Genomic DNA, 55,955 nt, shown 5'->3' on the forward strand with positions numbered 1-55,955 from the left:
ACTATCACTTGTCTCTTTGCGATAAGTTTGGACGGAATAAAAGTTTTTCGCTTCCTTTTTTCAAAAAGGAAGGAAGAAGAAAGGAGCTTAAAGCATATGGCGATCAAAGTGGGAATGGTGAGCCTTGGCTGCGCGAAAAATCAGGTGGACGGTGAAATGCTGATGGCGGCGCTGAAGCAGGGCGGATTTGAGCTTGTGGACGACGCCGCCCTGGCGGATATCGCCATCGTCAACACCTGCGGCTTTATCGAAAGCGCGAAAAAGGAATCCATTGAAGAAATTTTGGAGCTTGCCGCCCTGAAAAAAGAGGGGCGTATCAAAAAGCTGGTGGTGACAGGCTGCCTTGCCGAACGCTATCAGCAGGAGATACATAAGGAGCTGCCCGAAGTGGACGCCGTGCTGGGCATTGGCGCCAACGGCAGCATTGCTGCTTCCCTGAAGCAGATGATGGCAGGCGGGTTTGTGGAAAGCTTCCCGGACAAAAGCAAAATGCCCCTGTGCGGCGCGCGGGAGCTTTCCACTCCAAGCTGGTCGGCGTATCTGAAAATCGCCGAGGGCTGCGACAACCGCTGCACCTACTGCGCCATTCCCATGATCCGCGGCGGCTACCGCAGCCGCACCATGGAAAGCATTGAGGAGGAAGCCCGGGCGCTCACGGCAAACGGCGCAAAGGAGCTGGTGCTCATCGCCCAGGACACCACCCGCTATGGCATTGACCTGTACGGGGAATTTTCCCTGGCAAAGCTCTTAAAGCGGCTGTGCAAAATTGACGGCATACAGTGGCTCCGCGTGCTGTACTGCTACCCCGATTCCATCACCGACGAGCTTCTGGACGTGATGGCGGAGGAGGAAAAAATCGTCAAATATATCGACCTGCCCCTGCAGCACGCGTCGGGAAAGGTGCTTCGCGCCATGAACCGCCGGGGAGACAGGGAAAGCCTGACCGCCCTGCTGCAGAAGATCCGGGAGAAAATTCCCGGCGTGATCCTCCGCACCACCCTCATCACCGGGTTCCCCGGAGAAACGGAGGAGGATTTCACCGAGCTGGCGGAGTTCGTCAAGGAAATAAAATTTGATCGGCTGGGCTGCTTCGCCTATTCCCAGGAGGAGGGCACTCCCGCCGCCGAGCTGCCGGACCAGCTGGACGAGGAGATCAAGGAGCACCGGGCGGAGCTCATCATGGATACCCAGACCCGCATCATGGAGCAGAAAGGGCAGGAGTACCTGGGCAAGACCCTGACCGTGCTCACCGAGGGCTTCGACCGCTACGCCGAGTGCTGGTTCGGGCGCTCCTGCATGGATGCGCCGGACATTGACGGCAAGGTGTTTTTCGCCGCCGAACAAAAGCCTGTGCTGGGTACTTTCGTGCAGGTAAGGATAGACGATTGTGTAGACTGTGACCTGTTTGGAGAAAGGGTGTGAGCCTGTGAAAATGAACCTGCCCAACAAGCTGACGCTGCTGCGCGTATTCCTCGTGCCGGTCTTTATGGTGTTCGCCGCCCTGACCCACTATGGGCAAAGCGATTTTAACCCGGTGATGAGTTTGCTTGCCGCTATTGTGTTCGCTCTTGCCAGCATTACGGACTTTCTGGACGGCTATCTGGCGCGGAAAGACCATCTGGTGACGGACTTCGGCAAATTTGCCGACCCGCTGGCGGACAAAATGCTCACCACCGCCGCCTTAATTTACATGGTGGTGGACGGTGTGTGCTCCCCTATCGTGCTGGCTGTAGTGCTGTTCCGGGAATTTGCCGTGGCGGGGGTCAGAATGCTTGCCGCCGCCAATCAAAAAGTCATTGCCGCCAATCTGTGGGGCAAGGTAAAAACCGTGCTGCAAATGCTGACGGTGCTGTTCTACTACTTTGCCTGCTTCTTCTTTTCCGGCAGCGACGCCATGGCAATCTCCCTGATCACTCAGATCCTCTGCTGGCTGGTAGCGGTGGTCACCCTGTTGTCCGGCATTAAGTATCTGTGGGACAATAAAGGCTGCCTTTCGGCTTGAAAAATAGAATTACGGACGAAAAAGCGGGCGGTTTTCAAAAATCGCCCGCTTTTTTCACTACTCCCCTGCCTCGTACATACTATGAAATAGTGCTTCTGGGCAAGGGGGGATTTTTGTGGCTTTGAAGCAGGGGGACAACCTATTACAGGAAAACAATGCCGAGCTGGCGGAGGGGCTGCGGCTGCTGGAAAACAGCCAAAGCATGCTGCGCACCCTGCTTTTGGGGCTTGCCCTCCAGTACCGTTCCCTGGATATCCAGCGCTGCCAATTATTGCAGGCGGAATACCCCGAGCTCTGCTGCGGGGAGCTGCCGCCCCTTGCGGTGCAGAACGCCGCTTCCCTGATTATCCTCTGCGCATTATTTGGGTTCCAAAAGCAGGCGGAAGCCCTGGCACAGCAAAGCGCGCAAGCAGGGGAATGCCCGGACCTGCTCAGTGTCAAGCTGGGCGCGGCCTCCATTCTCATCGCGCTGATCCGTCTTGTCCAGCTGAATTTTACTGCGGAAGCTGCCGCTTCCCCCGCCGGGGAGGAAGAAGAGCTTTTGACAGACGACCCCGCCGATCTGCCCCTCTAACCCCTGTCAGGGTTCAGGGCGGCTGCAGGGGGAACCAGCGGGACAAAAAAGGACTTCGCAGGCATGAGCTGCGAAGCCCTTTTTCTATCTTCCAGTGATCTTTCCGCGCATTCAGGAAACGAGGGGGACCCGAACGCGTTCACTTGTTTTCCATGATCCGCAAAAAACGTCTCCCGCACTTACTCCGCGGTATAATCCACGTCGTACTTTCTCTCTACGGCAAACTGCCGCAGCCTGCCGGTCTGCGAGTCGAAATTCAGGTCATAGCGGTAGGTGAGACCGTACTTCAGCCACATGGTCTCGTCGCCGGTAAAATCGGGGAACATCTCCTCCGCCTTTTCCCGGGTGATCTCCGTAACGGGCACGCCGTTGATGGAAATATTGCCCAACAGGTCGGTCTCCTCCAGATCCAGGTGAAACTCCAGCCGGGCAATGGTGGCTTCCGCCAGCTTCACCGGCTGCTCGTCCGTCACAAAGGAGACATGGGCAAAGGTAGAGTCAGACAGCGACATTGTGCCGCCGCTGTAGTAGGCGTTTTCCTCCAGCATGGTCTCCGGGTCTACCTCGTACTGCTCGTAATCGTTGGGGTCGTCAGGATTTGTGATGGTCACGTCGTAGCCCGCGTCCAGCAGGGTCTGCATTTTCGTCTCGCCGACGCGGATTTCCCTGCCGGCAACAGAAATGGGGTACAGGGTCTCTTCTTCCTGTTTGGAGGCGCCCAGCTTTTCTTTCAGCTCAGAACAGCCCGCCAATGACGCCGCCGTCAGCAGCAGTGCCAGCAGGAGCGCCGATACACGTGTTCCTGTCAATTTTTTCATGTGTTCTCCCTCAATGCGTTTCAAATTTTTCAGGCGATAAAGTCCTGGCTTTTGGGGCAGCGGCGGCGGATCAGCTCGATCGCCTGCTCGTACTGCTTGCTGTTTTCCAGCAGCAGCCTGTCCTGCTCCCTGCCGCTTTCCGCCTTATAGTCTACCACCAGAGAGATCGCCACCGTCAGCCGCTGGTTGACTCTGGTATTTCCGATATTGTAGTGTACCCTGGTATTTTCCCCCTCCTTGCTGACCCGCTCGATATCCGCCACCTTGATGATGCGGCAGTTCAGCGTTCGGAAAAACAGCCAATAATCGGGTCCCACGATCAGCCGGCAGGGGTACCTGTCCGTGGTGGTATTGGAAAAGTCCACTTTTTCGTACAGCTTCATTTCCATCTGCCGGATAAACCCTTCCTTTTCCTCAGGCGACAGCTTTTCAATGGCTTTCTCATAGGAAGGGCGCACCTTTTTCATGGAGGTCACCTTCATCTGGACCCAGTAGGCAAGGAAAATGACCAGCGCAATGCCCAATCCGATCAGGAAATGCACCCGGAACACGTACGCCGCGTCATACCCCACGGCAAAGCCCAGCACCACCATGGCGATCACGCTGAGCGCCATCCACAGTGGCACTTTTTTCATGGTTTTCCGGGTAAATTGCTGAAGCACCTCCGCAAAGTCCTTCATTTCCCAATCCAGCCAAAGCTTGATTCTTTCTTCCATAGCTTTCCCCTCTTGCGTTCTTTTCTTTTTCAAAAAAGCACTGTATCTTGTGGTGCTTTTTTCCAAGTAAGGAACATCTTGAAAAATATTCTAGCACAGGCAGACAGAAAAATCAAGCGGGCAACCCACTGTCTTGCTTCCACTTTTTTCCAAAAAAGACCCGACCTGACCGGGACTTTCCCAGCCGGGTCGGGCAGAGGGTATTTACCGGGTCCTGCGCGGATTCATACCGGGCTCGCCGCTGATAGCGGGAAGCTGGTTGTAGTTATATCTGGGACGGTCGCCCGGCATATAGAAATACACAAATTTCACAGAGAAAATGTCGCACACAATGAAGTTGTTTGCCGCTTCATCGTACAGGGTGACAAAGCTGCGCCCCACAAAGTAAAGCATTCCCTGTTTGCGAATGATCTCCTGGGTGCCGATGAGAAATTCCACCACCACAAACTGCCCGATGTTCTGCGCCAGGATCATCTGCATGGAGCCCCGCATTTCCTCACTGTCGAAGCTCTGCTGGGGCGGGTGGTAAAAATTATCGAGCTGGCTTGCGCCGTCCTCCATCTCCTGGAAATCCGTCCGGTTTTTCAGCCTCCGCATTCCGGGCATATTGTTTTGCCGATTGTTTCTGTCCATGATAAAGCTCCCTCCATTCCTTGTGTGCGGTACGGTTCAGACCCGCGCGCTATGTGTCCGCGTACGCGGCAGTCGGGTTGTAAAAGCAGTGGTCGCCGATGCGTATAACAAGCTCCCCCACAGCAGAGGGAAAATTATCCCGGCAGGTGGGCTTGAACGGGTTGTAGTACCACAGGGCAAAGCCCAGGTTTGTCAGGCGGTTCCCTGCCATCGCCCAGTCCGCAATGTCATACTGCACCTCGGTGGGGCGCATATTGTATACATTCTGCATATTGTACTGCCCGCCCACCATTTCCATCACGCAGGTAAACTGCCGGGGCTGGTAGATGACCTCGTTCACCGTATACAAATTGCCGTATTCGCCGTAATCCACCTGCACCCGGTTCATCACCACGCACGCCACCGCTTTCATGCCGGTGTCCCCCTCTCCGCCCGCTTCGCATTCCAGAATGCGGGCCAAAAGCTCCCGGTCCGAAAACGCCATACCATTCCCCCTCTCTTAAGCGCCTTTTTCCATGGATATGAAAGCTCAGCGCAAAAAATGCCCCGGCTTTTCTTCTCAGAAATTGAAAAGCCGGGGCGTTGTCCCTTCCTGCGAAGCATTCGGGGTCGGAGCTTAACGGATCATTCTCCGTGAAATGTCAGGGTGTTGGAAATGGGCAGGGAAGCTGTTACGGTTCCTCGGGAGTGACAGTCCGGCTTTCCAGGTCAATGACAAATTTTGCCTGGGTCTCCGTCACCTGCTCCCACTGGTTCTCATTGCAGAACCAGAGCACCAGCTTTTTTGTCCCCGCCGGGACGCTGTCAAAGAACAGGCTGGCTTCCTGCGCCGTCTGCGCGTTGGAACGGTATCCCCCGTCATAGGTTTTGCCGTGATCCATCTGGATTTCCTCGCCGTCTTCGGTAAAGAGATAGGGGTATCCCAAATCTCCATCGTCCGGCACCGCGGGGTGCCGGGGTCCCCAATAGGGCTTTTCGATACGGATCTCCGTCTGGGCAGGAGCCGTGCTCACGCTCAAAATTTTCGCTCCATTGTTCTCCGCGCCGGACTCAAAGGTCACCAGGTGTGTCCTGTCGGGGGCAAAGGAGAAGGTTCCCCGGAATTCTCCCGGAATTGCTTCCTTTTCATAGCCGGTCAGGCTGTCCGCGTCGTACCCGGGAAGAACCCCTGCCAGATCCCGCAGAAGGAGGGAAACCTCATACTGTTCCGCTTCCTTCTGGTCTTCCGGCACTGGCAGGACCATGGTGGCGACCCACAGACCATCTTCCGCCGATTGGAAGCCGTTCATTTTCCCACTTTTTTCAACCGCTTCTCCATTGATCCTGGCTTCGCAGGCGCTTCCCTCATGCTGGGATTCCACCCACTGGTACCTGCCGCTCAGTTCCTCCGGGAGCTCCAGCACCAGGCTGAGCTGCACGGTATTGCCGTCGCCGTAGGCTTGCTGTACGGTCATGTTCGTGCCGGGCTCCGTGCTTTCCAGCCGCAGACCGATTTCCTCCGCCAGCCCATAGGTTCCCAGGTTGGCAGAGCCGCCCACCTTTCCAGGGGCGTTGACCACCTGGAAAATTCTCCCCAGCACCGGGATCTGGCTTGCCAGGGCGGGGTTCATGAACCCAAAGGTCAGAAATGCTGCCACAACGGCGACAAAGCTGCCCAAAGTTGTCCCCAGACGGACCCGCACCCTTTTCCGATGGAGCCTCTCCACCTGACGCAGGCTTTCATTTACCCTGTCTCCCAAGCAGGACGGAATGGCGATCTGGATCGCTTCCCTGTTCTCTAACATACCTTTTCCTCCTTCATTTCAAGTTTCAGCCGTTCTCTCGCCCGGCTCAGCCGGACGGCCACCGTGCTCTCCGACACCTCCAGCTGCCTTGCGATCTCCCGGTTGCTCAGTCCGTCGAAGTACCGAAGCTTCAGGAGCTGCTGCATGGGTTCCGGGAGCTGGTGCAGGGCGTCGTACAGGTCCATGCGTTCCTCCGGCGGCAGCCCCTCGGGGGCGGAAAGCTCGTCCAGCTCCTCCCACTCTTCAGTCGGTCTCCGCTTTTTCAGAAGGTCCTGCGCCGAATTGATGACGATCCGCATCAGCCACGTTTTGAAACGCTCCGGCTCCCGCAATGTCTTTATGTGGGTATAGGCTTTCAGTATCCCTTCCTGCAAAGCGTCCAGAGCGTCCTCCTGGTTTCGGGTGTAAAGAAACGCCATACGGTACAGGGACTCCTGCTCCTGCTGGACCAATTCCCCGAACGCGCCCGGGTTGCCCCGCATTGCCTTTTTTATCAGGGCAAGTTCCGGCTTCTTTTTCTTCACGGTTATCAACTCCCTTCACTATATTAGACTTCCTTTCCACCCAAAATCTTACAGAAAACAAAAAAATTCCCGGCAGAAATTTTCCGCCGGGAATTTTTTGATTATCGGTTCAGATATTCTTCCATAAAATACGCCGCTACAGCGCCGTCGGCGGCGGCTGTCACTACCTGCCGCAGGGGCTTTCTGCGCAGGTCTCCCACGGCGAACACGCCGGGAAGGTTTGTACGGGTGGTCTCGTCCGCTTCCACATAGCCGCTTTCGTCCAAGTTAAGCTGCCCTGCAAACAGGTCGGTTTCCGGCAGATAGCCGATTGCCACAAACACTCCGTCGCAGGAAATCTCCCGCTGTTCCCCGGAAGCTGTATTTTGCAGGATCAACCCGGTCAGGGCAGTTTCCTGCTTCAGCTCCGTCACCCGGCTGTTCCAGACAAACTCCACATTCCCCGCCCGCTCCAGCGGCGCAAGATAGGATTTGGAAGCCCGCAGGCTGTCCCGCCGGTGAATGAGGAACACCTTCTCGCACAGCCGGGAAAGGTACAGGGCGTCCGCCGCCGCGGTGTTGCCGCCCCCTACCACCGCCACGGTTTTGCCCCGATAGAACATTCCGTCGCAGGTGGCGCAGTAGGAAACGCCCCTGCCCCGCAGCTCCCGCTCGCCGGGCAGCCCCAGCTCTCTGGGGCGCGCCCCGGTGGCAAGCACCACGGTCCTGGCAAAAAGGGTCTCCTTCTTCGTGGTGAGCTTCTTGACTTCTTCTCCCAGCTCCACGGAAACCACTTCGGCAAGCTTTGTCTTCGCGCCGAATTTTTCCGCGCCCTCTTTCATCTTCATGGCGAGCTCGAAGCCGCCGATCCCCTCGGAGAAGCCGGGGTAGTTTTCAATCACGTCGGTGGTCGCCAGCTGCCCGCCGGGGGAAAGCTTTTCCAGCAGCAGCACGGAGAAGCCCGCCCGCGCCGCGTACAGTGCCGCCGTATATCCGGCGGGTCCGCCGCCCAGCACCACCGTGTCAAAAATTTCCTGCTCCATTGCCGCTTCCTTTCGCGCTTACTTCAACAGCTCTTCCAGCCGCTCCTTGGGCTGAAGACCTACCAGCGTGGCTTCCACTTTGCCGCCGCGGAACAGGATCGCCGTGGGAATGCTCATGACCTGATAGCGGGCGGCAAGCTCCTGCTCGTCGTCTACATTGACCTTCCCTACCTTGACCTTGCCCTCGTTCTCCTCGGCAAATTCGTCTACAATGGGGGAGAACATACGGCAGGGTCCGCACCAGCTTGCCCAGAAGTCCACCAGCACCGGCTCTGTCGAGTTCAGCACCTCCTGCTCAAAATTGTCCTTCGTCAGCGTTAAAATTTCCATCTTTCTCTTCCTTTCTGAATCAATTTTCTTTCTTGTTAGAATGCCCAATTATTTTGGGTTTTTTCAAGACTAAAAAACGAAATCGCAGCTTTCCCGGATCTTCATGGTCTCAAAGTAGGCGTTTTCCATGGGGATCCATTCTTCCAGGAACCGGCGGAGCATGAGTCCTCCGTTGCGTTCTAAAATGCGCGCGCTCTGTTCCGTGGAAGAAACAGACAGGAACACCTTGATATCATAATATTCCTGAAGCTCCGGGTGCATACTGTAGGAGCCTTCAAAAATATTGATTTTTTTCGGCTGCACCTCTACCGCGCCGCTCAGCTGCATGGTGGAGCAATCGAAGGGACGGAAGGAAAAAGGCTTTCCCGCCCGGACAGGCTCGCATATCTCCTCCCGGAAACGCTCCCTGTCCATGTTGCCGCCGATCTCACCCAGCCGCTCCGGCGTGCGTTTTTCCAGCGGCAGGAAAAAATCGTCCGCATGGAACACATTGCAGTCAAACAACTCGCTGAGCAGCTTTGCCAGGGTGCTTTTTCCCGACCCGCTGTTTCCGTCTATTGCCACATTCACGCTGCCCTTTTCCTTCAAGCAGCTTTCCATAGCGGCATACAGGGGTAGAAAATGACCGTATTCCCGGCGGATCACCCGATAGGCGGGCTGGTAGGCTTTTCGGTAGGATTCACTGTGGCGCACGGCGCCGCAGCCCTGTTTTCTGTACTCCTTCAGATAAGCCTCCACCTCCCCGGGGGCAAAGGGGAATAAGCTGTTCTGCTCCCTGCAAAGCTCCAGGAACAGCCGCAGCTTTTCCTCAAAAGCGAACCGCGCCGCTTTCGGCACGCCTTTAGCCGACTCCACGAAAATGCGGTTCATCATTTCCGGGGAAAGCTCCCGGCTGGCGGAAAGATTCATTCTGCAGAAGCTTCCGCACAGCGGAAAAAGGTAGGGCTTTTTCTTCTGTGTGTCCGTAAGTACGGCGATTTCCTTCTTCAGCAGCTCCAGGGACGCGGCTTCATCGTCTATCATGTGCCCGCCGCCAAATTCGGACTGGTACAGGTGCTTCACGTAATCGGCGATCTGCGCCTTGGGATAATTCTCCGCGCAGTCCAGCAGGAACTTTCTCGTTTCCCAGATATCTTGTTCTGTTGTGTGTATCATGGGTATTTTCCTCCTTGTATCAGCTTGCTCCATCACTTTACCGAAGTCCGGCAAAATCCATGAACTCAGCAAAGCTTCCGTGAGGGATATGGGAAAAGTCCCGCCCCTCTTCGTTGATGAGACAATCGGTCACCAGAAAAACCGAAATGCCCAGCTCTCCTGCGGCTGTGTCCTCCTTGGCGTCGTTTCCCACCATCAGGCATTCCTCCGGGCGTTTCTTTACGTTCTCCAAAATTTCCCGGAAATAGGCGGGGTTCGGCTTGCAGAAGGAATATCCCTCGTAACTGGTCACTTCCAGAAAATCCTCCGGCACAAGCCCCAGCCAGGAAAGCCGGGTGCGCACCGCCACAGCGGGAAACAGGGGGTTTGTCGCCAGGATCACGTCATAGCCCCGCCGCTTCAGACCGTCTACCGCCTGCTTTGCCAGAGGGTTTTTCCCCACATGATTTTTCACCCGGTCAAACTCTTCCCCGTAAAACCGGTCAAATACCGGGCGGAGCCGCAGCGCGTCCTCTCCCAGCTCCCGGGCAAACACCTCCCAGAACCGGGAAATGTTTTTCTCACTGCCGTCGTTTTTCACCATGGCGGCAGTGCCCTTCCACACGGCTGCCGTCAGCTTTTCGCTGTCGGTAAGCCCGTGCTCCGCGCCTTTTTTCGCCAGCTCCCCAAAATATGCCTTGACAAACACCTTCTCGTCCATGGGCAGCAGCGTCCCGTCCAGATCGAACAGCACGGTGGTAATGCTTTGATTCATTCTCCGTCCTCCCGCTCGACTGCCTTTGACGCCACAATGCTGACGCCTGTTCCGGCAACGTTTTCGATCACCACATCGCCTATTTCCACCGGGGCGGCGACCACCGCGTTCCGAATTTCGTCCATACAGTCAAATATTTTCCCCTTTGGGATATCCGTCGCCGTGCGCACAGGGACCACCGCCGCCTTCCCGCCTGTGACCCGCACTGTGGACGTGACCATTCGCACCGGGGCGGTAACCTCCCGCCTGCCGTATTCCTCACCGCGCTTGCAGGTGTTTCCCGAAACAGAAACCACCTCGCCCGCGTCGTTCAGCTCTACCCGCAAGGCGCAGCCCAGGGGGCAGCCGATGCAGGTCAGCTCTCGAGTTTCCATAGTGATACTCCTTTTCTGAAGCTTTTTGCCGGACACCGTTTATGCCTCAGGGTCGCAGCCCGCCCAAATGACAATCTCCTGTTCTTTCCCGGTCAGTTGTTCCCGCTTGAGCAGGACCTGCTCCATCTCGCCCGGCGCCATCACAGGACGCTTCCGGCGCAGCAGCTCCTTGCCGTCCGCTAAAACCCGCACAGTGGCGTTTTTCAGGTTCTGTCCCACCCGGAACCGCACCACCAGCTGCTGTTCCATGCGTTCCCTGTCCACGGAGCAGGGCACGGTGTACCGCACAGCGCCCTGGGGTGCCAGCGGGATTTCCCTCCCTGCCGCTTTCCTTTTTCCCAGCACATAGGCGGCGCAGCTTTTGCCCGCCTGCTCCGCCTCCTCGGAGACGTAGTCCACCAGATCGTGGACATGCAGCACATTGCCGCAGGCAAACACCCCGGGAATACTGGTTTCCAGGCTTTCATTCACCTTCGGTCCGCTGGTCACCGGGGAGAGCTCCACGCCGATTTCCCGGGAAAGCTCGTTTTCGGGGATCAGCCCCACCGAAAGCAGCAGCGTATCGCAGGGAATGTTTTCCTCCGTGCCGGGAATGGGCTTCAAACGCTCGTCCACCTGGGCGATGGTCACCCCTGTGACCCGCTCCTTGCCCTGAATGTCCACTACCGTGTGGCTGAGCTTCAGGGGAATGCCGTAATCGTCCAGGCATTGTACGATATTCCGTTTCAACCCGCCGGAATAGGGCTGTATCTCCGCCACGCACTTTACCTTTGCGCCCTCCAGCGTCATGCGCCGCGCCATAATGAGACCAATGTCACCGCTGCCCAAAATGACCACTTCTTTGCCGGGAAGATAGCCCTCCCGGTTCACCAGCCGCTGCGCCGTTCCGGCGGAAAAAATGCCGGCAGGACGGCTGCCCGGCGTGTTCAGCGCCCCTCTGGGGCGCTCCCGGCAGCCCATGGCGAGCACCGCCGCCCTGGCTTCGATTTGCAGCAAACCGTCCTGACGGCTGACGGAGGTGACAAGAATACCGTCCCCCTGCCGTTCCAGAGAAACGACGGTGGTTCCCAGCAGCGCAGGAATATGCATTTCCCGCGCTTTTTCGATATAGCGGGCGGCATATTCCGGTCCTGACAGCTCCTCCCGGAAAGTGTGCAGCCCAAAGCCGTTATGAATGCACTGGTTCAAAATGCCCCCCAGCTCCGGCTCGCGTTCCAGGATCAAAATGTCCTCCACGCCGCTTTCCCGGGCGGCAATGGCGGCTGCCAGCCCGGCAGGTCCGCCGCCGATCACAACAATTTCGTGTTTCATATTGCCCTCCCTCAGCGTATCTTTTCCAAAACGATTTTAGAATCCGCTCCGTTTTTGCGGATATCCCTCAAGTCCACCTGCCGCTCCCTTGCCAGCAGCTCCATCACCCTGGGGGAGCAGAACCCGCTTTGGCAGCGCCCCATGCCCGCTCTGGTGCGGCGCTTTACGCCGTCCAGCGTCCTCGCGCCCAGGGTGCTGTGAATGGCGTCCAAAATCTCTCCCTCGGAAACCTCCTCGCACCGGCAGACGATGGCTCCATAGGCCGGGTTTTCCTGAATTTTCCGTTTCCGCTCCTCCGGCGGCAGCTCCGCGATCCTCACAACGCCCTTCCGAATGGGGGTAAAGCTTTCTTTCTCCGGGAGACCCAGCTTTTCCGCCACCAAGCCCGCCAGATATTCCCCGATCGCCGGGGCGCTGGAAAGCCCGGGAGATTCGATTCCCGCGGCGTCGAAAAAGCCGTCGGCGCTTTCTCCCAGCACAAAGTCGTCCTGTTTTTCATGGGCGCGCAGCCCGGTAAAGGAGGTGATGACCTGCCGCATGGGCAGCCTGTCCACCGCCAAAGCGGACTTTTCCCCTACCTCGGCAAGCCCCGCGGCAGTGGTTGCCGTGTTTTCTTTTTCCCCGGAATCCGCCGCCGTGGGACCCACCAGCAGATTACCATGGACGGTGGGGGACACCAGCACGCCCTTGCCGTACCGACCGGGCAGCTGGAACACGGTATGCGCCACATGGCTTCCGGCGCTTTTGTCCAGCAGCATATATTCTCCCCTGCGGGCAGTGATCTCCAGTTTTTCCTCGCAGACCTGATTGTGCAGCTCATCGGCGTGCACACCGGCGGCGTTGACTATGATCTTGGCTTCCACATCTCCCTGCGCCGTGTGCAGCACCCAGCCAGCTCCTTTCCGCTCAATGCCAGTCACGGCAGTGTCAAAGCGGAACTCCACTCCGTTTTGGGCGGCGTTTTCCCCCAGCCCCAGCGTCAGCTCAAAAGGGCAGATAATGCCGGAGGTCTCCGCCAGCAGTGCGCCGCAAACCTCTTTTGTCAAGTTTGGCTCTATTCTTCTGGCTTCCTCTCCGCTCAGCACCCGCAGCCCGCTTACGCCGTTGGCTTCTCCCCGGCGGCGCAGCTCTGTGAGCTTGGGCAGGTCGGCTTCATTGAGGCAGGTCACCAGCGCGCCCACCCGCCGGAAAGGAATGTCCAATTCCTGGGACAGCTGATCCATCATGGCGCTGCCCCGCACGTTCATTTTTGCCTTCCATGTCCCCGGCTCAGCGTCAAACCCGGCATGGACGATGGCGGAGTTCGCCTTGCTGGTGCCCTCGCATACGTCCGATTCTTTTTCCAGCACCAGAAAGCTTCCCTGCCGGCGGGAAAGCTCTCTCGCCACCGCGCAGCCTGTTACGCCCGCGCCGACGATCACCACATCGTACTGCTTCATGAAACTCCTCTTTTCCCGCAGAAATTCCTAATTCTATGATTGCCAAAAGATGTATAAAAGCCCGCCATTTTTTCCGAAAAAGGGGCGCGCTCTTTTTCTTTTTTTAAGACTTTCTCTATCATAGCAGAAAATTGTCCTTCCCGCAAGGAAAACCTCTGCAAAGCGATAAAAGACAAAACAATCTCCTTCTAAAATAATTCTGCCCTTCCACTCTCTATCCTAAAACCTGCCGCACTCCCCAAAAATCATAATTTTGCAGGGTGCTTTTCGCCGCCATGATAAGCTATCCCCTGTAAAAAAGCAAGTTTTCTCTTTGGGTGTAAGCTTTTCTGCTTTGCGTTTCCCCGGCGGATTTCTCCTGCTGAAAAACACGCCTTGACAGATCCCCAAAAATCGTGGACAATGAGTGGAGAAAGGAAATCTTTGGGAAGAAGTGATTTTATGGAATATTTGATCGGCATTGACCTGGGAACCAGCGGCACAAAAACTGTGCTCTTTGACCGTGACGGCGCTGTGGTTTCCTCCGCTCTGGTGGAGTACCCCATGTACCAGGAGCAAAACGGCTGGGCGGAGCAGGACCCTGCCGACTGGTGGCACGCTGCCGTGGAGACCCTGCGCTCTGTGCTTGCCCAAAGCGCCATTGACCCTGCTGATGTAAAGGGGATCGGCATTTCCGGGCAGATGCACGGGCTGGTCATGCTGGATAAGGGCGGCGCTGTGCTGCGGAAATCCATTATCTGGTGCGACCAGCGCACGGCGGCGGAGTGCGAGGAGATCACAGAGAAGGTCGGGGCAAAGCGGCTGATCGATATTACCGCAAATCCGGCTATGACGGGTTTTACCGCTTCCAAGATACTCTGGGTCAGGAAGCATGAGCCGGAGCTCTACGCAAAATGCGCCCACATTTTGCTGCCCAAGGACTATGTGCGCTATATGCTTACCGGGGAATTTGCCACAGAAGTATCTGATGCTTCGGGTATGCAGCTTTTAGACGTACCCAACCGCTGCTGGAGCGCAGAAGTGCTGGAAAAACTGGAAATCGACCCGGCACTGCTGGGAAAGGTCTATGAATCCCCTGAAATCACCGGGACTGTCACTGCCGAAGCCGCAAAGCTCACCGGGCTGAAGGTCGGGACTCCCGTGGTGGGCGGCGCCGGCGACAACGCCGCTGCCGCTGTGGGAACAGGCGTAGTGCATGATGGAAAGGCGTTCACCACCATTGGCACCTCCGGCGTGGTGTTCGCCCATACTGACGAAATCACGATCGACCCCAAGGGCAGGGTCCACACCTTTTGCTGTGCCGTGCCCGGGGCGTGGCACGTGATGGGCGTGACCCAGGGCGCCGGGCTGTCCCTGAAATGGTTCCGGGATAATTTCTGTATGGCGGAGAAAGAAACCGCCGCCCGCATGGGTGTTGACCCCTATTATCTGATGGACAGGGAAGCCGAGCGCTCCCCCATTGGCTGTAACAGGCTGCTGTATCTGCCCTATCTGATGGGAGAGCGGACTCCCCACCTTGACCCGGACTGCCGCGGCGTATTTTTTGGGTTATCCGCAATCCATACCCGGCAGGATATGCTGCGGGCGGTGATGGAGGGCGTAACCTATTCCCAACGGGACAGCGTGGAAATCCTCCGGGGCATGGGAGTAAATATCGGCGAAATGATGGCGTGCGGCGGCGGTGGCAGCTCTCCCCTTTGGCGGCAAATGCTGGCGGACACCTACAATTGTCCCGTAAAGACTGTACGCTCTAAGGAAGGACCCGCCCTGGGCGCTGCCATTCTTGCCGGGGTCGGCGCTGGATTGTACCCCTCCGTACAGGAAGCTTGCGACATGATGATCCAGACAAATCCGCCCCAGCTTCCTATCCCGGAGAATGTTCCGCAATATGAACATTTCTATCAAATTTACACCTCCCTGTATCCGGCGTTGAAGGAAAATTTCAAGCTTTTGGCAAAATGAGCGTTTTAGGAGGGGTTGTGCTAAACTGAGCTATCCGCATAAAACAGCCGGGCTGGTGTTTCCCAGCCCGGTTGTTTTTCTGCTATGTTACTGCAATTCAAAAATTGCAAGACGGGCAGCTCAGGAAACCCAAACTGCCCGTCTTGCCGCTATAGACAAAGGGAGCGGATCACTCCGCCCCCTCTGTTTATGGGATATCTTAAAATTAAGTAGAGTTGAAACTCTTTACTTATTCAGGGCACGCACCAGGATAGCAGCAGCGTCGCAGCGCTGAATGTTAGCCTTGGGCATGTAATTGCCATTGCTGCCCTTGATGATTCCTTCCTTAGCGCAAGCGGCTACAGCAGCCTTTGCCCAAGAGGAGATGGAAGCATCGTCCTTGAACTCAGTAGAAGTTGTACCCAGAGTCAGCTTCAGAGCCTTAGCAGTCATCTGAGCAGCAGCTTCACGTGTGATAGCGTTGCCAGGCATGAAGTGACCCTTGCCATCGCCGTTGATGATGCCGTTCTCTGCGCAGTAAGCGATAGCGCCCAGAGCGTAGTCATTCTTGGCAACGTCGGTGAAGGTGGTAGTGGTGTACTTCGCTGCTTCTTCCTCAACGCCCAGCATTCTGACAACCATCAGAGCAAAGTCTCTGCGGGTGACGTTGGTGCGAGGCAGGAACTGACCCTTATCATTACCCTTCACGATGCCAGCGCTTGCAGCAGCATAAACATCAGCGTAGAAGTAATCGGTAGCCTTCACATCGGAGAACTGCTCATTAGCAGTGACAGTTACGGTGTAAACCTTGGTGGTCTTGCCGTCTTCTGCAGTAACCGTAATGGTGAAGGGCTCGGAGACGTTGTACAGAGTTGTGTCAGCATCGTCAGGATCGGGAGTGCCAGCAATGCTCAGCACAGGAGTCTGAGCCAGCTTGGAAACCTCATACTCCATGGTGACCGCAGTCAGGTCGGTGCCATAGGGCAGGGTCACAGTAACGGTCTTGGCGGTCTTGTTGATAACACCAACGGTGTTGTTGACCTTCAGAGAAGTAACATCAGCGCCGGTCTCAGCAGGAGCAACCTTAACGGTTACAGTATAAGGAGTAGTAGCAGTTTGAGCTTCGTTCCCTACAATAATCTGAGCAGGAGCAGAAGCATCTTTCCAACTGCCGTCAAATACCTGAAGCTTATAGCCCTCGCCGTCAGCAACAACTTTCAGTTCACCAGTAGCACCAGCTGCATCGGGAATTTCAGAGGGCAGAGTGACGCCGCCATAGGTAACGGTAGCCAACTTGGAAGCCGTGTAATCAGCATAGAAAGTCTTGCTGCCGTCCTTGTAGGAATCGGGAACAGTGATTTCAACAGAGGTGCCGGAAACCTTAGCAGTAACCAGACCCTTGTCTGCGCTCAGAGCGGTCAGAGTATGACCAGTCTCGGCATCAGCAAACTTCACTTCTACATCGTAAACAGTCACATGACCCTTGTAAGGATCAGCGTCCAGATCAGTCATGGGAACAGTGCTTTTGCCAACCAGCTCAACCTTGGCTGCTTCATCGGCAACCACGATCTGCGTGGTAAACTTCTTTTCGCCGTTCTCAGTGGCAGTAGCAGCCAAATCCTGAATCTTAATGGTCTTGCACTTGGCTTCCTTGGGATCGGTATCAGCATCTTCTGCATTGTAGCCGCTTGCAATCACAGTGGCGTCCAGAGTGCCAGCCTTTGCAATGTACAGGGCGGCGCCCTCAGGCAGAGTGAAGGTGGGAACCATAACGGTTTCGTTGGTTGTGCCATTGTCTTCACCCGGACCCTTGTCAGAGAAGGGCAGGGTGATGGAGGCCTTTGTGCCGGAAACAGTTACATTGTAAGTGTTATCGGCAGTTACCTTATCAGACTGCTGAGCTCTAGAGAAGCTGAAACCGGAAACGGTCTTGCCGGTCTTTGCTGCTTCCTTCTTATAAACCAGCGTGTAAGTTACCTTGTCGCCGGTCTGAGAAGTCAGGGAAAGCGTATTGTTGTCCTTGAAAGGATCAGCAGTAGTGAAGTCAACCTCAGAATCGTAGTTGGTGGCAAAGCTCTTGGCAAAGGTGTAATTTGCCCAGGTGTTTACCGTGGTAACATCGGTGGCATAGGGAACAGTAAAGGTGATGGTGGTGCCGGAAATGACGCCAGCATAATCCTTCGCATTATCAGTGCCCTTATCTGTGGTCAGAGTTGCACCGGTGATGGCGGGGTTGCCATAGGGGTTCGGAGCAGTGGTGGCGGACAGCTCATAATACATATGAGTGGTGCCATCAACAGCAACAACGTCAACCAGAACTTCTTTGTCCTTCAGGTCGACTTCTGTGGTGTTAGCAGTAAATGCTGCACCAGCCACCTTTGCAATGGCAGCGCCGGTCGTGGTGGGAGTGAAGTTCAGCTTCACTGCCGTCAAATCGGTGCTGTAAGGCAGAACCACGGTCAGCTTCTTCCCGTTGACCGTACCGGTCTCGGTAAAGGTGCCGGTCGCATTTCCTTCCGCGTCCTTGGTAGTGCCGGTAGCGGTAAAGGACTTAATGGTAGCGTCCTTGCTCTTCGTGATATCCACATGGACGGTATAAGCCTTTGTGGTAGTCTTATTAGAAGTAAAGGTCAGGGTATAATCCTGATTGTCGGCAACCTTGATATCGGTGCCGTCCTTGTCCTTCTTGGCGCCATTGGTGAACTCTTTTCCTGCCCATTCGGCTTTGGCAATCTTCACATCGCCGTTGTTGACCGCCCGATAGGCAATGGCAACAGCCTCATCGGGGTCAGTGCCCTCGGGCAGAGTAACAACATACTTACCAGTTTCCTCGTCCAGAACAGCAGCCACGCCGCCGACGGAAATCTGAGAAACAGGCTCCATCTCCTTGGTAACGATGGTGTAAGTATCGGTTGCGCCGTTCTGCGCGGTAACGGGCAGGGGAACGTCGGTGCCCACAATGCCGGTAGCGGTGGGATCAGCTGCGGGGAGCACAGGGTTCTCCAGCGTTGCCACTACAGCCTTAGCGCCGGCATAGCCCCAGGGAATGGTAAAGGTGATGGTCTTGCCGTTGATAACGCCCTTGATCTCACCATCCATTTTTGCTTCCTTGATAGCGACAGAGCCGCTGGGAGCAGGCTGGTTCATGGTCACGGTGTACTCAGCGCTTTCCTTCTTGCCGTCAGAAGAGACAGCCTTGAAGGTTACCTTCTTTGCACCGTTCGCGACCTCGATCGCCAGAGCCGTACCCTCAACTGTTGTGTCGTCAGCCTTCGTCACAACGGACTTGATGCCGCCGTCATAGGCAGTGCCTTCTGCCAATTCGACAGTCAGCGTTTCGGGTCCGGACTGGTTGTAAGGCAGGGTATCCGTATAGGATTTCTCCCCTGTCTTTTCCAGGGTGCCAGCCGCTGTAGTAATGGTCAGAACCACACCGTCATTCACGGTAGTGGAACCAGGAGCAGCAGAAGCACCGAGCGGAATCATTGCGACGACCAGCATCACTGCCAGAACCATCGCAAGTGATTTCTTCAGAAACTTGCTTTTGTTCATGATTTCAACCCTCTTAAATTTTAGATTCTCGCAGGGCATGATTTCCCCACGAGTGGAAGATATCTATATCATACCTTTTCGTCCTGAAAAAAGCAAGTCTTTTTTTCAACTTTTTTAACGAATTTACATAATTTTTTCGTTTTGCCAAAAAAGGCTCAGAAATGGCTTTCCCATGCGATTTTCAGAAGTTTTTCCCCCTGATTTTTTTCGCTTTCTTAGAAATTCTTCCATGTTTTGCCGCAGCAAAACGAACCATTTTTAGCAAAATTGACCGCTCTTTTTCGCGGTTTTTCCGTATTCTTCTGAGTTTTCCACGGAAAAAGCGACAGGATTTCAAGGGCTGTGGAGTGTTTTTTGCAAAAAAGTTATACTATATGTAATGGAAAAATCTACACGCTCTTCTTTTTTCGTCACACGAAAGGCACCTTCCCCGCATAAAATACCAGTGACCCATCTCTCAACATTTCCCGCTCAATATTCTAACAACTAATCTCTAATTACTAACAGCTGACTGGAGGTGCTGCCCTTGAGGTTGAAATTCCGGGATATTACAACCTCTGTTGCCGCACCAGAGATTTATTTGTTCGTTTCAGTATGGCAGTAATAAGGAAAAGAGGTGCTGCCTTTGAGGTTGAAATATCCTGCACAGCCCCTTGTCTTCTGTTTTTCGGGGGTTTCCGCCCTGTGTGGGGCGGTAACGCGCTTATACGGCTCTGCCCCGGACGCCCCGGCGCTTCTCAGCCTGTACCGGGGCAGGTATTATCTGGCAGTTTCCGCCGCGCTGCGGGAAAGACGGCAGGTTTTTCTTGCGGCAGCGGAGTTTGGCGCATATCTGGGCGCGGCTCCTGTGCTGTACGCCTACTATGCGGAGCACGGCAGAGAGCTGAGCCGGAACGCCATTGCCGAACTGGGCGCAGCCCTGAACCGGGGCAACAGCTTATGATGGGAGAAAATCCCCGGAGCGTTTCCGGGGATTTTTTGTTCAGCAGTTCTTCAGCTCGCGTATCGCCGCTGCCGGGTCCGGCGCACGAAAGACGGCGGTGCCTGCCACCAGGATATCCGCATCGGCAGCATGGCAGAGAGGGGCGGTCTCCGCGTTGACGCCGCCGTCGATCTCCAGCAGGGCGGCGGGGAACATGGCGCGCAGAGGGGCAAGCTTCTGCAAACAGCCCTCGATCAGCTTCTGCCCGCCGAAGCCGGGCTCTACCGTCATAACGGTGATCAAAAACAGGTCGCGGGGCAGCTTTTCCAGCGCTTCCGGCGGCGTGCCGGGACTGAGGGCAATGCCGGGCTTCGCCCCGTTTTCCCGAATGGCGGCAATGACGGCGGCAGGGTCGTCGCTGCTTTCCACATGAAAAGCGATACTGTCCGCGCCGGCGGCGCAAAAGGGCTTGATGTAGGCAAGGGGGTGCTGCAGCATCAGGTGGACGTCAAAATGCAGGGGCGTTTTGTCCCGAAGGGCGGCGACCACCGGCGGACCGATGGAGATATTGGGAACAAAGCAGCCGTCCATTACGTCGATATGGAGCATGTCCGCGCCAGGAATACGCCGCAGCTCCTGCCCTAAGGCAGAAAAATCCGCTGCCAGCAGCGAAGGGGCAATTTTACTCATGGGAACTCCTTTTGGAACGAGTTTTTCTATCCCTATTATATAGGACAGCTAAAAATTTTTCAATGACAAAAGCAAACGCCCGGCTTATATCAATAAGCCGGGCGCGATCTATGAGAAAGCGGCAGCGTGTAGCGGTCGCCGCTCTCCTATACTATGCTTCTCGAAAAAAAGCGTTCGCCTACAGCACGCCGCACGCCCATTGTGCCAAAATCGTGAAAATCGGGATCGTAACAATGGAAAGCACGGTGGACGCCGCTACGGTTTTGGAAGCCAGCGCAGAGTCCTGATGATATTCCACGGCAAAGAGCACCGTATTTGCCGCCACGGGAGCGCTTGCCTGGATCACGCTGCTGATAAACAGGTCCGGCTCCGGGCGGATCAGCAGCAGCACGGCAAAATACAGGGCAGGGCAGAAAACCAACCGCAGAAAGCACATTTTATACACGTTCCAGTCCGTCAGGAAGGACTTCACGTCCACCCGCGCCACATAGCTGCCAATGACCAGCATGGCGAGCGGCGTGTTCAAGCCGGACAGGAAACTGATGGGTTCCCGGATCACCGCGGGGAGGGTCACGCCGGAGAAGTAAATGGGCAAGCCCACTGCCAGCCCGATAATGCCGGGGTTCAGAATAGCGGTTTTCAGGTTCAGCCTGCCGCCGCCCATCATCACATAGCCGTAGGTCCAGCAGATGAGGTTAAAGACCACCACAAAAAACGAGCCGTACACCACGCCCTTGTCGCCGACGATCCCCTGGATCAGCGGCAGCCCCATGAACCCGGCGTTGCTGAAGATCATGGAAAAGCGCAGCACCTTCCGGCGCTCCGGCGGCTCCCTGCGGAACATGGCATAGCTGATGACAATGCTGATCGCCATGGACAGTGCAGACACTGCCGCCGCCAGCAGCAGGTCCCCCAAAGCCAGATCCCTGCCCGCGCCGATCAGAGAATTGATGATAAGGCAAGGCGTGACTATCTTGATCAGCAGGGAGGTGATCTCCGCCGCTCCCTTTTCCGTGAGCATTCCGGTTTTTGTAATGAGATAGCCCACCACGATCAAGACCAGCATAACGCCGACCTTGCTTACCACAGTCATCATCGCTTCCATATCTGCCCCTCTTTCCCTTTTCCATTATAAATGCAATTTTGAAAGCGGCAAAAAATCCTCATTTGCCGAATCAAGCTTTTCCCGCAAAAGCACAAACCCCGCACCGCTATTTTTCCTGTTTGTCCGAATCCTTTTTTCCATCCTTTTCCATGTTCCGGCGGCGCTCCAAAAAGAAAAAGACGGTCAGCACCACCAAAGCTACGCCCGCAACACAGCGCAGGGCAATGCCCCAGCCTCCCTCGAAGAGATTGACCTCCGGCAGCAGGGTATCCGCCAGCCACCAGCCGCCCAGCAGGAGGAAGAAACCGCCGGCAAAATAAAAGACCTTATTCTCCCTGGACAGGGAAAATATCAAAATCAGCCCTACGATAAACCACATGCACGCGTAAAAATAGCCCATTCGCCAGTCCTCCTACAGGTGATGAAGATATTATATCCGCTTGGGAGAAAAAATACAAGCACCTGCGGTGCGGCACACGTGAAGCTGCCGGGTGCGATTGGCAAATGCGCGACCCGACCACAAGCAGAGATATTATTACAGTAACTTTCTGCGGTGCGGCACACGTGAAGCTGCTGGGTGCGATTGGCAAATGCGCGACCCGACCACAAAATACATCTACCGTTTGGAGAAGCCCGGTGCTTTTCCGCAAGGAAAAGAGGACCGCTTCGCGGTTCAGGGGTTCTCCCAGATGATCGCTTGCGATCATCTCACCTGCGGTGGGCACTCGGGAAGCTGCCGGGTACTGTTCGCAAACGCACGACCCGACCGCAAGCAGAGATACTATTGCAGCAAACTTCTGCGGTGCGGTATTCGGGAAGCTGCCGGGTACTGTTCGCAAACACGCGACCCGACCGCAAAGAAAAGATATTATTGCAGTAACTTTCCGCGATCTGGTATTGCTTATAGAAAAAGGACAAACCGCAAACATCGTGGCTTGTCCTTTTCATGTATACTTCAGCTTCTCCCGTGGCAGGGCGCTGTCTTTACGTCTTTAATCCTCAAACAATTTTGAAACAGGTATCTCCAGCACCTCTGCTATTGTAAACAGGGTTTCCATGGAAACGCCAAAAGGGCGGGTCGGGCTTTCAATTTTTGCCAGATAGGACCATGAAATTCCCACCTTATCGGCAAACGCTTCCTGGGTCATGCCCTTCAGCTTTCGGAAATACTGCACCTTCAGCCCAAATTTGATATATTTTTGCGGATATTTGGTCTGCATACTTATCACCCTGTAGAAAGGGTACCACAATTCCGCGATTTCATTTATAGCTTTTGTTTGCTATTTATAGCAATTCAATGATATAATAGAGCAATTGAAATATCTATGAAGGCAGGCTTTCATAGATAAGGTGACAGCAGGCGGCTCATTTTTTCTGTTTCCCAGCGAATGTTTTTCGGATAAAAAAAGCAGACCTCAAAGCTGAGGTCTGTCAATTTTTATTTTGATTTAGGAAAGAATGTAGATCACCATGTCGCGGCGACCGATAATGCTGCACTCTTCAATGGTGTCATAGCACAGGTCGGCAAGGATATCGCCTGCCATCGCCGCGCCGCCGGTATCACACGCCACGCCGTACCCATAGACGATGCTCCCGTCGGGAGAGGTGATGTACATTTTTGTGCCATAGGGGATAATATTGGGATTCACCGCAATACAGCCGTAGCCGGCGGTCGCCCCGGTAGAAGTAGTCGGGTTGATGGGATAATACGCCGTGCATTCTCCTACCAGCTTCTGGGAATAGGAAATCGTATTGCCGCTGGCGTCTACAAACGTTCCCGCGGATACGCCGCTTCCATTGCCTCCGCTGTAGTCAGGGCGGTTGCTCTCCCGCTCCTTTGTGCCTTTTGCAACGACCTGCGGCACAGGCTCCTTCAAAATCTCCTCGGAGACCTTTTCCCTGCCGTCCAGCTCGCCGCCCACATAAAGCAGCTTGTAGGTCACTTCCTTCTGACCCTTTTCGCCATAGGTGCGGATCTCTTCTTCGTCTTCATACATGGAATCGGAAGTCACATACTGGATCGGGTAATCGATCTCCTCCAGCTCCTTGACCTTTTCCGTTTTCACACGGGTAACGATAACGTGCATTCCCTCGGTCAAATGCGAGTTGCCGTCCACGTTCAGCTTATCGTCTTCCGAAAGGACAACGCCGCATTTCTTCAGCGCCGCGCGGACAGTAACGGCGGAAACCTCATATTCGTTTGTTTTGCCGTCCGCGGTGACCTTAATCTTCACCGTGCGGCTGACCCGAATGTTCATCTTGTCAAACAGCGGCTCGTTGAGACCATAATTTACGGAATCCTCGCTTTGCAGCGTAACGCCCGCCTTGCTCAGGGCGTCCGCCACTGTGCCGCCCATCATGGAATAGGTTTTCTTCTCACCGTCGGCGATCACGGTCACCTGGCACAGCCTGCTGATTTCCACAGACAGCCCGGAGGTCACCGCCGTGTCGCGGGAAGGCGTGATCTCATCTGTATCCTTAATTCGGATATTGTTATCTTCCAGCGTCTTTTCTACAGTGTCTCCCCGGTAAGCGATCAAATTGGTGCGCTTACCTCCTTCGTTCACCACAATGGAAACGCCCCGGCGAATGTTCACCGTGGTGGTGTTTCCCACCTGCTCATACATATCCAGCGGGCTCAAAGGCTCCAGCCCAAGGGCTTCCGCCTGAGCGAGTATCTCGCCCATGTTTGTGCTGTTCATGCTGAACGTATAAGACTTATCTCCGTCGATCACATTGGCGGAGACAGTGTTTGCCATAACAGTTGCAAACGAGGATACACTGAACACGATCGCCAGAACCAGCACCATCGCGCCCCGGATCGCCAGAAGCCTGGGTGCCATTTTTCTGTGTTTTCCGTGCATACTAATGCTCCTTTCACCGTCTGGGCAGACGGCTTACAGTGGCTAGTATAGTAAATATTTACCGAGGTGTCAAAATTTTTCGGCAGTCAGTTTTGTATGATTTGCACAAATCTGAATGGACTATTCCTTGACATAACACCTTTTTCGCGGTTTTTTGTCCACTTTCGTCCGCTGTTTTCCAAGTTATGGAAACCTGCGCCTGTGCAATTTGCAAAAAAATGAAAGGTTACAAAAAAGTTTCAAAGATAAAAAATGAAAAATTTTTGCATAAATATTCACGAATCTGTGAAGTTATTCAGCTTTATCACTGATTTTTCTCCGAAAATTGTATAAACCCATAAGGCTTATGCAGAGGGTTCCTCCGAAGACCCGCCTGTCGCCCCACTTTCGGCTGTTACCTTTTGCCCTGGAACCACATCGCGGAGATCGTCTGCTTCAAACGTCTGTTCTAATTTTTGCATGGAAATACATTTTTCAAGAGCCTGTTTCGCGTTCTTTTCCAAAAAACGTCCTACATGTAAAGCAAAACAGCTTTACAAGAAGTCGGGCAGTTTTCTTTTCTACCACACATGATACTATACATATTATAGAAAGATGTTTTTGCTTTTTACCCCGACCGTCCTGTGATGTAAAGCGCAGCCGGCAGGAATTTGCGCCCTTGCAAAAATCGAAAGCCCAAATGCCGTTGAAAGACAGCTTTCATTTTCAGGAGCCGCCTTTCCGGCAGGGAAAAGCCCCCGTGCAACGCACAGGGGCTTTCTTGCTTCGTTTGAGAATCTGAAAGAGCCGGGTGGACCGAAATTATCTCCTGGAGAACTGCGGCGCACGGCGCTTTCCGATTGAATTGCCCCCTCGCTCCCACTGCTTCGCAGCCGAACCGCTTCGGGACGGCAAGGTCCGCCCGCAAAAAAGCACCCACCGCAGTGAGTGCTTTTGATACTGAAAAATGATTTAGCGCTTGCTGAACTGAGGCGCACGGCGTGCGGCTTTGAGGCCGTACTTCTTTCTTTCCTTCATTCTGGGGTCGCGGGTCAGGAAGCCTGCCTTCTTCAGTACGGAGCGAAGATTCTCGCTGTCATACTGGAGCAGCGCGCGGGCAACGCCATGGCGGATCGCGCCGGCCTGCCCGGTAACACCGCCGCCGGAAACCCGGCACACGATGTCAAACTTGCCGTCGGTATCAGTGAGCGCCAGGGGCTGGCGCACAATGTACTTCAGGGTGTCCAGACCGAAATAATCGTCGATATCTCTATCGTTAATGGTCACCTTGCCGGTTCCCTGATAAAGGCGGACTCTGGCAACGGAGCTTTTGCGCCGTCCAGTACCGTAAAAATAAGGTGCAGTTTCGTACATGATTCAAGTCCTCCTCTTAAAAATTCCACTCTGCGGGCTTCTGTGCGGCATGCTTGTGCTCAGCGCCGGCATAGACGCGCAGGCGGCTCAAAGCGTCGCGACCGATGGAGCTGGAGGGGATCATACCCTTCACAGCCAGCTGCATGGCAAGCTCGGGCTTGGTGCGCATCAGCGTGTCGTAGCGGACCGCCTTCAGATGACCGATATACCCGGTGTGGTGATAGTAATACTTCTTTTCGGCTTTACCGCCGGTGAGGACAACGTCCTTGCAGTTGATGACGATGACATGATCGCCGCAGTCCACATGGGGCGCAAAGGTGGGCTTGTGCTTTCCTCTGAGCAGCACGGCTGCCTGCGCTGCCACACGGCCAAGGGGCTTGCCGGCAGCGTCGATCACATACCAGTTCCGCTCAACCTGTCCGGCTTTAGGCATGGTAGTTGACATAGCTTGTTACCTCCAACAAATTTTCCATCTCAATTCCGAAACGGGCGTTTCCCCCGTCGGTTGGGAACAAATTGATTTCTGCCTCTCTTTGAGAGCGCTTCCCTATGATATCACAGGACTTTTTCAGTGTCAACACTTTTTTCGGTTCTTTTTAATCTGCTTTTATCATTCTCCTGTTTTCTCCTGTTTTCATATCTTTTTCTCTCGAATCCTCATTCTCTGTTTTTCAATTCTCATGATGTTTCTCCTGCAAAACCCGGAACTGGAAATCGAAGACCCTCTATGCTATAATTATTTTATTAAGAACAAAAACAGGGTGATCGTATGCAAAAATTGATTGGCAAAGTACGGGCGGCGGTGGAGAGGTATCAGCTTATTGAAGAGGGGGACGCTGTCGGGGTGGGCGTATCCGGGGGAAAGGATTCGCTGTTTTTGCTCTGCGCGCTGAAGGAGCTTTCCCGGTACTATCCCAAAAAATTTACCCTTACCGCCATCACCGCCGACCCCTGCTTTGGCGGGCAGGAAACCGATTTTTCCAAAATCGCTTCCCTGTGCGGCAGGCTGGATATCCCTTACATCGTGCGGCGCACCAATCTGGGGCAGGTGGTCTTTGAGGACCGGCAGGAGACGAACCCCTGCAGCCTCTGCGCCAAAATGCGCCGGGGCATTCTCCACAACATCTGCCTGGAAGCCGGCTGCAATAAGATCGCCCTGGGTCACCACTATGACGACGCCGTGCAGACCTTTCTGATGAACCTGTTTTACGGCGGGAAGCTGGGCTGTTTTTCGCCGAAAAGCTATCTTTCCCGGAAAAACATCACCCTGATCCGCCCGCTGATTTTCTGCGGGGAGCGGGAGATACGAAACGCCGCCGCCAGAATGGAGCTGCCCGTGGTGAAAAGCCGCTGCCCTGCCGACGGCGCCACCGCCCGGAAGGACACCGAGGTGCTGCTCGCCAAATTGGAGCAGGATTTCCCCGATTTGAAGGCAAAAATCCTCGGCGCCATGCAGCGGGAGCATTTGGACAACTGGTGAATTAGTAGTTAGCAATTTAGAAATTAGTAATTAGTTGTTGGGGTGATGGAAATGTCAGGGGGTGACCTCCAGGTCTTGTGGCGGCGGTTTTTTTCCTCTCAAGGATTTGCGGTTTTTAAGAAAAAGCTGAAAAATTTGAAAAATAGGCTTGACCTTTCCCCGGCGCTGTGGTATCATAGTGAAGCTGTCAAGAGAGCAAACGCTTTCCGAAGCAGTGACACAGTTGGTGTTGATTACGGCGAGGGTCCACCCGTTCCCATCCCGAACACGGAAGTTAAGCTCGTTCGTGCCGAAGATACTTGGCTGGTGACGGCCCGGGAAAATAGGTGTTCGCCAACACAGAAAAGAACCGTTTGCTTAGACGGTTCTTTTGTTTTTCTTTCAAACTGACCCGGCTTTTTTCGGCAGTCTGTTTGGTTTCATTTTTCCAGGGGGTCCTTTTCGTCTGTGGAAAGCTTTTCTGGGAACGCCGGGACTCCCGCGATTTTCCACCGTTTCAAAAAAATGAAAAATTTTTTGAAAAAAGACTTGCATTTTTCAAAAAGCCGTGATATGATAGTAAAGCTTTCTCAAAGAGGAAAGCGACAGTTGGTGTTGATTACGGCGAGGGTCCACCCGTTCCCATCCCGAACACGGAAGTTAAGCTCGTTCGTGCCGAAGATACTTGGCTGGTGACGGCCCGGGAAAATAGGTGTTCGCCAACACACAAAAACAGTCGCCCAGCAGGGCGGCTGTTTTTTATATTTAGAAAAATTCCTTGGGATTTTTCAGAAAAGCAGCTTGCTGCTTTTTCCCTGATTGGGACAGCTGCTTTTTTGTTTATTTAAAGAAAAATCCCTTTGGGATTTTTCAGAAAAGCGGCTTGCCGCTTTTTGCCCAACTAGGGCGGCTGTTTTTTATGTTTAGAAAAATTCCTTGGGATTTTTCAGAAAAGCAGCTTGCTGCTTTTTCCCTGATTGGAACAGCTGCTTTTTTGTATTGTATTAGAAAAGCGACTTGTCGCTTTTTTCCCAGCTAGGGCGGCTGTTTTTTATTTAGGAAAATCCTTGGGGATTTTTTCTTTTTTCAGAGAGCTTTTGAAAACGAAATTTCCCCATTCTGATTGGAGTTCCTTTTTGCGGCAGGTTTTCCAAATTTGACAAAGAAATGGCTTGACTTGCCACCCTAAATGCTTTAGACTGTAATTAGTATTCTTTATTTAATTGTATACGAGGAGAAACCCCTATGAAAAAAGGAAAATTCGGCATTGTTCTGTGCTTTTACCCCATCGTGGCGTTTGCCGCCGTGATCCTTCAAGCATTCTGGCTCTGCGCCCTGATGCTGGTGATCGCCGCGTTTCTGGAAAAGGACGAATGGGCTGCCCGGCAGACGCTTCAGGCAAGTGTGCTGGCTCTGATCGTCTGGTTCTTTGACAATGTGCTGCGGCGGGTCGTGGGCTGGGTCTCCCTGCCCTTCTTCTCCAGTGCCGTCAGCGTGGTCACCACGGCGCTGTCGGTCATCGTTACTCTGGCAGCGATCGTGCTCAGCATTTTGGCAATGATCCGGGTCATAAAGGAGCAGGAAGCGAACCTTCCCCTGCTGTCCGACCTTGCCTATCGGGTGTACGGCAAAAAGGCGATCAAGCCCATTTCCTATCCCCAGGCTTACGGTCAGCCCCCTGTGCCGCCCGTCTATCCCCAGCAGCAAAATCCCTACAACCCGCAGCAGCCTGTCCAGCCGGAAACGCCCCCGCAGAATAATCAGCCGTAAGGCACTGTCACAGTATATCAGCTTGAGGAAAGGAGGAAAAAAGCCGTGGTGTTCTCATCCCTTGTGTTTCTCTGCGTCTTTTTTCCTCTGCAAATGCTCCTGTACTCTTTCTGCCGGAGCATCGAAACAAAAAACACCGTCCTGATCCTCTTTTCTCTGGCGTTTTACGCCTGGGGCGAGCCCTTCTACATTCTTATTCTGCTGTTTATGGCATTTGCCGACTGGCTTATTTCCCAATGGATCGGAAAATACCGGGGTACGGGGAAAAGCAGATTTTTTCTCGTTCTCGGCTGTTTGATCGACTTGGGGCTGCTTTCCTTTTTCAAGTACGGCACCTTTACCGCGGAAAATTTCCACCGCTGGTTCGGCGTCCCGGAGATCGTTCCCCAGATCGCCCTGCCCATTGGCATTTCCTTTTACACCTTTCAGCTGGTATCGTACCTGGTGGACGTGTACCGCGGGGAAGTGCCGCCCCAGCCGAAATTCCGCCGGCTGTTGCTTTATGTGTGCCTGTTCCATCAATGTATCGCGGGTCCCATTGTCCGCTACAGGGACGTGTCGGAGCAGATTTTATCCCGCCATGTCACCGGCGAGGACATGCGGAACGGCGTCAACCGTTTTGCCTCCGGGCTGGCAAAAAAGGTCTTGCTGGCAAATGTTTGCGGGAAGCTTGCTTCCCTGACCATTTTTGACGGGCTTGCGGTCCATCGGGCGGAGAACCTTGCAAAGCTGCAAGCCGCTCCGGCGCTGTCCCTTTGGCTGGGCTGCTTCGCCTACATGCTTCAAATTTACCTGGATTTTTCCGCCTACTCGGACATGGCGATCGGCATGGGTCTGATGGTAGGCTTCCGCTATAAGGAAAACTTTGATTATCCCTATTTGTCCCGGTCGGTCACCGAATTTTGGCGCAGGTGGCACATGTCCCTGTCCAGCTTTTTCCGGGACTATGTGTATATCCCCCTGGGCGGCAACCGAAAGGGAAAGCCGCGGCAGGCGCTGAACCTGTTTATCGTGTGGCTGCTTACCGGCATGTGGCACGGGGCGGACTGGAACTTTATCCTGTGGGGGCTTTACTATTTTGTGTTCCTCGCCCTGGAAAAGTTTATTCTGCCCGGGCTGCGGCGGCTCCCGGCATTTTTTGGTCACCTGTACACGCTGATTATTGTATTTTTCGGCTGGATCCTGTTCTACTTCCGGGATTTCACCCAGGCGTGGGTGGTGGTAAAGGGTCTGTTCTGCGGCAACGGCAACGCTTTCCTGAGCTTTGAAGCTACGAACCAGCTTTTGAACTACTGCTTCCTGCTGCTGGTCGCCGTGCTCGCCTGCACCCCCCTCGCCCGGACGCTGTACCACAGGCTCTGCTCCTCTTCCAATGCCGTGGCGGTGGTCTGCGGCACGGTTATGGAGTGGGTGCTCCCCGTGGCGGCGCTGGTCCTTTCCGCCAGCCTGCTGGTGGGCGATTCCTACAATCCGTTTTTGTATCTGCAATTTTAGCTTTTTGATTTTTATGTTTTGCTTTTTATCTTTATGGCAAGGGAGGGTCTGCCATGCGTCACGCAAAGGAATATCAGCGGGGCTCCCGCATTAAAGCGGTGCTGTTTTTCGGCGTGCTGCTTTGCGGGCTGGTCTTCTCTTTGCTGCTGCCCCTGCGTCCAAAAGACTCTCTGCTGGAAAAGCGGGAGCTTACCAGGTTCCCGGAGTTTTCCGTGGAAAGCCTTTTGAGCGGCGAGTATTTTCATGGCATTGACACCTGGTTTTCCGACACCTTCCCCGCGCGGGACTGGTTTTTAGAGCTGAATAAAACCATTCGTTCCTTCTACGGCATCCGCACGGTGGAAATACACGGCGAGGTACAGCAGGGAGACGATATCCCCGACACCCCTTTTACCGGGAACTGAAACAACGCCCCTGATCCGATCAGGCGGGAAGCTTTAAGATACACAGGAAATGAGAAAGGAAATGGTAATATGGAAAGAGAATATGTTCACCGCAGTAATTCCTCTGTGCCCAACCGGCGCAGGACAACCCCTTCCGGCGGGTATAATCGCCGCAGAAAAAGCGGTCCCCCTCCCTTTCTTTTTCTGGCTTTGGGCTTGATCGTGGTCATCGTACTGGCAGTCATTTTATGGAAATTTGTGTTCAGCAGCGGAGAGAAGGACCCCGCGCCCGCTTCCTCGGCGCCCAATTCCTCTGCCGTTTCCTCCCCTGATCTGAGCAGCCCGTCCTCGGCTGTGGCGCCCACACCCACTCCCGTTCCCACGCCTCCGGCGGAGAAAATCCCCAGCGGCTCTGCGGAGCAGCTCAGCACCCTGCTGAAGATTGGGGACACGGGCTATGAATACTACAATTTTGTGGAAGAGCGGGCAAAGGATTACATCACCACAGTCTGTGACGCCGGGACCCAGCTGGGCAGCAGCATCACCCTGTACAATATGATCGTCCCCACCAGCATGGACATCATGCTGCCGGAAAGCTATATTCAGGAGAAAAATATCAACAGCTCGGATCAGAAAAAGGCGATCGACACCTATTTATACCCCTCCATCAACAGCATCAATCCCAGCGTGAAGACCGTGCCGATTTTTGACGCGCTGAAGCTTCACAATAACGATTATCTCTATTTCCGTACCGACCACCACTGGACGCAGCTTGGCGCCTATTACGCCTACGTGGAATTCTGCAAGGCAAAGGGGATCGCCCCCAACGCCCTGGAGGACTATGAAAAGTCCACCTATGACGGCTTCTTGGGCAGCTTTTATTCCAGCGACCCCAACGATGATATGCTGAACCACCCGGATACGGTGGAGGTCTACCGTCCCAAAGCCAACGCCACCCTTTCCTACACCGATTCGGACGGCAACGTGGTCGAAGATTGGCCCATCATTCAGGACGGCGACACCTATGATGACGAGATGAAATACCTCATTTTCTGCGCCGCCGACCAGCCCTATGAAGAAATCGTCAACAAGGACCTGACCGACGGCTCTGCCTGCCTGGTGGTCAAGGAGTCCTTCGGCAACGTGTTCATTCCCTTCCTCGTGGATCACTACCAGACCGTTTACGTGGTGGATTACCGTTACTATAACGGCGATATTTCCGATCTGGCGCAGGAAAAAGGCGTCAGCGATGTGATCCTCATCAACAACATTTCCATGACCCGGAACGAGGAGTTGATCGACGCCCTGGGCGAGAAATTCTAGCGGCGAGCCACCGCAGGCACTCGGGCGGCGAGCCGCCGCGGGCGCTCGAGAAGCCGCTTGGTACGGGAGGGAAGTAATTATCCCGACCACAAGGCAGAAAAAAACAGGTGGGAAACTATTGGTTTTTCATGAAACAGCAGGACCCCCGAAGGCGTACATGCTTTCGGGGGCTTTTCAGAATGCCGCCGCTCTCAGAAAAAAAGCTGAAAAAAGCCAGGGGGAAAGCTTTCGTTTTCCGGCAGATTTTCCGCAACTGGTGTTAAGACCTGCTCCGGGGAACCATGCTATACTGGGCTTGTCAGGGGGGATAAAACATGTACAGGTATCAGGAAACCGTCCAGAAAATGGTCTGCTGGGTAGAAAGCAACCTGCGCAATGACCCGACCCTGCTGGAAATGTCAAGGCAGGTGGGGTATTCGCCGTGGTACTGCTCCTCCATGTTCCACCGGGTGTATGGGTGCACCCTGAGAAGCTATGTGACCCGCAGGCGGTTGACCCAGGCGGCTATAGAGCTTCGGTGCAGCCGGCGCCGTATTCTGGACATCGCCCTGGATTGGGGCTTTTCCGGTCAGGAAGCTTTGACCAGAGCCTTTCGGGAGGAGTTCGGTCTTTCCCCCGCCGCCTATCGGAAGCACCCCGTGCCGATCCCGCTCACCATGAGCAAAGACGTGTTCCACCCCTGGCAATATTCCGCGATGTATCCATCGCAAAAAGGAGATGGCAGCATGAGCACAAACGAACTGAGAGAAGCCAGAGTAAGAACGGAGTATATCCCCGCTCACAAGTACATTGGCATTTGGGAACCCCGCGCCACGGGCTACGGGGATTTCTGGAGCTATCACGACTGCGACCAAGTCTGCGGCATCATAGAAAGTATGCGGGACAGCGCCCACCCGGTGGTCACTCCCCACACAGCAGGCTGGGTGCACAGAGATGGCAGGCACGAATATTTTTACGGCTTCGGGGTGCCGGAGGATTACAGCGGTCCCGTGCCGGAGGGCTTTGAAGTCAGGAGCTTTCCGGGCAGCTATTATCTGGTGTTTTTCCACCCGCCCTTCGACTACATGGAAAATAACGGTGAGGTCATGCGGCGGGTAGAGGAGCTGGCATGGAATTACAATTTGAACAAAACAGACAGCGACCCCAGCGGTATCAGCACCGCCGGGCTTGCCGGGAAATTCCAGTGGAACGAGGACGTCTGCCAATGCTACCAGCGGCACTACCCGGAGGGCATTGGCTATGAGATCCTGCGCCCGGTGCGGCTGAAATAAATTTCGCTCAATAAATCAATAGAGAGTCCTCCCACTCCCCACCCATTGCAGTTTGCTGCAAAAACCCCGCTGTTCCAAAAAACAGCGGGGTTTCCATTTTCAAAAATATTTGAAATCAGTTAACGCTTCAAAAGGCTCAGCGTCTGTCGTGGTCTCTCCGGGGGCGGCGGTCACGATCGCCGCGGTCACGGCGGGGACCCCTGTCCTCGGAAATATCGTTCTCCGGCACAGCGCCGTCCAGGTCGATCAGCGCGTCCCGGCGGCTCAGGTTCAGCCTGCCCTTGTCGTCGATCTCCAGCACCTTGACCTTTACCGTGTCGCCCACGTTCACCACATCGGTGACATGCTCCGTGCGCTTGATATCCAGGCGGGAAATGTGCACCAGACCCTCCTTGCCGGGGGCGATCTCCACAAAGGCGCCGAAGTCCATAATGCGGGTGACCTTGCCGTTGTAGTAGGAGCCGGGCTCGGGATCGTTGACAATGGTATCCACGATATCCAGCGCTCTGCGGCATTTCTCCAGATCCAGACCTGTGATATATACGTGACCGTCCTCTTCCACGTCCATGGTGATCTCGCACTCGGCGCAGATTTTCTGAATGACCTTGCCGCCCGTGCCGATGACCTCGCGAATTTTATCCACGGGGATCTGGGTAGACAGCATTTTGGGCGCGTACTTGGACAGCTCGGGACGAACCTCGGGGATCGCCTTCAAAATGATCTCGTCAATGATATAATTTCTTGCCTTATGGGTCTTTTCCAGCGCTTCCTTCACCATTTCGGGGGTCAAACCGGAAATCTTCAAGTCCATCTGAATGGCGGTGATACCCTTTTTGGTGCCGCCCACCTTGAAGTCCATATCGCCGAAGAAGTCCTCAATGCCCTGAATGTCCACCATGGTCATCCAGCGGTCGCCCTCGGTGATCAGACCGCAGGAAATGCCGGCGACAGGCGCCTTAATGGGCACGCCCGCGTCCATCAGCGCCAGCGTAGAGCCGCAGATGGAAGCCTGAGAGGTGGAGCCGTTGGAGGAAAGCACCTCGGACACCAGACGCAGGGTATAGGGGAACTCCTCCATGCTGGGGATCACAGGCACCAGAGCGCGCTCCGCCAAAGCGCCGTGACCGATCTCACGCCGACCGGGTCCGCGGCTGGGGCGGGTCTCGCCTACGGAGTAGGAGGGGAAATTGTAGTGGTGGATATACCGCTTGGATTCCTCCTCGTCGATGCCGTCCAGCAGCTGGTTGTCCCGGATAGAGCCCAGCGTCGCCACGGTCAGCACCTGGGTCTGCCCTCTGGTGAACATGCCGGAGCCGTGCACCCGGGGCAGCAGGGCGACCTCCGCCGCCAGAGGACGCATATCGTCCATGCCGCGGCCGTCCACGCGCTTCTGCTCGTCCAAAAGCCAGCGGCGCACCACGTATTTCTGGGTCAGGTACATACACTCGTCGATCTTCGCTTCCTGCTCGGGATAAATTTCATCGAATTTCTCATGTACCTTTTCGTAAACGGGCTTCAGTCTCTCGTCCCGCACGTTCTTGTCGTCGGTATCCAGCGCCGCGCGGACGTCGTCCTCGGCAAAGCTCTTCACTGCCTCGAACATTTCCTCTTCCGGCTTGTTGGAGGGGTAGGTGAACTTATCCTTGCCGATTTCAGCCTGAATGCCCTTGATAAACTCAATGATTTTCTGGTTCGCCTCATGCCCTGCCATAATGCCGTTGTACATATCCTCGTCGGACACCTCGTTGGCGCCGGCTTCGATCATGGCAATGCGCTCAGAGGTGGAAGCCACGGTGACCGCCATCTGGGAGACCTTCCGCTGCTCCGCGTTGGGATTGATGACAAACTCGCCGTCGACAAGCCCCACGGAAACGCCGGAGATCGGTCCGTTCCACGGAATGTCCGAAATGGACAACGCGATGGAGGTGCCCACCAGAGCGGCGATCTCGGGGGAGCAGTCCTGATCCACGGACATGACCGTGCAGACGATGGAAACATCGTTGCGCATATCCTTGGGGAACAGGGGGCGAATGGGGCGGTCGATCATACGGCAGACCAGAATGGCTTTCTCGCTGGGTCTGCCCTCCCGCTTCAGGAAAGAACCGGGAATCTTGCCCACGGAATAGAGCTTTTCTTCAAAATCCACAGACAGCGGGAAAAAGTCGATCCCGTCTCTGGGCTTGGCGGAGGCGGTAGCAGCCACATGGACCACCGTTTCGCCATAGCGCACCAGGCATTCCCCGTTTGCCAGCTGACCCATTTTCCCGGTTTCCACGACCAGCGGGCGACCGGCAAACTCCGTTTCGTACACCTTAAAATTCTCAAACATACTTTTACTTCCTTTCCAACTTCCCGCGGGCTTTCTCCCCGCTCTCTCAAAAACGCGTCCGGGCGGCGCTTTTCCTGATGATTTTACCCGGTGAAAAGAACAAAAGGCTGGGCGCTGGTCAGACGACCTGCACACAGCCTGTGTTTCCGATTTTACTTACGCAGACCCAGCTCCGCAACGATAGCACGGTAGCGCTCAATATCGATCTTCGTCAGATAATTGAGCAGGCTGCGTCTCTGACCGACCATCTTCAGCAGACCGCGGCGGGAATGGTGGTCCTTCTTATTCTCGCGCAGGTGCTCGGTCAAGTCATTGATCCGCTTGGTCAAAACGGCGATCTGCACCTCGGGGGAGCCTGTGTCTCCCTCGTGGCGGGCATACTTCTGAATGATCTCTGTCTTTTCTGCTTTTGTCATGTTTTTCACCTTTCCGCGGCTTTGCCGCTTAAAAATACACCCTTGGGAAACGGATTGCCCCGCTTCCGCATATTCCCAGACCGAGGTTGGTGTGTCCACGACCCGAGGATAGGGCAGCCTGATTATTTTACCACAGAAAATCCTGTTTGTAAAGCATTTTCCCAACTTTTCCGGGGAGATTTTCCCAAAACCGCTTTGCTATCCCCGCAAAAAGAAAGGGTCTTTCGTCGTCAGCGTTTTTGCCTGTTCGGCATTCTTTTGAATTTCCGCCTTCAGCTCTTCCAAAGAATCAAATTTCCGCTCCGGGCGAATGAAGTAGAGCAGGGAAAGCCGCAGGCGCTTTCCGTACAGGTCGCCGGAGAATGCGGGGATCCACGTCTCCGCCAGCACCCTGTCCGAGCCAACGGTGGGCTTCACGCCGATATTGGTCACGCTGAAATATTTTTCGCCGCCCAGCTCCACAAAGGAGGCGTATACGCCGAAAGGCGGCACGGCGAAATGCTCCGGCAGCGGCTGATTGATGGTGGGGAAGCCCAGCCTTGTTCCAATATGGTTCCCGTGCACCACCTCTCCCGCATAGCCGAAGGGTCTGCCCAGCAGGCGGTTCGCCGTGGGGATATCCCCCTCCTTTACCGCCGCCCGGATACGGGTAGAGCTGATCTTCTCCCCGTTTTCCTCCACGGCGGGTAGGACGGTCAATTCTATTCCCGCCTTTTCGCACAGCGTCCGCAGCATGGGGACGTCTCCCCGCGCTCCCCTGCCAAATCGGAAATCCTCGCCGCAGCAAAGCCTTTTTGCCCTGCAGCGTTCCAGTAAGGTGGTCTGGAAAAATTCCTCCGCGGGAATGTTCTTTACCTGAGAAAAGCACAGGGAATACAGCCGGGAAATGCCCGCTTCCCGCAGCAGCTTTTCCTTTTCCTCCGCCGTGATAAGCGCCGCGCCCCCGGAAGGGCTGCTGGAAAAGGTCAGCACTCCTGCGTGATCGGCAAAGGGAGGCTCCGCTGCCGCCCGGATCACCGCCATGTGCCCCCGGTGCAGCCCGTCGAAAGCTCCCAGCGCCAGAGAGCATGGCTCAGTTTCCCGAATCTGCTCCGGCTCCGTCACGACCTGCATTGCCCCCGCTCCTTTCCCAAGATTTTCTCAAAATCAGGCGAATCCTTTCAAGAACCGCAGTTCATTCTGCTCCGTATTTGCCCTTGCCAGCCCCAGAAATTTTCCGTCCGCGCCGTAAATGCACAGCCGCATTCCCTCTGTGAGGGCGATCCTGGGCATTCGGAGACGCTCCACCGAAAGGGCGCCGCCGTTTGTGAACCGTACCGCCTGCGCCGGGCTCACCGCTACCGCCGGGTACTCGTCAAACAGGCTCTCCACCGGGCGCAGCACTGTGTACAGCGTACCGTCTGCCGCTTTTTGCCGGAGGGCGTCCAGCGGCAGGGCTTCCTTCTCTGAAAACCCGCAGGCGCGCACCCGCCGCAGGGCGGTCATGGTGCCGCAGGTGCCCGCCGCTTTGGCAATGTCCTCGATCAGCACCCGGATATAGGTGCCCTTCGAGCAGGACACCAGCAGCACACCTTCCTGCTTTTTTTCCTCGTAGGCTTCCAGCGTCAGTCCGCTGATGGTAACGGCGCGGGGCGGGCGCTCTACCTCGATCCCTTTTCTTGCCAGCTCATAGAGCCGTCTGCCGCCGATAGAAACAGCGGAGTACATGGGCGGGACCTGCTGTATTTCCCCTCGAAATTTTTCCAGCGCCTGTTCCAGCTGTTCCCGGGAAACAGCGCTGTTGCCGGTTTCCACCACTGCTCCCGTCACGTCGCCGGTGTCCCGGCGCTCGCCCAGGCGAAACCCCGCCCGATAGGTTTTTTCCGTATCGGGCAGCAGGTCGGCGGCTTTGGCAGCCCTGCCCAGCAGCAGGGGAAGCACCCCCGTCGCCATGGGGTCGAGGGTGCCGGTGTGTCCTATCTTTTTTTCCTGAGTAAGCCCCCGCATCACCGCCACCGCGTCAAAGGAGGTGAAGCCAGGGGGCTTGTCCAGTATGATGACTCCGTTCATAATAATTGCTCCGCTTTTAGTTGTTAGATATTAGCCGTTAGTTGTTAGACCAGGCTCCCGTGAAAAAAGATGTCCCGCCCCTTTCTAACCAACTAATTACTCACAGCTAACAACTCCTCTTCGCAGGCGGCTTTCAGCCTTTCCGCCGCTTCCTCCATGGAAATGCCGGAAAAGGAACAGCCCGCCGCCCCCGTATGCCCGCCGCCGCCGAACTTTTCACAGATCGCCGCGGCGTTTGCGGGAGGGTTGGTGCGCAGGGAAGCCTTTACCGTGCCGTCCGCTTTTTCCTTTATGGTAACGCCGATCAGCACGCCCTCCACCTGCCGGGGGAGGGAAGCCGCGCCCTCTACATCGCTGTCCTGCGCGCCGGTTTGCCGCAAAATGCTTTGAGGTACCCGGATCATGGCGCATTTGCCATCGCAGAAATATTCCATGGTGGCAAGGATCAGCTTCTCCGCTTCCATCTGTGCTTTTGTCTTGCATTCCCACATCAGACGGTTGATTTCCGCCGCGTCCGCCCCGGCTTCGATGGTCTCCGCCGCAAGGCGGTACGTGCGGGGGGTGGCGTTTCGGTAACGGAGGCACCCGGTATCGGTGGTGATGCCGGTGTACACGCAGTCCGCCATAGCCTTGTCGGCAGTCACGCCCAGCTCCTTTAAGAGCAGCCAGATCAGTTCCGCCGTGGCGGCGCTGTCCTCTTCTACCCAGCGGGCTTTTGCAAACGCCTTGTGAGTGCCGTGATGGTCGATGGCAAGCTCGATTTTTTCCCCGTATTCTTCCTGTAAGCTGCCCAGCAGCACCGTGTCTGCCACGTCCACGCTGACGATATGCTCCGGGGAAAACTGTGCCGGGCCACCCAGCGGCAGACCCTGAAACAGGTAATCGAATTTCTGTGGAATTTCGTCCGCGCAGCGGAAGCTTACCTGCTTGCCCAGGGAAACGAGCCCTCTCATCAGGGCGCAGGCGGAGCCAAGGGTGTCCCCGTCCGGGGAGGCGTGGCTCAGCACCAGAATATGATCCCATTGCCGGAGCAGCCCGGCAGCTTCCTTGCAGGAAATTTCCTTGCCCATTTCTGTTCCTTTCCGCCGTGGGAGAAGCTCACTCCTCGGTTTTTTCGGCCTCAGAAGTGCCCATTGGCTCCAAATCGTTCAAAATGCGGGAAATATGCGCGCCGTATTCAATGGAATCCGTGGGCTTGAAGATCAGCTCCGGCACATGGCGCAGGGAAAGGCTTCTTCCCAGCTCGTGGCGGATATAGCCCGCCGCGGACTTCAAGCCCTTTACCGCGGTCCTGGTTTGCTCCATGCCCTCCATGGTGCTGACGTACACCGTGCAGTAGGACAGGTCGTTTGTGACCTCCACCCGCACCACGCTCAACAGGCAGTCCTTTACCCGGGGGTCCTTTACCTCCCGCAAAATGGCGGAAAGCTCCCGCTTGATATCTTCTGTTACCCGGTCGATTTTATAACTCGGCATACAGTCTCCTTCATAATAGATATTAGATATTGGTAATTAGCAGTTAGAGAGGAGATTGAGGGCGAGATTCTTCGCATAGCAATGCCTGCATTGCTATTTCTCAGCAAATGACAGGATCTCCCTTGCCCTTTCTCTAACAACTAATTACTATAAGCTAACGACTAATCTCTATACTCTTCCATTTCATAGGCTTCCAGAATATCCCCCTGTTTGATATCGGAGAATTTTTCCAGCGTAATGCCGCAGTCGTAGCCGTCCGCCACCTCGCGCACATCGTCCTTGAAGCGGCGCAGGGAAGCGATCTTGTCGTCCGCCACGATGATACCGTCACGCACCACGCGCACCAGGGCGCTGCGGGTGATCTTGCCGGAGGTGACGTGCCCGCCGATGACGATGCCCACATTGGAGATCTTATAGGTTTCCCGGCACTCCGCCTTGCCCAGCGCGATCTCCCGGTACTTGGGCGCCAGCATACCCTTCATGGCGGACTCAATTTCTTCGATACAGTCATAGATAATGCGGTACAGCCGCAGATCCACGCCGTCCCGCTTGGCGTTTTCCTCCGCCACCGGGTCGGGGCGGACGTTAAAGCCCACCACAATGGCGTTGGAGGCATTTGCCAGCATGACGTCGCTTTCGTTGATAGCGCCCACGGCGCCGTGGATAATATTGACCCGCACCTCTTCGTTTGTCAGCTTTTCCAGCGACTGGCGGACGGCTTCCACAGAGCCCTGCACATCGCCCTTGACGATGATCTTCAGCTCCTTCATGTCGCCTTCCTTCATCTGGTCGAACAGGTTATCCAGCGTGACCTTGGTCTGGGAGCGGAAGGCTTCCTCCTTCTGCTCTGTCAGGCGCTGCTCCACCAGCTCCCTTGCCAGGCGCTCATCGGAAACAGCGTTGAAAATGTCGCCGCCCACGGGCACGTCGTTCAGACCTGTGATCTCCACAGGCACGGAGGGTCCTGCCTCGGTTACCTTTCTGCCCTTATCGTCCATCATGGAGCGCACCCGCCCCACGGTAGTTCCGGCAACGATGATATCCCCGGCGCGGAGGGTGCCGTTTTGCACCAGCACGGTGGCGATGGGCCCCATGCCCTTGTCCAGCCGGGCTTCCACCACCGTGCCCTTGCCGGCGCGGTCGGGGTTCGCTTTCAGCTCCGCCATATCGGCGGTGAGAATGATCATTTCCAGCAGGTCGTTGATGCCCTCCTTGGTATGGGCGGAAACGGGGATACAGGGCGTATCTCCGCCCCAATCCTCGGGCACAAGACCGTGCTCGGTAAGCTGCTCCTTGACCCGCTCGGGGTTGGCGCCCACCTTATCCATTTTGTTGATCGCCACGATGATGGAGACCTCCGCGGCTTTGGCATGGTTGATGGCTTCCACCGTCTGGGGCATGATACCGTCGTCGGCTGCCACTACCAGCACGGCAATATCCGTGACCTGCGCGCCTCTGGCGCGCATGGTGGTAAAGGCGGCGTGCCCGGGAGTGTCCAGGAACGTCACGTCCCGGTCGCCCACCTTCACGCGGTAAGCGCCGATGTGCTGGGTGATGCCGCCGGCTTCGCCCTCTGTCACATTGGAGTGGCGGATCACGTCCAGAATGGAGGTCTTGCCGTGGTCAACGTGCCCCATGACCACCACAACGGGCGCTCTGGGCACCAGGTTTTCTTCTTCGTCCTCGCTGTCGTCGATGATACGCTCCTCGATGGTGACGACCACTTCCTTTTCCACCCTGGCGTGGAACTCGTCTGCCACCAGCACGGCGGTGTCAAAGTCAATGGTGTCGTTGATGGTGGCAAACACGCCCAGAGCCATCAGCTTTTTGATGATCTCCGGGGCTGTGACCTTCAGCCGCAGGGCAAATTCGCCCACGGTGATCTCGTCCGGCACCTCGATGGTGATGTGCTTTGCCTTGCGCTCCTGCGCGATACGGCGCAAACGCTCGGCTTCCGTCTCCCGCTTGCCGCGGTGCATCTGCCCGCGCCGCTGCTGGTTGCGGTTCGTAAACTTCTGCTTTGTCACCACGTTATCGGTCCTGACCTTCTGGTCCGCCAGGCGGTCGTATTTTTCATTGTACCGCTCGATGTCCACATTGGAGGAACGGGTGTCGATGACCCGGCGCACCGGCTGGGTATGCTCCACAATGACCTGCGCGGGCTGCTCCTTTTCCGGGGCTTTCTTTGCCGCCGGGGCAGCGGCGGGCTTTGCCGCTTCTTTCTTTTTCTCTGCCGCCGGGGCTTTTTTCTCCGGCTTTGTTTCCGGCTCCGCCTTCGGGGCTTCCTCCTCCGGCTCTACAAGAACTGCCGGCTGATCCTCCCGCTCGGCAAAGTAAACGTCCAGAGACTCCATGTTCCGCTTCTGGGTGAACAGCTCGAACACCACGTCCAGCTCTTCCTCAGTCAGCACGGTCATATACTTTTTCGGCTCGGGGAAATATTCCGCCAGCCCGTCGATCACTTCCTTATTCTGGATCTCCAGGTCCTTGGCAACTTCCCGTACTCTGTATTTGATCATCATAGGCTAAGTTCCTCCTTCTCTTGTTCCAACACCTTGAGCAGCGCGGTGGCAAAGCCCTGCTCCGTCACCGCCAGCACCCCGGCTCTCACGCCGCAGGCATGCCCTGTTTCCTCCATGCCCGCTTTCACTCTGACCGTAGGTATCCCCGCCCGGTCTCCCTCATATTTCAGGTTTTTCACCGTTTTTTCCGACACGTCCTCCGCCGCCACAAGCAGCTTTGCTTTTTTCCCTCTGGCGGCGGAAACGGCGGCGTCGAAGCCCGCTTCTATCTTCCCGGCGCGCCGGGCAAGCCCCAGCAGGGACAGCGCCTTATCCTTCATCTTTGCCGATCTCCTCCTCCATGCGGCCGTACACCTCATCGGAAATCCTGCAGGAAAACGCTTTTTCCAGCCGCCGGGCTTTTCTGGCTTTTTTCAGGCATTCCGGGTTCCGGCACAGGTACGCTCCCCGTCCCGGCTTTTTCCCGGTCAGGTCCAGGGAAATCTCCGGCGGCAGCGGGTTCCCCGCCTCGTCCAGCTGTTCCGGGGCTTTCACCACCCGCACCAGCTCCTTTTTCGGCTTCATTTCACCGCAGCCGGTACACATTCGCAGGGGTATCTTTTTCTTGCGCACAGCGCTGTGCATCATGCTCCCTCCCTTGCCCAAAATACTGCTTTTTCTTTATTCTTCTCCAAAGAAGCCGCTTTCCGGCTTGATGTCGATCTTCCAGCCGGTGAGCTTCGCCGCCAGCCTTGCGTTCTGCCCCTTGTTGCCGATCGCCAGCGAAAGCTGGTTATCCGGCACGGTGACCTTGCAGGAGCGGGAACCGTCCTCCGCTACCTCTACGGAGATCACATTGGCGGGGGAAAGCGCCGCCGCGATAAAGGCGCAGGGGTCTTCGCTGTATTCCACAATGTCTATTTTTTCGCCGCCCAGCTCGTCTACGATCTCCGAAACTCTGGCGCCCCTGGCACCGATGCAGGCGCCCACGGCGTCCACGTCCGGATTGTGGCTGATGACTGCCAGCTTGGTGCGGGAGCCGGCTTCCCGGGAAACCGCCTTGATCTCCACCGTGCCGTCATAAATTTCCGGCACCTCTGTTTCAAACATGCGCTTTACAAGCTCCGGGCGGGTCCTGGAAATGATGGCTTTCGGTCCCTTTTCCGTCTCCCGGACGTCGACTACATAGACTTTTATGTAGTCGCCCTCCCGGACAGACTCCTCGCCGATCTGCTCGTTCTTGGGCAGGACCGCTTCCGCCTTGCCGATCCGCAGGGAGATCGCCCCGGTTTTGGGGTCTACCCGCTCTACCAGGGCGCTGACCAGCTCCTGGTACTTGGACTGGAACTCCTGCATGACCTGCCCGCGCTCGCTGTCACGGATCCCCTGCCGGATAATATTTCTGGCGGTCTGCGCCGCCACTCTGCCGAACTGCTTGGTGTCCAGCTTTTCCCTGACAAAGCCGCCCACCTCGGCGGTGGGGTCGGTTTCCTTTGCCTTATCCAGCAAGATCTGGCGGTTGGGGTTTTCCACCTCTTCCACGATCTCACGCTTCAGGAACACGTCGAATTTCCCGGTGGCGGGGTCGATATCCATGTCCACGTCTTCATTGCCGTAATTGTTTTTGCAGGCGGTGGAAATTGCCTTCTTGATCTTATCCAGCATAAATTCCGCCGGAATGCCTTTTTCCTTTTCCAGCAGCTCCAGCGCCAGAAATAATTCTTCGTTTCCCTGCTTCTCGGGTTCTTTTTTCTTTGCCATGGTACTTTTCTCTCCTTTTTCCGTTTCCGGGATTTTTCCTCACAGCTCTTCGATGACGTTCACTGAGGAACATTCTTTCTTTTCTAAGGTACAGCTGGTTTCCTCGTCCAGCTGCAGCTCAAATTCTCCGCCGGGCTCCGCGCGCAGCAGCACGCCCTCCAGCACCCGTGTGCCGTTTTCCAGCGGACGAATGAGCTTTACCCGCACCGGCTCCCCAATATATGCCTGGAAATGCTCCGGGCGGGTGAGCTTCCGCTCCCAGCCGGGGGAGGACACCTCCAGCACATATTCCTGAGAGATGGGGTCTTCCCTGTCCAGCACCGGGTCGATGGCATGGGTCATATCCACGCAGTCGTCAATGGAAACGCCGCCGTCCTTGTCGATGAAAACACGGAGATACCAGTCCGCGCCCTCCTTGACAAACTGCACGTCCCAGACCCGCAGCCCCAGCTCCTGTGCCAAAGGCTCCGCCATGTCCCGCACCCGTTCCGCCGTACTTTTCTTTTTGCCTTCCGGGTTCAAGCTCATCCCTTCCTTTCCATAAGCAAACAAAAGAGCGGGTCGCCCCACTCTTTCATCATCGTCCTATTACCATCACTGATTATACCACCCTGTTTCTGGAAAATCAAGGGTTTTTCCTGATTTCTTCCAGATTTTCCGGGCTTTTTTACGTTTCCAGCTGCCGGGAGAGGAACATGGCGGCGGCTTTCAGGCTTTCGATCGCTTCGCCGCTGACCCTGGGCGGGGACTTTTCCCCCTTCAGCAGCGCCACCGCGCCCATGGCGTCCCCCACGGAGACCACCGGGAACACCGCCAGCGCCGCCGCGGGGATATCCTTGCAGACCAGCACCGTGTTTTCCCCGCCGGTGATAAAGTTCCGCCGGGACTGGATCAGCTCGTCCAGCTGGGGCGCCACCGGCTTGTGGAGCAGCTCCTTCTTCGCCGGTCCCGCAATGGCGATGATCTGCTCCGTGTCGCACACCACGGCGGCATGCCCGGTAAGGTTCACCAGCGTTTCCGCGTAGGCGGAAGCCAGCTGGGACATTTCTCCCACCGGGGAGTATTTTTTCAAAATGACCTCGCCGGAAACGTCTGTGAATATCTCCATAGGCATTCCCTCCCGTATTTTCAACGTGCGGCGAATTTCCTTGGGAATGACCACTCTGCCCAGATCGTCGATCCTCCGTACAATTCCCGTTGCTTTCATGCAGATTCCTCCTGTAGATTCCTGCCCAAAGGCTGATTTGATACATTTTGCCCGCAGCCGGACGATTCCGTATCCGTGCCGCGGCTCTGTTTTGTCCTGCTAGCCTAGTATTTCCCACCCTTTCTTTCTTTATCCGCTTTTTGCAGGTTCTGGGAGCAGAAATCTTTCCGAAAAATTCTGGTTGAACAAAGGGCTGCAAAACGAAAAAATCAACCCTTGGGAGCCGCGCGATATACTGCGGCGCTGCCGCTGAAAAAAGCTGTTTCCAGGATAGAGCGGCTACATTGGTTTCAGATTTTGATTGAGCCTGTCCACCATCCACGCGATTCGCTTTTCCCTCCCGGCGTCTGTCTTCGCGTCGAAATATGCCCGCGCGTAGGTCTTTTTTACCGACGGAGACATCGCCAGAAAGTTGGTAAAGGCGGGCTCATATTTTTCCAGTAACGCGGAAAGCCGGGCAATTTGCTCCTCTGTGACCGCTGCGGGTTTTGGCGCGTCCCATTCGCCGTTTTTCTGAGCCTCCTCTATCTTCTTCCTGCCGAAATCGGTCATGAGCCCCCGGGCTTCAAGACTTTTGACCAGCGCCTTATTTTTTTCCGACCACTTGCTTTTCTCCCTGCGCAGGGAAAAATATTTTTTATAGGTTTTTTCATCGATGCTCTGCATCTGCCCGTCTATCCACCCAAAGCAGAGGGCTTCTTCCAGCGCTTCTTCCGCTTTGATCGTTTTTGGTCCCTTCGCTTTGCCAAATAAAAGCCACACGCCGCCGCTTGACAGGCAGTGCCCGGCAAGCCACCGCCTGAATTCTTCCCTACTGGCAAACTCCATGATATCGCTCATGCTTTTCCTCTCCCTTTCCCCGCTTGCTGGAAAAATGCGGCTCCCTCTGTTTTTTAATTCGTAATAAGATAACGCCGACCGAAAAGTAACTGCTTCCCGGTCGGTGTTCGTTTTCTTGAAGTATGATATCCAAAAAGGAAAATTTACTGCTTTTCGCCTGCGCTTTGCGCCGCGGCTGGGGTGGAGGTATAAAAATTGGCTGCTTCCAAAACCTCCGCGGGGAAAACGGTTTTCAGCTCGTCCAGCGTTGTCTGGCTGAAATAGGTCTGGTGGGCGGAAAGCTCCGCCACCGGCACCTCCGCTACAGACTTGCCGGACATCAGTTCCACCGCCATATCCGCCGCCTGACGGCCTATGGCGTCATAGTCCGGGCTGACCGCCGCCAGCGCGCCGCTTTGCACATAGGCGTCCGCCCCGGCGTACCACGGGCGCTTGGCGGCGCTTGCCGCCGCTGCCACCGTGGCAGCCACAGGATTTACCGTGCTGTCGATGGGGGTGAAAATTGCCCCGGCTTTGCCGCACAGCTCGGTGACTGCTTTTGTCACTTCCTCCGGCTTTGCGCCCTTTGCCAGGGTGGTTTCCACCACCTCGAGCTGCTTCTCGCCGCAGTATTTTTTCAGTTCCTCTGCCTGCGCCCTGGAAACGGCTTCCTGCGGATTGTACAGCACGCCAAAGGTCTTCAGGTTCGGGTCGGCCTGCAATGCAAGGTCCACCACCGCGGAAACGGTGGAGCCGCTCCGCACGCCGGTCACGTTGCTTCCCAGCGTCCCCAGCTCCTTTTCCGGGTCGGCAACATCGGCAAAGACCACCTTCACCTCTGTCTGATCCGCAGCGGCAATGGCTGCTTTAGCCGCCGGGGAAGAGATTGCCACGATCATATCCACCTTGTCCGTGACGAATTTCTGACAGATGGTCTCCGCTTTTTTTTCATCGCCGCCGGCATTTTGATAGTCGATCTTCAGCTGGCTTTCGCCGCAGTCCCATTCCTCCAGGCGGCTCATGAACGCTTCCCGAAGCGCATCGTAGGAGGGGTGCTCCGCGTATTGCAGCAAGCCGACCTGATAGGGCTTGTCAATGCCTGCCGCCGAAGCGCCCGGCTGGGAAGACAGGCTGGAGCCGTCGTCCTTCTTTTTGGAGCAGCCGCCCAGCAGCCCTGCCAGCAGCACCACACACAGCGCCGCGGCACAGATCCTTTTCCAATTTTTCATGTCAATCGCCATGCGATACAGAATCCGCACAAAAAGCCATGAAAAAGCAGCCTTTTGCGCCCGGTATCGTTCCTTCCTTTGTATTTTTCACCCGTTTTGTCATTCTTACAAAAGCTTGAATGGAGTTCAGCCGTTACTCTTGGCAAGCTGGGAAACCAGCTTGTCCACCTCGGTCTTCCGCACGACGCCGTTAAATTCCCCGTCCAGCAGGGCGACGCAGCGGTCGTTTTCGATGGCGTAAAATTCCACCGTATTCCCGGCAGAACCGTCAAAATACTTGTATTCCACATGGAGCAGGGGAGCGCCGCTGTACTCCTCCCGATCGGTGGAGAGCACCGCCACGCTGATTAAATTCTGATAAAGCGACCGATAGGTTTCATACTCGACCTCACTGCCGCCGGCATTTTTAATGGACAGGTCGTATTCGGTGCTGTCCTCGGTGGATTTCTCCTCATTCACCGTCCTTGTGGCGGTAAAGCCATACGCCATATCGCCGTTCACGGTGAGGGACAGGGAAGACACATTTTTAATATTGGGCAGACAGATGTAACTCATACGCTGCTTCAGCACATTTGTTTCAGCCCAATCCGCCACGGCGCTTCCGCTGACCTTATAGATCATGTCCCGATCGTCCAGCAGCAGATATCTGCTGCCGTCCAGCTCGGCGCCGCTCACCGTCATGGTGTGGCTATCCTCGTTCAGCTTGAACTCCACCTTCGCGAAAGGCTCTGTCAGCCCGTATTCCTCCAGCGTTTCCTCTGTCAGATGGGCTGCCACGACCTCGGTGGCAGTGGGAGCCTTCAGCGCCGCCGTCATGTTTTCAAAGCCGGTAGAGCCGGATTCCGCCTTGACCGGCTTCGTCATATAGAACACGCTGGTCGCGTCTTCATTGTATTCAATTTCAATTTCCTCCGGGAAATTGCTGCCGGAAAGCTTGACGGAGTACAGGATATCGGCAAGCGTTTCGATGGACTGGGAACCGTTTTCATCGGTGACCGTTCTGGTCCTGTCCTCCACGGAATACAGGAAGGTGCTGAAATAACCGAATTTGCTGCCATACAGCAGGTCGGCAATGTTTGCGGCGATATACACCGTGTTATCCTTCAGCACGTACCGCCCGGTAGACTCCCCGGCGGCGTTGCCCAGAACCAGCTTCTGCGCCGAGCCGTCCTTCCCGGTGACCTCCACCTCTACGGCGTTTTCCCCGGCAAGCCCGAAGTCCTCCAAATTGTCCCGGCTGCCCAGATTTTTGCTGGCGGGCATAGTGGTCAGGGACTGCACCGAGCTGGTGATGGAGGCGGTGTTCAGCTCGCAGTCTTCATAGTCCTTCAGGGTGAAATCCTCGCCCTGGGGAACAAAGGTAAAGCTGTCCTGGGAATTTTTCACGGAAATGGCGGAGACGTCCTCCGTCTTCGTATCCATAATGTTTTCCTGCACGGCGGAAGAGGTCTCCGCCGGAGAAGAAAGGGAGGACGTGCTGTCCGCGTCCGCGCCGGGCAGGAACCGCAGCGCCGCCGCAGCGCCGCCCAGAACGATCAGGACCGCCGCCATGATAAGCAGATTTCTTACGGACTTTTTCATAGGCTTACAGGTGCCTCCTCTTCAGGAAGATAACAAGCCCCGTAATGAGGATCACCAGCGGCAGACCAATGGTGAACACGCCCAGCCCCAGCAGGTTGACGGTGCTGGCGGAAGCGGACACGTCCAAAACGTTGGTCTGCACCTGATTGGTGCTGACGGTGACCTGGCTGTCGTCCGTGCCGGTGCAGTAGCCCAGCACATCGGAAATATAGCTTCTGTCGCTGAAAGAAGACGTCATGAAGTCGTCCAGGAACACGTAAGAGGAACCGAACACCACCACGCTGCGGGCGGTGGATTCGCCGTCCACTCTGGGGCGCTTTTCAGAAATGCACGCCACCGTCTGGGAGGACTTCTGCAGGTTTTCCGCGTCGGCCTCGGTCATGTCCTCCGTAGCGACATAGGCGTTTTCCGAGGTGGTCCACAGCTTCGCCGTCTTTACCACGTCGCCGTTGGACTCAAACAGCATGGTGATAGGGCGGCTGGAGGGGGACACCAGATAATTGTATTCGTTTTCATTGAGCAGGTCCGTGGTATGGTCCACCAGCACATAGCTGGCGTTGCGCAGGGCAACCCTGGAAGCGTCTGTTTCCGCCACTACGCCTTCCTCCACCCGGATACCCCACTCCTCCAAAAAGGCGGACAGCTTGGGCAGCTCGCCCTGAGAGGTGTGGAAGGTCACAAGCAGCGCGCACTGCTCCGGGCGGGTGGTATCGTCGATGTATTCCCGCAGCTTTGCGATCTCCGCGTCGGTATAGTCCGTAGTGGGGGTAGGGATCATCAAAATCTGGGTGTTCTCCGGAATCTCCTCGGTGAGGAAGTTTACCTCTTTCACATCAAAGTTCCTGGCTTCCAACAGGCTGCGGAAATTGCCCATGACGTCGGAGGTCAGCAGCTCCCCGTGCCCCGTGGCAATGGTCATCACGGGCACCTTGTCCATGTTGACCACCTCCAGGGCGCTTGCCAGGGCACTGTCCACCTTGGAAAACACGTCATAGGCATAGGTGGACTGGTTCTGCGTCACGGAAAACAGGTCTGTTACAGACAGCACCTTATGGCGCTTCTCCGTTTCCACCAGCACAGAGCCGGTGCGCAGGGAGTCATCGGGGTAGGAGCTGATAAAGGTAGGGTTGGTGTCGGGGTCGATAAACTCCACAGAGATGTGGGAATTTACCTCCCGCAGCTTTTCCGCCAGATTCGCCACCTGGCTGTATTCCAGCTGATAGTAGGCGGTAGAGTAGATGGTGTCCTTGCGGTAGGCTTCCTCCGCGCCGATCAGGTAGATCGTGGTATCCTGCTCCACGCCTTTGGCGATCTCCACCGCCTGGTCGGACAGGGTGTTGAGCTTCTGGGCGGTCAGGTCAATGTTCATGGAGGGGAACCGCTCGGTGAGCAGGCCCACCAGGATATTGAGCACCACCACAATGGCGATGAACACCACCGTCATGATGGTCGCCATGGAGCCGCGTTTGAATTTATTGCTGCCAAACGGGTTGCCCCGCTTCTTTTTCTTCTCGGTCTCCCTTTGGGAGACTTCCTCCGAGGGAGCCTGTGCTTCCTCCGCTTCCTGCGGGGCTTCTGCCGCCGCTTCCGTTTCTTCTATCATCTGTTCCGTTTCGGGCAGTTCGGTCTGCTGACCCTCCTGCTCGATCCGGGTCTCGTCCTTATGATTGGTTTCCATTTTGTAGTCATCTTCCTTTCTCTGTGCCGCCTGGGCGCTTCACGGTTTTCTGAAAAACTTCCCTTAATTCCAGCGGCGGCTTTCCAGCCTGCGGGCGGTCAGGAACACAAACACCGCCATCACACTGAGGAAAAACACAGTGCTGGAAATGCTGAAGATCCCCTGGGTGAAGGTGGTATACCTGCTGTTGAAGGAAACCCAGCCCACCAGGGCGCTGACCACCTGATTGGACACGGCGGACGCCATGCTGTCGATCAGCATCAGCAGCACGGAGATCACGAACGTACCGATAGCGGCAATGACCTGGCTGACGGTCAGGCTGGAAATAAACACGCCGATGGAGATCATGGCGCCGCCGTACAGCAGCGTGCCCAGGTAATTGCCGATGATCTCTCCCCACGCGGGAGAGGAGAAAAAGGACATTGCCACCGCGGGCAGAAGCCCCAGAGAGGAAGCGACGAAGAACACGAAAAAGCAGGACAGGAATTTGCCCAGCACGATGGACGTTACCCCTATGGGCGCTGTCAGCAGCACCTGGTCGGTCTTGTTTTTCTGGTCGTCGCTCATGCTGCGCATGGTGATAATGGGGATCACCATCATGCTGTAGGAAAACATGGTGCTGTATACCCGCCCGATGTAAGAGGAAGACCCCATTACCATCACCTGATAGTAAAACAGACCGTACAGCGCCGCCAGAACGGCAATGCATACATACCCTACCGGGGAATTAAAATAGGAGCGGAGCTCCCGCTTGAAAATTGCGATCATGCCTGATACCCTCCCTGTTCCGTTTCTTTCTGCTGCTCTGCGGAATCATTCTCCTCAGAGGAAGACGCCAGCGCGGCGTCGCTGTTTGTCAGCTGCAGGAACAGGTCCTCCAGCGTCAGGTCCATATTCTTCATGGCAAGCAGCGACCAGCCCTTTCTTGCGATCAGGGAAAATACGTCGCGGCGCAGGTCTACGCTGGGCTCGGATTCCACGGTCATCTCGAACACGCCGGATTCCTTTTCCCCCAGGGACTCCACGCTCAGCACATGGGGCAGACCTTTCAGGGCGTGGTACAGCTCCCGTTCCGGGGCTTCCGCACGGAGCAGGAGGCGGTGGTCCTTGGACAGGTCATGCGCCAGCGTATCGGTGGCGCCGTCCGCCACCACCCTGCCGTTGTTGATGACGATAATGCGCTCGCATACCGCCTGCACCTCGGGCAGGATATGGGAGCTGAGGATCACGGTGTGGTTCTTCCCCAGGTTCGTGATAAGCGTCCTTATCTCGATGATCTGCTTGGGGTCAAGACCTACGGTGGGCTCGTCCAGGATCAAAACGGGCGGGTTGCCGATCAGCGCCTGCGCAATGCCCACGCGCTGCTTGTAGCCCTTGGAAAGGTTGCCGATCAGCCGGTTGTACACCTCTTCGATCTTCACCAGCTTGCAAATTTCCGACAGGTGCTGTTCTCTGGGCAGCTTTGCTTTCTTCAGGTCATACATGAAATTCAGGTATTCCTTTACCGTCATATCCATATAAAGGGGCGGCTGCTCCGGAAGATATCCAATCAGCTTCTTGACCTCCTGGGGCTCCTCCAGCGTGTTCTTTCCCGAAACCAATACCTCGCCGGAGGTGGCGGAAAGATATCCTGTCACAATGTTCATCGTGGTGGATTTTCCCGCGCCGTTTGGTCCGAGGAAGCCCACGATAGAGCCCTCTTCTACTGTAAAACTCACGTGATCCAGCGCCAGCTTTGTGCCGTAGCGCTTCGTGAGATTTCTAACCTCTACCATTTCACCTGATTCCTCCTGTTTTTCCAGCTTGTCCCAAAATGGGAGCTAACTTATAAATAGTACAGCAAAACCGGGATATTTGCAAGCCTTTTCCCCGAAAGGACCTCTTTTCCCCGATTTTCTTTTCCACAGCATACTCCGCCATTGTGAACATACGGTGAATATCGGGTGATTGTTTCCCGCCGCGCTTGACGAAAAACCTGCTTCCAGTGTAAAATAGAAAAAGAAACTGAATTTCTGGAACCGAGTACGCACCGCCAATTTTCTTTTCAGGAGGCGATCCCTTTGGCTGAAATCAGACCCTTCCGCGCCCTGCGGTACGATTTGGAGCAGGCGGGAGAGATAGAAGCTCTGGTCTGCCCGCCCTATGACATCATCAGCGAGGAGGAACGGCAGGGCTTTCTTGCCAAAAATCCCTGCAATATCATTCGTTTGGAGCTGCCAAAGGCGGCTTCCCCCGAAGAAGACCCTTACCAGGAGGCAGGAAAAACCCTGCAAAACTGGCTTGCCGATGGCATTTTGAAAGCCGATATGGACGAGGGTATCTATATTTATGAAGAAGAATTCCGGGACAAGGTGACTGCCGGGGAAACAAAGACCCTCCGCGGCATGATCTGCCGCGTCCGTCTGGAGGAGTTTTCCGCCGGGGTCGTCCTGCCCCACGAGGAGACTCTCAGCAAGGCAAAGGAGGACCGCTTCCGGCTCATGCGGGCAACGGGCTGCAATTTCAGCCAGATCTATTCTTTGTATCAGGACCCCCAGCACGTCACCCGACGGCGGTTGGACAATCTGGCGGCTTCCTGTTCCCCCCGATACGATTTTTCCGACGGGCTGGTGACCCACCGCCTGTGGGTGGTAAACGACCCGGTGGCGATCAGCGCCCTGCGGGAGGATTTTACCGACCGAAAGCTGTACATTGCCGACGGGCACCATCGGTACGAGACCGCCCTGCGGTACCGAAACACCCTGCGGGAAGAGAAAAAATACTGTCCCGGCGCGGACTACGTGATGATGATGCTGGTGGACATGGAAGACCCTGGCTTAGTAGTGTTCCCCACACACCGGCTCATTCACGGTCTGGAAGATTTTGACAGCGGGGAGCTTCTCCATGCCTGCGGCGAGTGGTTTTCCACCGCCCCCAGAGCCGACCGGGCAGAAACAGAGCAGGCGCTGCAGGAATATTACCGGGAAAACCGCCATGCCTTCGGCTTCTATGACGGAGCCGGGTGGCACACGCTGGCGTTAAAGGACGCCGCCGTCATGGACGGCATTCTGCCGGGGCTGAGCCCCGCTTCCCGCCGGCTGGACGTGACCATTCTCCACAGCCTCGTTTTGGAACGCCTGCTGGGGATCGACAAGGAAAACATGGCGGCGCAGAAAAACCTGTCCTACACCCGCTCCGCCGAAGAGGCGGAAAACGCCGTGCGCTCCGGCAGCAGCCAGTGCTGCTTTCTGCTGAACCCCACCCGGGTAGAGGAGATCGGCGCCGTGGCTGCCGCAGGGGAAAAAATGCCCCAGAAATCCACCTATTTCTACCCCAAGCTCATCACGGGGCTGACCGTGAACCCCCTGTTTGACCTTTGATTTTTTTCGGGAAAGGAAGCGCGTCTCATGAAGCTGACAGAAATAAAGAAGTCGGAAAAAGAGCTTTACAAAGGCAAAATTATCCGTGTCCACGTGGACGATGTGGAGCTGGAAAACGGGAAGCTGACAAAGCGGGAGGTGGTCGAGCACCCCGGCGGGGTCAGCGTGGCGATTTTGACCGAGCAAAATGAGCTGATTTTTGTCCGGCAGTTCCGCTACCCCTATCAGGAGGTACTGCTGGAGCTTCCCGCCGGAAAGCTGGAACCAGGGGAGGACCCCTTTGAAGCCATGAAGCGGGAACAGCGGGAGGAGACCGGCACCGCCGCCGACCAGTATATTTTTCTGGGCAATATCTATCCCACCCCCGGCTACGCGGGGGAGATCATTCGGCTGTGGGCCTGCCGCCTGACCAGCGACGAGGGCACGCTCCATCTGGACGAGGGAGAGTTCCTCACCAATGAGCGTATCCCCCTGCAGGAAGCGGTGGACATGGTGCTGAAAAACGAGATACCCGATGCCAAGACCCAGATCGGCATTTTGAAAACTGCCCGTCTGGTGGAGCAGGGGCTACTATAGGACGGAAAAAAGCTTCGGTCACACCGTGACCGATTTTGCAGAACAAAACCGCTTTTTTCAGCGGCTTCCGGGTACACTATTCTGTAAAGATCGGTGTTCTACAATTCATGGAATGGACGGAAAAAATGCTTTGCGGTATATTAAAAAATAGAAAAGGCGGTTTTCGTATAGAAAATCGGCTGCGGTGCAGCTGAAGCCTTTTCCAGGAAGAAAGGCTACGCCTTTCTTTTTCCTGCGGAGAACCGTCTTTTTCCACTGCGTTGTGGGTACACCGTGCTATGGGTGTTGGTGTTCTAAAATTCCCACAATGGGCGGCAGAAAGCTCTGCCGCCATTTTGAAAAAGTTTCGTAAAGAAAAGAAAGGAAGTTTCTCATGAAAATTCTGAAAAACCTGCTCTCCCGGAGCATTCTTTTGTGTCTGGCGCTGTGTCTGGTGGCAGGCTTTGCCGCCTGCCAGCAGCAGAACGAAGACAACACCAGTACGTCTCTGCCCCCGGAGGAAAACTCCTCCGCAGTGTCCGCCACCCCTGAGCCGGAAAGCTCTCACTTTGTGCCCGCGCCGGATCTGATCTCCACCCCCAGCGGCATAGAGGAGGGCACCTTTGAGTATGCCTTCTCCCAGAATCCCATTGACAAGAAGTATGACGCGGACTATTCCCTGGCGTCTTCCCTTTCCATGATGCGCCAGGCGTGCAACCAGGCGGCGCGGAACTGGAAAAATATGGTGGACGTCGCCTATGCCGCCGCGCTGGAGGTCACGCCGGAAGATGACCAGAGCGCTCTGGTGCAGCAGCAGACCGAATGGGAAATGGACCTGGACAGCCGCATTGAGGAAATCCGGGAAGAAGCGGGCGACAGCAACGAGGGCATTCTCACCTCCGCCCGGCAGGTCGTCCTTCTTTACCGGGACCGCGCCATGACCCTCTGCCGCATTAAATACGAAGCCGACGGCGCCCTGCCCGATTTCCCCGATTTGACTGAGACCTCTTCTGTTGCCGGCTGATAATGGGCGGAAAAAGAATGTTCGACAAAAAACGCCGAACATTCTTTTTCATAGTCTCTAGGGTACACTGCCATAAATGAACAAAAAGTCTTTCTGGCTTTTTCCACTGCGTTTTAGGGTACACTTTCTTCTGGACTCTGGTGCTTTAAGCTTCACAAAATGGACGGAAAAAAGCTTCGGTCACACATCTTTATTGATAAATTTGATTTTACTTTTGTAAAATCAAATTTCAAGAAGAAAGGCGCAGCCTTTCTTTTGCGAGGCAAAACCGCTTTTTTCAGCGGCTTTCGGGTATACCTATCTATGGGCTTTGGTATTCTCAAATTCGCACAATGGGCGGAAAAAGAATGTTCGACAAAAAACGCCGAACATTCTTTTTCATAGTCTCTAGGGTACACTGCCATCAAG

General features: G+C 55.6%; 57 protein-coding genes and 2 rRNA genes. 17 read left to right on the forward strand and 42 right to left on the reverse strand.

Annotation, left to right across the window (positions count from 1 at the left end):
* Window positions 1-96: 96 nt before the first annotated feature.
* The 3 genes from rimO (at window position 97) to AB8996_RS08100 (ending at window position 2,576) form a co-directional block, all read left to right on the forward strand.
* On the forward strand, window positions 97-1,422 hold the full coding sequence (rimO, locus tag AB8996_RS08090) for a 30S ribosomal protein S12 methylthiotransferase RimO (protein WP_369298468.1): 1,326 nt from the start codon (window positions 97-99) through the stop codon (window positions 1,420-1,422).
* A 10-nt stretch (window positions 1,423-1,432) separates the two neighbouring features.
* Complete coding sequence (pgsA, locus tag AB8996_RS08095; protein WP_369298524.1) at window positions 1,433-2,002, forward strand: CDP-diacylglycerol--glycerol-3-phosphate 3-phosphatidyltransferase; 570 nt, start codon at window positions 1,433-1,435, stop codon at window positions 2,000-2,002.
* Window positions 2,003-2,117: 115 nt separating this feature from the next.
* Entirely contained in the window at window positions 2,118-2,576 is a 459-nt protein-coding gene (locus AB8996_RS08100) for a hypothetical protein (protein ID WP_369298469.1), read from the forward strand.
* Between the two features lie 179 nt (window positions 2,577-2,755).
* On the opposite strand, the gene AB8996_RS08105 is transcribed toward AB8996_RS08100, so the two are convergent.
* From AB8996_RS08105 to AB8996_RS08175, 15 genes are all read right to left on the reverse strand, one after another.
* Window positions 2,756-3,394, reverse strand: a complete 639-nt coding sequence (locus AB8996_RS08105; RefSeq protein ID WP_369298470.1) for a hypothetical protein — start codon at window positions 3,392-3,394, stop codon at window positions 2,756-2,758.
* Between the two features lie 29 nt (window positions 3,395-3,423).
* Complete coding sequence (locus AB8996_RS08110; RefSeq protein ID WP_369298471.1) at window positions 3,424-4,110, reverse strand: hypothetical protein; 687 nt, start codon at window positions 4,108-4,110, stop codon at window positions 3,424-3,426.
* A 204-nt stretch (window positions 4,111-4,314) separates the two neighbouring features.
* Complete coding sequence (locus AB8996_RS08115) at window positions 4,315-4,743, reverse strand: hypothetical protein (RefSeq protein WP_369298472.1); 429 nt, start codon at window positions 4,741-4,743, stop codon at window positions 4,315-4,317.
* 49 nt (window positions 4,744-4,792) lie between these two features.
* Window positions 4,793-5,227, reverse strand: coding sequence for a cell wall hydrolase (locus AB8996_RS08120; RefSeq protein ID WP_369298473.1), 435 nt, complete (start codon window positions 5,225-5,227; stop codon window positions 4,793-4,795).
* Between the two features lie 187 nt (window positions 5,228-5,414).
* Window positions 5,415-6,527 (reverse strand): DUF4179 domain-containing protein, encoded by a 1,113-nt coding sequence (locus AB8996_RS08125; protein ID WP_369298474.1) that lies wholly within the window; start codon window positions 6,525-6,527, stop codon window positions 5,415-5,417.
* Entirely contained in the window at window positions 6,521-7,051 is a 531-nt protein-coding gene (locus AB8996_RS08130) for a sigma-70 family RNA polymerase sigma factor (protein ID WP_369298475.1), read from the reverse strand. The genes AB8996_RS08125 and AB8996_RS08130 overlap by 7 nt, the downstream gene beginning before the upstream one ends.
* 101 nt (window positions 7,052-7,152) lie before the next feature.
* Window positions 7,153-8,073 carry a thioredoxin-disulfide reductase gene (gene trxB, locus AB8996_RS08135; RefSeq protein WP_369298476.1) on the reverse strand — a complete coding sequence of 307 codons (921 nt, stop codon included), beginning with the start codon at window positions 8,071-8,073 and terminating at the stop codon, window positions 7,153-7,155.
* A gap of 18 nt (window positions 8,074-8,091) precedes the next feature.
* Entirely contained in the window at window positions 8,092-8,403 is a 312-nt protein-coding gene (gene trxA / locus AB8996_RS08140; protein WP_369298477.1) for a thioredoxin, read from the reverse strand.
* 69 nt (window positions 8,404-8,472) lie between these two features.
* A complete protein-coding gene (locus AB8996_RS08145) occupies window positions 8,473-9,558 on the reverse strand; it encodes a uridine kinase (RefSeq protein WP_369298478.1) in 1,086 nt (361 codons plus the stop codon).
* 37 nt (window positions 9,559-9,595) lie between these two features.
* Window positions 9,596-10,312 carry an HAD family hydrolase gene (locus tag AB8996_RS08150; RefSeq protein WP_369298479.1) on the reverse strand — a complete coding sequence of 239 codons (717 nt, stop codon included), beginning with the start codon at window positions 10,310-10,312 and terminating at the stop codon, window positions 9,596-9,598.
* Window positions 10,309-10,686: a DUF1667 domain-containing protein gene (locus AB8996_RS08155; protein WP_369298480.1), complete on the reverse strand. Its 378-nt coding sequence runs from the start codon at window positions 10,684-10,686 to the stop codon at window positions 10,309-10,311. The genes AB8996_RS08150 and AB8996_RS08155 overlap by 4 nt, the downstream gene beginning before the upstream one ends.
* A 39-nt stretch (window positions 10,687-10,725) precedes the next feature.
* Window positions 10,726-11,997 (reverse strand): NAD(P)/FAD-dependent oxidoreductase, encoded by a 1,272-nt coding sequence (locus tag AB8996_RS08160; protein ID WP_369298481.1) that lies wholly within the window; start codon window positions 11,995-11,997, stop codon window positions 10,726-10,728.
* A gap of 11 nt (window positions 11,998-12,008) precedes the next feature.
* Window positions 12,009-13,436, reverse strand: a complete 1,428-nt coding sequence (locus AB8996_RS08165) for an NAD(P)/FAD-dependent oxidoreductase (protein ID WP_369298482.1) — start codon at window positions 13,434-13,436, stop codon at window positions 12,009-12,011.
* Entirely contained in the window at window positions 13,433-13,612 is a 180-nt protein-coding gene (locus tag AB8996_RS08170; RefSeq protein ID WP_369298483.1) for a hypothetical protein, read from the reverse strand. Before AB8996_RS08170 ends, AB8996_RS08165 begins: the two co-directional genes overlap by 4 nt.
* A 69-nt stretch (window positions 13,613-13,681) precedes the next feature.
* Window positions 13,682-13,897 (reverse strand): hypothetical protein, encoded by a 216-nt coding sequence (locus AB8996_RS08175; protein ID WP_369298484.1) that lies wholly within the window; start codon window positions 13,895-13,897, stop codon window positions 13,682-13,684.
* On the opposite strand from AB8996_RS08175, the gene xylB reads away from it, so the two are divergent.
* Window positions 13,878-15,398: a xylulokinase gene (gene xylB / locus AB8996_RS08180; protein WP_369298485.1), complete on the forward strand. Its 1,521-nt coding sequence runs from the start codon at window positions 13,878-13,880 to the stop codon at window positions 15,396-15,398. The genes AB8996_RS08175 and xylB overlap by 20 nt on opposite strands.
* A 225-nt stretch (window positions 15,399-15,623) precedes the next feature.
* Here the strand turns inward: xylB and AB8996_RS08185 are convergent, their stop codons facing one another.
* Window positions 15,624-18,821: an S-layer homology domain-containing protein gene (locus AB8996_RS08185; protein ID WP_369298486.1), complete on the reverse strand. Its 3,198-nt coding sequence runs from the start codon at window positions 18,819-18,821 to the stop codon at window positions 15,624-15,626.
* A 733-nt stretch (window positions 18,822-19,554) separates the two neighbouring features.
* On the opposite strand from AB8996_RS08185, the gene AB8996_RS08190 reads away from it, so the two are divergent.
* Window positions 19,555-19,872, forward strand: coding sequence for a hypothetical protein (locus tag AB8996_RS08190; protein WP_369298487.1), 318 nt, complete (start codon window positions 19,555-19,557; stop codon window positions 19,870-19,872).
* 39 nt (window positions 19,873-19,911) lie between these two features.
* On the opposite strand, the gene rpe is transcribed toward AB8996_RS08190, so the two are convergent.
* From rpe to rplM, 7 genes are all read right to left on the reverse strand, one after another.
* Window positions 19,912-20,541 carry a ribulose-phosphate 3-epimerase gene (gene rpe / locus AB8996_RS08195; protein ID WP_369298488.1) on the reverse strand — a complete coding sequence of 210 codons (630 nt, stop codon included), beginning with the start codon at window positions 20,539-20,541 and terminating at the stop codon, window positions 19,912-19,914.
* Between the two features lie 178 nt (window positions 20,542-20,719).
* Window positions 20,720-21,646 (reverse strand): AEC family transporter, encoded by a 927-nt coding sequence (locus tag AB8996_RS08200; protein ID WP_369298489.1) that lies wholly within the window; start codon window positions 21,644-21,646, stop codon window positions 20,720-20,722.
* 106 nt (window positions 21,647-21,752) lie between these two features.
* The gene (locus AB8996_RS08205) at window positions 21,753-22,046 is read right to left on the reverse strand and encodes a hypothetical protein (RefSeq protein WP_369298490.1); all 294 of its coding nucleotides are present in this window, start codon (window positions 22,044-22,046) and stop codon (window positions 21,753-21,755) included.
* Window positions 22,047-22,638: 592 nt separating this feature from the next.
* Entirely contained in the window at window positions 22,639-22,866 is a 228-nt protein-coding gene (locus AB8996_RS08210; protein WP_369298491.1) for a helix-turn-helix domain-containing protein, read from the reverse strand.
* A 228-nt stretch (window positions 22,867-23,094) separates the two neighbouring features.
* Window positions 23,095-24,489 (reverse strand): ubiquitin-like domain-containing protein, encoded by a 1,395-nt coding sequence (locus tag AB8996_RS08215; RefSeq protein ID WP_369298492.1) that lies wholly within the window; start codon window positions 24,487-24,489, stop codon window positions 23,095-23,097.
* A 972-nt stretch (window positions 24,490-25,461) separates the two neighbouring features.
* Entirely contained in the window at window positions 25,462-25,863 is a 402-nt protein-coding gene (gene rpsI / locus AB8996_RS08220; protein ID WP_369298493.1) for a 30S ribosomal protein S9, read from the reverse strand.
* Window positions 25,864-25,879: 16 nt separating this feature from the next.
* Window positions 25,880-26,308, reverse strand: coding sequence for a 50S ribosomal protein L13 (gene rplM / locus AB8996_RS08225; RefSeq protein WP_369298494.1), 429 nt, complete (start codon window positions 26,306-26,308; stop codon window positions 25,880-25,882).
* A 324-nt stretch (window positions 26,309-26,632) separates the two neighbouring features.
* On the opposite strand from rplM, the gene AB8996_RS08230 reads away from it, so the two are divergent.
* The 9 genes from AB8996_RS08230 to AB8996_RS08270 all read left to right on the forward strand — a co-directional run bounded on the left by AB8996_RS08230 (window position 26,633) and on the right by AB8996_RS08270 (window position 33,563).
* Entirely contained in the window at window positions 26,633-27,343 is a 711-nt protein-coding gene (locus tag AB8996_RS08230) for a tRNA 2-thiocytidine biosynthesis TtcA family protein (protein WP_369298495.1), read from the forward strand.
* Window positions 27,344-27,565: 222 nt separating this feature from the next.
* Window positions 27,566-27,682: ribosomal RNA gene (gene rrf, locus AB8996_RS08235) — 5S ribosomal RNA — on the forward strand.
* Window positions 27,683-27,930: 248 nt separating this feature from the next.
* A 5S ribosomal RNA gene (gene rrf, locus AB8996_RS08240) occupies window positions 27,931-28,047 on the forward strand.
* A 53-nt stretch (window positions 28,048-28,100) separates the two neighbouring features.
* The gene (locus AB8996_RS08245; RefSeq protein ID WP_369298496.1) at window positions 28,101-28,361 is read left to right on the forward strand and encodes a hypothetical protein; all 261 of its coding nucleotides are present in this window, start codon (window positions 28,101-28,103) and stop codon (window positions 28,359-28,361) included.
* 206 nt (window positions 28,362-28,567) lie between these two features.
* A complete protein-coding gene (locus AB8996_RS08250; RefSeq protein WP_369298497.1) occupies window positions 28,568-29,092 on the forward strand; it encodes a hypothetical protein in 525 nt (174 codons plus the stop codon).
* Window positions 29,093-29,137: 45 nt separating this feature from the next.
* Entirely contained in the window at window positions 29,138-30,586 is a 1,449-nt protein-coding gene (locus AB8996_RS08255) for an MBOAT family protein (protein WP_369298498.1), read from the forward strand.
* 53 nt (window positions 30,587-30,639) lie between these two features.
* Window positions 30,640-30,990, forward strand: a complete 351-nt coding sequence (locus tag AB8996_RS08260; RefSeq protein ID WP_369298499.1) for a DHHW family protein — start codon at window positions 30,640-30,642, stop codon at window positions 30,988-30,990.
* 69 nt (window positions 30,991-31,059) lie between these two features.
* Window positions 31,060-32,292 (forward strand): DHHW family protein, encoded by a 1,233-nt coding sequence (locus AB8996_RS08265; protein ID WP_369298500.1) that lies wholly within the window; start codon window positions 31,060-31,062, stop codon window positions 32,290-32,292.
* A 314-nt stretch (window positions 32,293-32,606) separates the two neighbouring features.
* Window positions 32,607-33,563, forward strand: a complete 957-nt coding sequence (locus tag AB8996_RS08270; protein WP_369298501.1) for a helix-turn-helix domain-containing protein — start codon at window positions 32,607-32,609, stop codon at window positions 33,561-33,563.
* Between the two features lie 136 nt (window positions 33,564-33,699).
* On the opposite strand, the gene AB8996_RS08275 is transcribed toward AB8996_RS08270, so the two are convergent.
* From AB8996_RS08275 to AB8996_RS08360, 18 genes are all read right to left on the reverse strand, one after another.
* Window positions 33,700-35,892 (reverse strand): polyribonucleotide nucleotidyltransferase, encoded by a 2,193-nt coding sequence (locus AB8996_RS08275; RefSeq protein WP_369298502.1) that lies wholly within the window; start codon window positions 35,890-35,892, stop codon window positions 33,700-33,702.
* Window positions 35,893-36,044: 152 nt separating this feature from the next.
* Complete coding sequence (gene rpsO, locus AB8996_RS08280) at window positions 36,045-36,308, reverse strand: 30S ribosomal protein S15 (protein ID WP_369298503.1); 264 nt, start codon at window positions 36,306-36,308, stop codon at window positions 36,045-36,047.
* Between the two features lie 198 nt (window positions 36,309-36,506).
* Window positions 36,507-37,421, reverse strand: a complete 915-nt coding sequence (gene ribF, locus AB8996_RS08285) for a riboflavin biosynthesis protein RibF (protein ID WP_369298504.1) — start codon at window positions 37,419-37,421, stop codon at window positions 36,507-36,509.
* Window positions 37,422-37,454: 33 nt separating this feature from the next.
* The gene (gene truB, locus AB8996_RS08290; RefSeq protein ID WP_369298505.1) at window positions 37,455-38,357 is read right to left on the reverse strand and encodes a tRNA pseudouridine(55) synthase TruB; all 903 of its coding nucleotides are present in this window, start codon (window positions 38,355-38,357) and stop codon (window positions 37,455-37,457) included.
* Window positions 38,358-38,449: 92 nt separating this feature from the next.
* Window positions 38,450-39,427, reverse strand: a complete 978-nt coding sequence (locus AB8996_RS08295; RefSeq protein WP_369298506.1) for a bifunctional oligoribonuclease/PAP phosphatase NrnA — start codon at window positions 39,425-39,427, stop codon at window positions 38,450-38,452.
* Window positions 39,428-39,455: 28 nt separating this feature from the next.
* Entirely contained in the window at window positions 39,456-39,833 is a 378-nt protein-coding gene (gene rbfA / locus AB8996_RS08300) for a 30S ribosome-binding factor RbfA (protein WP_369298507.1), read from the reverse strand.
* 161 nt (window positions 39,834-39,994) lie between these two features.
* On the reverse strand, window positions 39,995-42,355 hold the full coding sequence (infB, locus tag AB8996_RS08305; protein WP_369298508.1) for a translation initiation factor IF-2: 2,361 nt from the start codon (window positions 42,353-42,355) through the stop codon (window positions 39,995-39,997).
* Entirely contained in the window at window positions 42,352-42,675 is a 324-nt protein-coding gene (locus AB8996_RS08310) for a L7Ae/L30e/S12e/Gadd45 family ribosomal protein (protein WP_369298509.1), read from the reverse strand. The genes infB and AB8996_RS08310 overlap by 4 nt, the downstream gene beginning before the upstream one ends.
* Entirely contained in the window at window positions 42,665-42,982 is a 318-nt protein-coding gene (gene rnpM, locus AB8996_RS08315; protein ID WP_369298510.1) for an RNase P modulator RnpM, read from the reverse strand. Before rnpM ends, AB8996_RS08310 begins: the two co-directional genes overlap by 11 nt.
* A gap of 33 nt (window positions 42,983-43,015) precedes the next feature.
* On the reverse strand, window positions 43,016-44,095 hold the full coding sequence (gene nusA, locus AB8996_RS08320; RefSeq protein WP_369298511.1) for a transcription termination factor NusA: 1,080 nt from the start codon (window positions 44,093-44,095) through the stop codon (window positions 43,016-43,018).
* 39 nt (window positions 44,096-44,134) lie between these two features.
* Entirely contained in the window at window positions 44,135-44,617 is a 483-nt protein-coding gene (gene rimP / locus AB8996_RS08325; RefSeq protein WP_369298512.1) for a ribosome maturation factor RimP, read from the reverse strand.
* A 145-nt stretch (window positions 44,618-44,762) separates the two neighbouring features.
* On the reverse strand, window positions 44,763-45,302 hold the full coding sequence (locus AB8996_RS08330; protein WP_369298513.1) for a stage V sporulation T C-terminal domain-containing protein: 540 nt from the start codon (window positions 45,300-45,302) through the stop codon (window positions 44,763-44,765).
* Window positions 45,303-45,581: 279 nt separating this feature from the next.
* Window positions 45,582-46,142 (reverse strand): YdeI family protein, encoded by a 561-nt coding sequence (locus AB8996_RS08335; protein WP_369298514.1) that lies wholly within the window; start codon window positions 46,140-46,142, stop codon window positions 45,582-45,584.
* Window positions 46,143-46,285: 143 nt separating this feature from the next.
* Window positions 46,286-47,380 (reverse strand): ABC transporter substrate-binding protein, encoded by a 1,095-nt coding sequence (locus AB8996_RS08340; RefSeq protein WP_369298515.1) that lies wholly within the window; start codon window positions 47,378-47,380, stop codon window positions 46,286-46,288.
* Between the two features lie 96 nt (window positions 47,381-47,476).
* Window positions 47,477-48,931 (reverse strand): DUF4340 domain-containing protein, encoded by a 1,455-nt coding sequence (locus AB8996_RS08345; protein ID WP_369298516.1) that lies wholly within the window; start codon window positions 48,929-48,931, stop codon window positions 47,477-47,479.
* A gap of 4 nt (window positions 48,932-48,935) precedes the next feature.
* Complete coding sequence (locus tag AB8996_RS08350) at window positions 48,936-50,609, reverse strand: Gldg family protein (RefSeq protein WP_369298517.1); 1,674 nt, start codon at window positions 50,607-50,609, stop codon at window positions 48,936-48,938.
* 63 nt (window positions 50,610-50,672) lie between these two features.
* Complete coding sequence (locus AB8996_RS08355) at window positions 50,673-51,377, reverse strand: ABC transporter permease (protein ID WP_369298518.1); 705 nt, start codon at window positions 51,375-51,377, stop codon at window positions 50,673-50,675.
* Window positions 51,374-52,384 (reverse strand): ABC transporter ATP-binding protein, encoded by a 1,011-nt coding sequence (locus AB8996_RS08360; protein ID WP_369298519.1) that lies wholly within the window; start codon window positions 52,382-52,384, stop codon window positions 51,374-51,376. The genes AB8996_RS08355 and AB8996_RS08360 overlap by 4 nt, the downstream gene beginning before the upstream one ends.
* 285 nt (window positions 52,385-52,669) lie before the next feature.
* Between AB8996_RS08360 and AB8996_RS08365 the strand changes: the two genes are divergently transcribed.
* The 3 genes from AB8996_RS08365 to AB8996_RS08375 all read left to right on the forward strand — a co-directional run bounded on the left by AB8996_RS08365 (window position 52,670) and on the right by AB8996_RS08375 (window position 55,547).
* Entirely contained in the window at window positions 52,670-53,968 is a 1,299-nt protein-coding gene (locus AB8996_RS08365) for a DUF1015 domain-containing protein (protein WP_369298520.1), read from the forward strand.
* Between the two features lie 27 nt (window positions 53,969-53,995).
* Window positions 53,996-54,544, forward strand: a complete 549-nt coding sequence (locus AB8996_RS08370) for an NUDIX hydrolase (protein ID WP_369298521.1) — start codon at window positions 53,996-53,998, stop codon at window positions 54,542-54,544.
* A 373-nt stretch (window positions 54,545-54,917) separates the two neighbouring features.
* Window positions 54,918-55,547: a hypothetical protein gene (locus tag AB8996_RS08375; RefSeq protein ID WP_369298522.1), complete on the forward strand. Its 630-nt coding sequence runs from the start codon at window positions 54,918-54,920 to the stop codon at window positions 55,545-55,547.
* A 152-nt stretch (window positions 55,548-55,699) separates the two neighbouring features.
* On the opposite strand, the gene AB8996_RS08380 is transcribed toward AB8996_RS08375, so the two are convergent.
* Window positions 55,700-55,955: hypothetical protein (locus AB8996_RS08380; RefSeq protein ID WP_369298523.1), on the reverse strand; the 256-nt coding region annotated here is incomplete at its 5' end.

The sequence above is a fragment of the uncultured Neglectibacter sp. genome, from assembly GCA_937958185.1.
Classification (GTDB): domain Bacteria; phylum Bacillota; class Clostridia; order Oscillospirales; family Acutalibacteraceae; genus Acutalibacter.

What these genes read in the sequence shown, in the direction of transcription:
- AB8996_RS08345 (WP_369298516.1), bottom strand. Translation starts at nt 48,931, where the DNA reads ATGAAAAAGTCCGTAAGAAATCTGCTTATCATGGCGGCGGTCCTGATC.
- AB8996_RS08260 (WP_369298499.1), top strand. Translation starts at nt 30,640, where the DNA reads ATGCGTCACGCAAAGGAATATCAGCGGGGCTCCCGCATTAAAGCGGTG.
- AB8996_RS08230 (WP_369298495.1), top strand. Translation starts at nt 26,633, where the DNA reads ATGCAAAAATTGATTGGCAAAGTACGGGCGGCGGTGGAGAGGTATCAG.
- infB (WP_369298508.1), bottom strand. Translation starts at nt 42,355, where the DNA reads ATGATGATCAAATACAGAGTACGGGAAGTTGCCAAGGACCTGGAGATC.
- AB8996_RS08155 (WP_369298480.1), bottom strand. Translation starts at nt 10,686, where the DNA reads ATGGAAACTCGAGAGCTGACCTGCATCGGCTGCCCCCTGGGCTGCGCC.
- AB8996_RS08145 (WP_369298478.1), bottom strand. Translation starts at nt 9,558, where the DNA reads ATGATACACACAACAGAACAAGATATCTGGGAAACGAGAAAGTTCCTG.
- AB8996_RS08150 (WP_369298479.1), bottom strand. Translation starts at nt 10,312, where the DNA reads ATGAATCAAAGCATTACCACCGTGCTGTTCGATCTGGACGGGACGCTG.
- nusA (WP_369298511.1), bottom strand. Translation starts at nt 44,095, where the DNA reads ATGGCAAAGAAAAAAGAACCCGAGAAGCAGGGAAACGAAGAATTATTT.
- AB8996_RS08250 (WP_369298497.1), top strand. Translation starts at nt 28,568, where the DNA reads ATGAAAAAAGGAAAATTCGGCATTGTTCTGTGCTTTTACCCCATCGTG.
- AB8996_RS08335 (WP_369298514.1), bottom strand. Translation starts at nt 46,142, where the DNA reads ATGAGCGATATCATGGAGTTTGCCAGTAGGGAAGAATTCAGGCGGTGG.
- pgsA (WP_369298524.1), top strand. Translation starts at nt 1,433, where the DNA reads ATGAACCTGCCCAACAAGCTGACGCTGCTGCGCGTATTCCTCGTGCCG.
- AB8996_RS08105 (WP_369298470.1), bottom strand. Translation starts at nt 3,394, where the DNA reads ATGAAAAAATTGACAGGAACACGTGTATCGGCGCTCCTGCTGGCACTG.
- AB8996_RS08270 (WP_369298501.1), top strand. Translation starts at nt 32,607, where the DNA reads ATGTACAGGTATCAGGAAACCGTCCAGAAAATGGTCTGCTGGGTAGAA.
- rimO (WP_369298468.1), top strand. Translation starts at nt 97, where the DNA reads ATGGCGATCAAAGTGGGAATGGTGAGCCTTGGCTGCGCGAAAAATCAG.
- AB8996_RS08175 (WP_369298484.1), bottom strand. Translation starts at nt 13,897, where the DNA reads ATGCCGATCAAATATTCCATAAAATCACTTCTTCCCAAAGATTTCCTT.
- rpsO (WP_369298503.1), bottom strand. Translation starts at nt 36,308, where the DNA reads ATGACAAAAGCAGAAAAGACAGAGATCATTCAGAAGTATGCCCGCCAC.
- AB8996_RS08215 (WP_369298492.1), bottom strand. Translation starts at nt 24,489, where the DNA reads ATGGCACCCAGGCTTCTGGCGATCCGGGGCGCGATGGTGCTGGTTCTG.
- AB8996_RS08200 (WP_369298489.1), bottom strand. Translation starts at nt 21,646, where the DNA reads ATGGAAGCGATGATGACTGTGGTAAGCAAGGTCGGCGTTATGCTGGTC.
- AB8996_RS08375 (WP_369298522.1), top strand. Translation starts at nt 54,918, where the DNA reads ATGAAAATTCTGAAAAACCTGCTCTCCCGGAGCATTCTTTTGTGTCTG.
- AB8996_RS08265 (WP_369298500.1), top strand. Translation starts at nt 31,060, where the DNA reads ATGGAAAGAGAATATGTTCACCGCAGTAATTCCTCTGTGCCCAACCGG.
- AB8996_RS08275 (WP_369298502.1), bottom strand. Translation starts at nt 35,892, where the DNA reads ATGTTTGAGAATTTTAAGGTGTACGAAACGGAGTTTGCCGGTCGCCCG.
- rpe (WP_369298488.1), bottom strand. Translation starts at nt 20,541, where the DNA reads ATGAGTAAAATTGCCCCTTCGCTGCTGGCAGCGGATTTTTCTGCCTTA.
- trxA (WP_369298477.1), bottom strand. Translation starts at nt 8,403, where the DNA reads ATGGAAATTTTAACGCTGACGAAGGACAATTTTGAGCAGGAGGTGCTG.
- AB8996_RS08295 (WP_369298506.1), bottom strand. Translation starts at nt 39,427, where the DNA reads ATGGGCAAGGAAATTTCCTGCAAGGAAGCTGCCGGGCTGCTCCGGCAA.
- xylB (WP_369298485.1), top strand. Translation starts at nt 13,878, where the DNA reads ATGGAATATTTGATCGGCATTGACCTGGGAACCAGCGGCACAAAAACT.
- AB8996_RS08120 (WP_369298473.1), bottom strand. Translation starts at nt 5,227, where the DNA reads ATGGCGTTTTCGGACCGGGAGCTTTTGGCCCGCATTCTGGAATGCGAA.
- trxB (WP_369298476.1), bottom strand. Translation starts at nt 8,073, where the DNA reads ATGGAGCAGGAAATTTTTGACACGGTGGTGCTGGGCGGCGGACCCGCC.
- AB8996_RS08355 (WP_369298518.1), bottom strand. Translation starts at nt 51,377, where the DNA reads ATGATCGCAATTTTCAAGCGGGAGCTCCGCTCCTATTTTAATTCCCCG.
- AB8996_RS08125 (WP_369298474.1), bottom strand. Translation starts at nt 6,527, where the DNA reads ATGTTAGAGAACAGGGAAGCGATCCAGATCGCCATTCCGTCCTGCTTG.
- rpsI (WP_369298493.1), bottom strand. Translation starts at nt 25,863, where the DNA reads ATGTACGAAACTGCACCTTATTTTTACGGTACTGGACGGCGCAAAAGC.
- rplM (WP_369298494.1), bottom strand. Translation starts at nt 26,308, where the DNA reads ATGTCAACTACCATGCCTAAAGCCGGACAGGTTGAGCGGAACTGGTAT.
- ribF (WP_369298504.1), bottom strand. Translation starts at nt 37,421, where the DNA reads ATGCAGGTCGTGACGGAGCCGGAGCAGATTCGGGAAACTGAGCCATGC.
- AB8996_RS08360 (WP_369298519.1), bottom strand. Translation starts at nt 52,384, where the DNA reads ATGGTAGAGGTTAGAAATCTCACGAAGCGCTACGGCACAAAGCTGGCG.
- rbfA (WP_369298507.1), bottom strand. Translation starts at nt 39,833, where the DNA reads ATGCCGAGTTATAAAATCGACCGGGTAACAGAAGATATCAAGCGGGAG.
- rnpM (WP_369298510.1), bottom strand. Translation starts at nt 42,982, where the DNA reads ATGATGCACAGCGCTGTGCGCAAGAAAAAGATACCCCTGCGAATGTGT.
- AB8996_RS08160 (WP_369298481.1), bottom strand. Translation starts at nt 11,997, where the DNA reads ATGAAACACGAAATTGTTGTGATCGGCGGCGGACCTGCCGGGCTGGCA.
- AB8996_RS08310 (WP_369298509.1), bottom strand. Translation starts at nt 42,675, where the DNA reads ATGAAGGATAAGGCGCTGTCCCTGCTGGGGCTTGCCCGGCGCGCCGGG.
- AB8996_RS08110 (WP_369298471.1), bottom strand. Translation starts at nt 4,110, where the DNA reads ATGGAAGAAAGAATCAAGCTTTGGCTGGATTGGGAAATGAAGGACTTT.
- truB (WP_369298505.1), bottom strand. Translation starts at nt 38,357, where the DNA reads ATGAACGGAGTCATCATACTGGACAAGCCCCCTGGCTTCACCTCCTTT.
- AB8996_RS08205 (WP_369298490.1), bottom strand. Translation starts at nt 22,046, where the DNA reads ATGGGCTATTTTTACGCGTGCATGTGGTTTATCGTAGGGCTGATTTTG.
- AB8996_RS08370 (WP_369298521.1), top strand. Translation starts at nt 53,996, where the DNA reads ATGAAGCTGACAGAAATAAAGAAGTCGGAAAAAGAGCTTTACAAAGGC.
- AB8996_RS08210 (WP_369298491.1), bottom strand. Translation starts at nt 22,866, where the DNA reads ATGCAGACCAAATATCCGCAAAAATATATCAAATTTGGGCTGAAGGTG.
- AB8996_RS08330 (WP_369298513.1), bottom strand. Translation starts at nt 45,302, where the DNA reads ATGAAAGCAACGGGAATTGTACGGAGGATCGACGATCTGGGCAGAGTG.
- AB8996_RS08350 (WP_369298517.1), bottom strand. Translation starts at nt 50,609, where the DNA reads ATGGAAACCAATCATAAGGACGAGACCCGGATCGAGCAGGAGGGTCAG.
- AB8996_RS08115 (WP_369298472.1), bottom strand. Translation starts at nt 4,743, where the DNA reads ATGGACAGAAACAATCGGCAAAACAATATGCCCGGAATGCGGAGGCTG.
- AB8996_RS08165 (WP_369298482.1), bottom strand. Translation starts at nt 13,436, where the DNA reads ATGAAGCAGTACGATGTGGTGATCGTCGGCGCGGGCGTAACAGGCTGC.